The organism is Rothia sp. HMSC066G07 (assembly GCF_001814485.1).
Taxonomy (GTDB): Bacteria; Actinomycetota; Actinomycetes; order Actinomycetales; family Micrococcaceae; genus Rothia.
Genome location: NZ_KV816924.1, coordinates 165,808 through 223,478, shown reverse-complemented (window position 1 = coordinate 223,478; position 57,671 = coordinate 165,808). Strand labels below are relative to the sequence as shown.

The 57,671-nt window shown below is 60.6% G+C and carries 47 protein-coding genes and 1 tRNA gene (1 of these 48 running past the window's edge); 29 read left to right on the top strand and 19 right to left on the bottom strand.

Going from position 1 to position 57,671, the window contains the following annotated elements:
* Positions 1-124: 124 nt before the first annotated feature.
* Complete coding sequence (locus tag HMPREF2971_RS04620) at positions 125-994, bottom strand: DUF3097 domain-containing protein (protein WP_070691614.1); 870 nt, start codon at positions 992-994, stop codon at positions 125-127.
* Between the two features lie 217 nt (positions 995-1,211).
* Between HMPREF2971_RS04620 and dnaJ the strand changes: the two genes are divergently transcribed.
* The 25 genes from dnaJ to HMPREF2971_RS04495 all read left to right on the top strand — a co-directional run bounded on the left by dnaJ (position 1,212) and on the right by HMPREF2971_RS04495 (position 33,845).
* A complete protein-coding gene (gene dnaJ, locus HMPREF2971_RS04615; RefSeq protein WP_049349589.1) occupies positions 1,212-2,348 on the top strand; it encodes a molecular chaperone DnaJ in 1,137 nt (378 codons plus the stop codon).
* Between the two features lie 174 nt (positions 2,349-2,522).
* Positions 2,523-3,302, top strand: coding sequence for a 16S rRNA (uracil(1498)-N(3))-methyltransferase (locus HMPREF2971_RS04610; protein WP_070691612.1), 780 nt, complete (start codon positions 2,523-2,525; stop codon positions 3,300-3,302).
* An 84-nt stretch (positions 3,303-3,386) separates the two neighbouring features.
* Entirely contained in the window at positions 3,387-4,523 is a 1,137-nt protein-coding gene (locus HMPREF2971_RS04605; RefSeq protein WP_070484447.1) for a PhoH family protein, read from the top strand.
* A gap of 3 nt (positions 4,524-4,526) precedes the next feature.
* Complete coding sequence (ybeY, locus tag HMPREF2971_RS04600; protein ID WP_005505992.1) at positions 4,527-5,048, top strand: rRNA maturation RNase YbeY; 522 nt, start codon at positions 4,527-4,529, stop codon at positions 5,046-5,048.
* Positions 5,049-5,057: 9 nt separating this feature from the next.
* Positions 5,058-6,524, top strand: a complete 1,467-nt coding sequence (locus HMPREF2971_RS04595; RefSeq protein WP_070691610.1) for a hemolysin family protein — start codon at positions 5,058-5,060, stop codon at positions 6,522-6,524.
* 125 nt (positions 6,525-6,649) lie between these two features.
* Positions 6,650-7,807 carry a GTPase Era gene (locus HMPREF2971_RS04590; RefSeq protein WP_210398873.1) on the top strand — a complete coding sequence of 386 codons (1,158 nt, stop codon included), beginning with the start codon at positions 6,650-6,652 and terminating at the stop codon, positions 7,805-7,807.
* Between the two features lie 239 nt (positions 7,808-8,046).
* A complete protein-coding gene (locus tag HMPREF2971_RS04585; protein WP_070691608.1) occupies positions 8,047-9,486 on the top strand; it encodes an LCP family protein in 1,440 nt (479 codons plus the stop codon).
* Between the two features lie 405 nt (positions 9,487-9,891).
* Positions 9,892-11,640 carry a 2-isopropylmalate synthase gene (leuA, locus tag HMPREF2971_RS04580; RefSeq protein WP_070691605.1) on the top strand — a complete coding sequence of 583 codons (1,749 nt, stop codon included), beginning with the start codon at positions 9,892-9,894 and terminating at the stop codon, positions 11,638-11,640.
* A gap of 225 nt (positions 11,641-11,865) precedes the next feature.
* A complete protein-coding gene (locus HMPREF2971_RS04575; RefSeq protein WP_246825041.1) occupies positions 11,866-12,399 on the top strand; it encodes a hypothetical protein in 534 nt (177 codons plus the stop codon).
* A gap of 255 nt (positions 12,400-12,654) precedes the next feature.
* Positions 12,655-13,503 carry an undecaprenyl-diphosphate phosphatase gene (locus HMPREF2971_RS04570; RefSeq protein ID WP_070691603.1) on the top strand — a complete coding sequence of 283 codons (849 nt, stop codon included), beginning with the start codon at positions 12,655-12,657 and terminating at the stop codon, positions 13,501-13,503.
* 158 nt (positions 13,504-13,661) lie between these two features.
* Positions 13,662-14,969, top strand: coding sequence for a cysteine--1-D-myo-inosityl 2-amino-2-deoxy-alpha-D-glucopyranoside ligase (gene mshC, locus HMPREF2971_RS04565; RefSeq protein ID WP_070691601.1), 1,308 nt, complete (start codon positions 13,662-13,664; stop codon positions 14,967-14,969).
* Position 14,970: 1 nt separating this feature from the next.
* Positions 14,971-15,093: a hypothetical protein gene (locus HMPREF2971_RS09440; RefSeq protein ID WP_256370683.1), complete on the top strand. Its 123-nt coding sequence runs from the start codon at positions 14,971-14,973 to the stop codon at positions 15,091-15,093.
* A 230-nt stretch (positions 15,094-15,323) separates the two neighbouring features.
* Positions 15,324-16,400 (top strand): tRNA (adenine-N1)-methyltransferase, encoded by a 1,077-nt coding sequence (locus HMPREF2971_RS04560; RefSeq protein ID WP_070543518.1) that lies wholly within the window; start codon positions 15,324-15,326, stop codon positions 16,398-16,400.
* A gap of 134 nt (positions 16,401-16,534) precedes the next feature.
* Positions 16,535-18,361: a proteasome ATPase gene (gene arc / locus HMPREF2971_RS04555; RefSeq protein WP_070678366.1), complete on the top strand. Its 1,827-nt coding sequence runs from the start codon at positions 16,535-16,537 to the stop codon at positions 18,359-18,361.
* A gap of 144 nt (positions 18,362-18,505) precedes the next feature.
* The gene (gene dop, locus HMPREF2971_RS04550) at positions 18,506-20,317 is read left to right on the top strand and encodes a depupylase/deamidase Dop (protein WP_070691600.1); all 1,812 of its coding nucleotides are present in this window, start codon (positions 18,506-18,508) and stop codon (positions 20,315-20,317) included.
* Positions 20,318-20,511: 194 nt separating this feature from the next.
* The gene (locus HMPREF2971_RS04545; protein ID WP_005506016.1) at positions 20,512-20,706 is read left to right on the top strand and encodes a ubiquitin-like protein Pup; all 195 of its coding nucleotides are present in this window, start codon (positions 20,512-20,514) and stop codon (positions 20,704-20,706) included.
* Between the two features lie 29 nt (positions 20,707-20,735).
* On the top strand, positions 20,736-22,208 hold the full coding sequence (pafA, locus tag HMPREF2971_RS04540; protein ID WP_070687792.1) for a Pup--protein ligase: 1,473 nt from the start codon (positions 20,736-20,738) through the stop codon (positions 22,206-22,208).
* Positions 22,209-22,428: 220 nt separating this feature from the next.
* Positions 22,429-23,472 (top strand): FKBP-type peptidyl-prolyl cis-trans isomerase, encoded by a 1,044-nt coding sequence (locus tag HMPREF2971_RS04535; protein WP_070634057.1) that lies wholly within the window; start codon positions 22,429-22,431, stop codon positions 23,470-23,472.
* A 130-nt stretch (positions 23,473-23,602) separates the two neighbouring features.
* Positions 23,603-23,998: an FKBP-type peptidyl-prolyl cis-trans isomerase gene (locus HMPREF2971_RS04530; RefSeq protein ID WP_005508667.1), complete on the top strand. Its 396-nt coding sequence runs from the start codon at positions 23,603-23,605 to the stop codon at positions 23,996-23,998.
* 233 nt (positions 23,999-24,231) lie between these two features.
* Entirely contained in the window at positions 24,232-26,520 is a 2,289-nt protein-coding gene (locus HMPREF2971_RS04525) for a WYL domain-containing transcriptional regulator (protein WP_070691599.1), read from the top strand.
* Positions 26,521-26,958: 438 nt separating this feature from the next.
* On the top strand, positions 26,959-27,204 hold the full coding sequence (gene tatA, locus HMPREF2971_RS04515; protein WP_005506024.1) for a Sec-independent protein translocase subunit TatA: 246 nt from the start codon (positions 26,959-26,961) through the stop codon (positions 27,202-27,204).
* A 133-nt stretch (positions 27,205-27,337) separates the two neighbouring features.
* Entirely contained in the window at positions 27,338-28,219 is an 882-nt protein-coding gene (tatC, locus tag HMPREF2971_RS04510) for a twin-arginine translocase subunit TatC (protein WP_012903535.1), read from the top strand.
* A 278-nt stretch (positions 28,220-28,497) separates the two neighbouring features.
* A complete protein-coding gene (locus tag HMPREF2971_RS04505) occupies positions 28,498-31,554 on the top strand; it encodes a DEAD/DEAH box helicase (RefSeq protein ID WP_070691597.1) in 3,057 nt (1,018 codons plus the stop codon).
* A 243-nt stretch (positions 31,555-31,797) separates the two neighbouring features.
* A complete protein-coding gene (locus HMPREF2971_RS04500) occupies positions 31,798-32,976 on the top strand; it encodes an amidohydrolase (RefSeq protein ID WP_049341223.1) in 1,179 nt (392 codons plus the stop codon).
* Positions 32,977-33,110: 134 nt separating this feature from the next.
* On the top strand, positions 33,111-33,845 hold the full coding sequence (locus tag HMPREF2971_RS04495; RefSeq protein ID WP_049341224.1) for a polyprenol monophosphomannose synthase: 735 nt from the start codon (positions 33,111-33,113) through the stop codon (positions 33,843-33,845).
* A gap of 238 nt (positions 33,846-34,083) precedes the next feature.
* Here the strand turns inward: HMPREF2971_RS04495 and HMPREF2971_RS04490 are convergent, their stop codons facing one another.
* The 6 genes from HMPREF2971_RS04490 to HMPREF2971_RS04465 form a co-directional block, all read right to left on the bottom strand.
* Entirely contained in the window at positions 34,084-34,422 is a 339-nt protein-coding gene (locus tag HMPREF2971_RS04490) for an RNA polymerase-binding protein RbpA (protein ID WP_005506034.1), read from the bottom strand.
* Between the two features lie 189 nt (positions 34,423-34,611).
* Positions 34,612-35,607, bottom strand: coding sequence for an SPFH domain-containing protein (locus tag HMPREF2971_RS04485; RefSeq protein ID WP_049341226.1), 996 nt, complete (start codon positions 35,605-35,607; stop codon positions 34,612-34,614).
* Positions 35,608-35,700: 93 nt separating this feature from the next.
* Complete coding sequence (locus HMPREF2971_RS04480; protein ID WP_246825039.1) at positions 35,701-36,192, bottom strand: NfeD family protein; 492 nt, start codon at positions 36,190-36,192, stop codon at positions 35,701-35,703.
* Between the two features lie 511 nt (positions 36,193-36,703).
* Positions 36,704-37,774, bottom strand: coding sequence for an anthranilate phosphoribosyltransferase (gene trpD, locus HMPREF2971_RS04475; RefSeq protein ID WP_070691593.1), 1,071 nt, complete (start codon positions 37,772-37,774; stop codon positions 36,704-36,706).
* Between the two features lie 113 nt (positions 37,775-37,887).
* A complete protein-coding gene (locus tag HMPREF2971_RS04470) occupies positions 37,888-38,241 on the bottom strand; it encodes a HesB/IscA family protein (protein WP_044150446.1) in 354 nt (117 codons plus the stop codon).
* Positions 38,242-38,531: 290 nt separating this feature from the next.
* Positions 38,532-39,926 carry a M20/M25/M40 family metallo-hydrolase gene (locus HMPREF2971_RS04465; protein ID WP_070691591.1) on the bottom strand — a complete coding sequence of 465 codons (1,395 nt, stop codon included), beginning with the start codon at positions 39,924-39,926 and terminating at the stop codon, positions 38,532-38,534.
* 115 nt (positions 39,927-40,041) lie between these two features.
* Between HMPREF2971_RS04465 and HMPREF2971_RS04460 the strand changes: the two genes are divergently transcribed.
* A complete protein-coding gene (locus tag HMPREF2971_RS04460; protein ID WP_070691589.1) occupies positions 40,042-40,671 on the top strand; it encodes a DUF3043 domain-containing protein in 630 nt (209 codons plus the stop codon).
* A 110-nt stretch (positions 40,672-40,781) separates the two neighbouring features.
* Here HMPREF2971_RS04460 and HMPREF2971_RS04455 read toward each other — a convergent pair whose 3' ends face one another.
* The 7 genes from HMPREF2971_RS04455 to HMPREF2971_RS04425 form a co-directional block, all read right to left on the bottom strand.
* Positions 40,782-41,438: a DUF6318 family protein gene (locus HMPREF2971_RS04455; protein ID WP_070691587.1), complete on the bottom strand. Its 657-nt coding sequence runs from the start codon at positions 41,436-41,438 to the stop codon at positions 40,782-40,784.
* Positions 41,439-41,703: 265 nt separating this feature from the next.
* Entirely contained in the window at positions 41,704-42,792 is a 1,089-nt protein-coding gene (locus tag HMPREF2971_RS04450) for a quinone-dependent dihydroorotate dehydrogenase (protein ID WP_049353091.1), read from the bottom strand.
* Positions 42,793-42,861: 69 nt separating this feature from the next.
* Positions 42,862-43,653, bottom strand: a complete 792-nt coding sequence (locus HMPREF2971_RS04445) for an isoprenyl transferase (RefSeq protein ID WP_070691585.1) — start codon at positions 43,651-43,653, stop codon at positions 42,862-42,864.
* A 177-nt stretch (positions 43,654-43,830) separates the two neighbouring features.
* Complete coding sequence (gene recO / locus HMPREF2971_RS04440) at positions 43,831-44,682, bottom strand: DNA repair protein RecO (protein ID WP_070691582.1); 852 nt, start codon at positions 44,680-44,682, stop codon at positions 43,831-43,833.
* 190 nt (positions 44,683-44,872) lie between these two features.
* Positions 44,873-45,148, bottom strand: coding sequence for a hypothetical protein (locus HMPREF2971_RS04435; RefSeq protein ID WP_005506054.1), 276 nt, complete (start codon positions 45,146-45,148; stop codon positions 44,873-44,875).
* 375 nt (positions 45,149-45,523) lie between these two features.
* A complete protein-coding gene (locus tag HMPREF2971_RS04430; protein WP_070635232.1) occupies positions 45,524-46,483 on the bottom strand; it encodes an L-lactate dehydrogenase in 960 nt (319 codons plus the stop codon).
* A 280-nt stretch (positions 46,484-46,763) separates the two neighbouring features.
* Positions 46,764-48,338 carry an amidohydrolase gene (locus tag HMPREF2971_RS04425; RefSeq protein WP_070691580.1) on the bottom strand — a complete coding sequence of 525 codons (1,575 nt, stop codon included), beginning with the start codon at positions 48,336-48,338 and terminating at the stop codon, positions 46,764-46,766.
* Positions 48,339-48,677: 339 nt separating this feature from the next.
* On the opposite strand from HMPREF2971_RS04425, the gene HMPREF2971_RS04420 reads away from it, so the two are divergent.
* Entirely contained in the window at positions 48,678-49,763 is a 1,086-nt protein-coding gene (locus HMPREF2971_RS04420) for a 2,3-butanediol dehydrogenase (protein ID WP_070676340.1), read from the top strand.
* A gap of 173 nt (positions 49,764-49,936) precedes the next feature.
* On the opposite strand, the gene HMPREF2971_RS04415 is transcribed toward HMPREF2971_RS04420, so the two are convergent.
* Positions 49,937-50,022: transfer RNA gene (locus tag HMPREF2971_RS04415), tRNA-Leu, on the bottom strand.
* Between the two features lie 222 nt (positions 50,023-50,244).
* Here HMPREF2971_RS04415 and pepN point away from each other — a divergent pair.
* Both pepN and HMPREF2971_RS04405 read left to right on the top strand, forming a co-directional pair.
* On the top strand, positions 50,245-52,929 hold the full coding sequence (gene pepN, locus HMPREF2971_RS04410; protein WP_070691578.1) for an aminopeptidase N: 2,685 nt from the start codon (positions 50,245-50,247) through the stop codon (positions 52,927-52,929).
* A gap of 374 nt (positions 52,930-53,303) precedes the next feature.
* Complete coding sequence (locus HMPREF2971_RS04405) at positions 53,304-54,557, top strand: HIRAN domain-containing protein (protein WP_070691576.1); 1,254 nt, start codon at positions 53,304-53,306, stop codon at positions 54,555-54,557.
* A gap of 210 nt (positions 54,558-54,767) precedes the next feature.
* Here HMPREF2971_RS04405 and HMPREF2971_RS04400 read toward each other — a convergent pair whose 3' ends face one another.
* The 4 genes from HMPREF2971_RS04400 to HMPREF2971_RS04385 form a co-directional block, all read right to left on the bottom strand.
* Positions 54,768-55,955 (bottom strand): LCP family protein, encoded by a 1,188-nt coding sequence (locus HMPREF2971_RS04400; RefSeq protein WP_070691574.1) that lies wholly within the window; start codon positions 55,953-55,955, stop codon positions 54,768-54,770.
* Positions 55,956-56,281: 326 nt separating this feature from the next.
* Positions 56,282-56,536, bottom strand: a complete 255-nt coding sequence (locus tag HMPREF2971_RS04395) for a type B 50S ribosomal protein L31 (protein ID WP_005506069.1) — start codon at positions 56,534-56,536, stop codon at positions 56,282-56,284.
* A 252-nt stretch (positions 56,537-56,788) separates the two neighbouring features.
* Positions 56,789-57,667, bottom strand: coding sequence for a TrmH family RNA methyltransferase (locus HMPREF2971_RS04390; RefSeq protein WP_049362199.1), 879 nt, complete (start codon positions 57,665-57,667; stop codon positions 56,789-56,791).
* Positions 57,664-57,671: the final stretch of an ABC transporter ATP-binding protein gene (locus HMPREF2971_RS04385; RefSeq protein WP_005506071.1), read on the bottom strand. Its footprint extends 781 nt past the window's final position; 8 of the gene's 789 nt are visible here — the last part of the coding sequence; its start codon lies off the right edge, out of view; its stop codon occupies positions 57,664-57,666. The genes HMPREF2971_RS04390 and HMPREF2971_RS04385 overlap by 4 nt, the downstream gene beginning before the upstream one ends.

Sequence of the window (57,671 nt, the reverse complement as noted above, 5' to 3'; positions counted from 1 at the left end):
CACGCTCAACTATTGTACCGCTTTAGGGAACAAAACCCACAGGATAATGCCCTCGAGGGAAAGGTTCTGAGCAAATTCACACCTGCGCCCGCAGACGGGGGCGCAATAGCGGGTTTCCGTGTGGTTAGGCACCCGGTTCGGTCAGAAAATCAATGAGCGATTCGACCGGGCCGAGCAGCGTCGGATCCAGGTCAGCGTAGGAGTCAACGCGAGAGAGGATGTGCTTCCACGCCTGCGCCACATCCGCCTGCGTTTCGTGCGGCTGACCCAGACGACGCAACGTACCCTTCTTGAAGTCCTCACCGCGCGGCACCTGCGGCCACGCCTTCAAACCCAGCACCGAGGGCTTGACTGCCTGCCAAATATCGATGAACGGGTGGCCCACAATCTTCACGTGCCCGGCGGCACCCGGCACGGCAAGCGCCTCCGCAACGATACGCTGCTCCTTCGTGCCCTCAATCAGGTGGTCGACCAGAATGCCCAGGCGGCGGCCCGGGCCCGGCGCGAACTCACGAATAGCACCGGCAAGATCATCCACGCCGTGCAGCGGCTCCACAACAATGCCCTCAACGCGCAGATCGTGGCCCCAGACCTTCTCCACGAGCTCGGCGTCGTGCAGGCCCTCAACCCAGATGCGGGAGGCGCGCGCCACCCGAGCCGGGGCGTTCTTCACCGCAATAGAACCGGAACGAGAAATCGTGCGCTTCGGCTCCTTCGCCGCCACCGGGGCGACAATCTCAACGGGCTCACCCTCAATCATGTAGCCCGGACCCAACGGAAAATTCTTCACGCGACCCTTCGCGTCCTCGAGTCCGAAGAAGAGAGCACCGCCGATGCGTTCAGCTTTCACGACCTCACCCACCCAGCCGTTAATATCCTCAATCAGCAGGCCGCGGCGCAGCGGCACCTTACGCGGAGGCGGCGCCTGGCGGCTCATGCGGGCGGCGTTTAGATCCTGGGCACCCCAGCCGTAGGGGGAGTGGTGGGTACTCAACGTATTCTCCTCTGGGGCGGTAGGGGTGAAAATCGCAATAGGACTACGGAGCCGATTTCAGGGGCACAGGCACCGCAGATTAAGCGGATAGCGGGAGCGACCCCCATTCAGCCTAGCCATTGTATCGGGTCGGGGGTGGTATCCCCTAGAATTGATACGACCATTGTTGGCGGTGCACTCATCGAGCACCGCCATCGTCTCGAGAGGAAGGAAACGCATGAGCCACTACGATACTCTCGGCGTATCGAAAGACGCCAGCCCTGAAGAGATCAAGAAGGCGTACCGAAAGAAGGCACGCCAGCTGCACCCCGACGTGAACCCCTCCGAGGACGCAGCCGAAGAGTTCAAGCGCGTCACCCTCGCCTACGAGGTGCTCTCCGACCCCGAAAAGCGCCGCAACTATGACACCACCGGCGACGAACAGGGCCGCGCAGGCTACCCCGGAGGCGGCGGCTACCCGGGCGGCGGATTCAGCGGCTTCGGCGGTTTCGAGGACCTGCTGAACATGTTCACCGGCGGCGCGGCAGGTGCCCGCGGCCCCGCATCCCGCATGCGTCAGGGCCAGGACGACCTGATTACCGTCTCCATCAGCCTGCAGGACGCCGTGTTCGGTGTTGAGAAGACCATTGAGCGTCGCTCCGCCGTGACCTGTAAGTCCTGTAATGGTGAAGGCACCGCAGAGGGCACTCAGCCCGAAACCTGCACCACCTGCTCCGGTCACGGTTTCATGCAGCGCCGCGTGCAGTCCATCCTCGGTACCGTCATGCAGCAGGTTGAATGCCCCGACTGCCACGGCTACGGCACCGTCATCAAGACCCCCTGCCCTGAATGTCACGGTCAGGGCCGCGTACGTGAAGACGTGCCGCTGACCTTCAATGTTCCCGCCGGCGTGCACGACCAGGCGCGTATCCGCCTGCGCGGCAAGGGCGAGGCAGGCCTGTACGGTGGTCCCAACGGCGACCTGTACATTGACCTGAACGTCAAGCGCGACAAGTACTTCAGCCGCGAGGGCGACAATCTGGTTACCACCGTGAATATCCCCATGGTCGCGGCGGCACTGGGCACCACCATTCCGCTGAATACCTTCGATGGCGACCAGGAAGTTGCGATCCCCGCAGGCACTCAGAGCGGTGACGTAATCACCCTCAACGGCCTGGGTGCAACCGTGCTCGGCACCGAGCGTCGCGGCGATCTGCTGGTGCGTATCCAGGTGGTCACCCCCACCGACATGACCGAAGAACAGCGTGAACTGCTGCGCCAGTTCGCCGCCCTGCGCGGTGAATCCCTCACCGAAGGTTCGCAGGTCAAGCACCGCGGTGGCCTCTTCTCCCGCCTGAAGGACCAGTTCAAGTAGGATTCCTACACCAAGCTGAGGATGCGGCGGGTGCGGTACTCAACCCGCACCCGCCGCATTCCTGTCAGCACTGCTGTCAGCATTGCGCTGTACGCGCCCGCGCTAAGCTACACACCTATTTCTCACGCCACCCGCACATTACCCACGCTTTCAAACCGCACCTCAAGGAGAACCATGAGCGCCCCCATCTTCTACATCAGCACGGAAGAATACGACGCACTCACCCCCGGCGCCACCTGCGCGCTCGGCGGCTCCGAAGGCAAGCATGCCCTCGTCAAGCGCCTTGAGCTCGGCGAACGCATCGACCTGGGTGACGGCACCGGCCGCCGCGCACTCGGTACGGTTGCCTCCATCAACGCGGACGGCGTGAGCGTTCAGGTGCAGGAGCTGTGCGAGGAACGCAGCGTACCCTCCATCTACCTGGTGCAGGCGCTCGCGAAGGACGGCCGCGATCTGCTCGCCATCGAAACCGCCACCGAGCTGGGCATGTACGGTGTGCTTCCGTGGAGCGCGGACCGCTCCATCGTGCGCTGGAAGGGGGAGCGCGCCTCCAAGGCACACACCAAGTGGCAGAACACCGTCACCGCCGCGGCGAAGCAGTCGCGCCGCGCGCTCATTCCCGAAGTGTACGACCTGTACAGCACCGCCGACCTGGTGGAACTCATTGAAGAAGTTGCCGGTGAAGGCTCCGAGCAGTCCGCCGCCGTGTTCATCCTGCATGAGCAGGCGACCGAACGCCTCAGCGCCCTGGCACGCAAGCTGGTAGAGGCAGAGAACCTGCCCGAAGAGATCTACCTGCTCGTCGGCCCCGAAGGCGGCATCAGCGACCGCGAAGTGCAGCTCTTCACCGACGCCGGCGCGCAGCTGGCACTACTCGGCGACGAGGTGCTGCGTTCCTCCACCGCCGGTTCTGCCGCCATGTGCACCCTGAACGTGGTGCTGGGCCGCTGGTAGAGCGCCCGCTACTGGATTCCCTCCGGTGCGTGGTGCATCACGCGCATCTATACTTGTAAATACATCACTAGCCAAGGAGCCCATATGACTACCTCCCGACCTCTCTCGACCGCGCGCACCGTATCCTTCAAGAGCGCCGCAGAAATGATCGCCGTGCTCGGCCCGCAGGACGCGCACCTGGCGATTATCGAGGACTACTTCGAGCAGATTAGCCTGCGTCCCAAGGACCTGGACGTGCTCATCACCGGCCCCTCCGAGGCCGTCAACACCGCCGCAAAGCTGCTGAACGAGCTGCGCGTACTCTCCAGCCACGACACGCAGATTACCGTGCAGGTCATTCACCGCCTCATGGGCATGCTCGGCGACGAACTGAGCAACCCGGCGCACTCGCTGTCCACCAGCATCCTCTCCACCCGCGGCACCACGATTCGCCCCAAGACCATTAACCAGAAGAAGTACGTGGACGCTATCGACGCGAACACCGTCATCTTCGGCATCGGCCCGGCGGGTACCGGTAAGACCTACCTCGCCATGGCGAAGGCTGTGCAGGCGCTGCAGAGCCACGAAGTGAACCGCATTATCCTCACCCGCCCCGCCGTGGAGGCTGGCGAGCGTCTGGGCTTCCTGCCCGGCACCCTCAACGAGAAGATCGACCCGTACCTGCGCCCGCTCTACGACGCGCTGCACGACATGCTCGAGCCCGAAACCATCCCCAAGCTCATGGAGGCGGGCACCATTGAGGTCGCACCGCTGGCGTACATGCGTGGCCGCACCCTCAATGACGCGTTCATCATCCTCGACGAGGCACAGAACACCACCGCCGAGCAGATGAAGATGTTCCTGACCCGCCTAGGCTTCGGTTCGAAGATGGTCATCACCGGCGATATCACCCAGGTTGACCTGCCCGGTGGCGCCGCATCCGGCCTGAAGCAGGTGCGCAACATTCTGCAGGGCGTGGAGGACATTCACTTCAGCATCCTGGAATCCTCCGACGTGGTGCGCCACACCCTGGTCTCGAATATTGTGTCCGCCTACGATCAGTGGGGCGAAGACCAGAAGGCAATGGAACGCAAGCGCAACCGCAAGGTCAAGCGCGCCACCATCGAGGCCGCAGCTGAGAAGCTGCTGGACCGCGCTGGTATTAACGGCGGCTCCGAAAAGAACGCCGAGAAGGGCCAAGCCAACGCCGATAACGCACAGACTACCCCGGAAGGACGCTAAACGGTGGCAGAGATCGAATTCGACTGTGAAGAACCCGCAACCGGTGCCGACCCGGCAACCGACGCCTTCATCCGCGAATCTTTCGAAGCGGTAGACACCGAGGTGCTCACCCGCCTCGTCGAGCACGCCTTCAAACGCATGCACCTTGCCGATGACACCTACCTGTCCATCGCCATCGTGAACGAAGACGAAATGGAACGCGTGCACATCGAATGGATGGACCTGCCCGGCGCAACCGACGTGATGAGCTTCCCCATGGACGAGCTGGAGCCGGGAACCCCCGAAAACCCCTCCAGCGGCATGCTCGGCGACATCATCCTCTGCCCGCCCGTCGCCGCACGTCAGGGCGCAGATGCAGGTCACAGCACCCTCGATGAGCTGTGCCTGCTCACCACTCACGGCATTCTGCACTGCCTGGGCTACGACCACGGCACCGCCGAAGAGGAAGCTGAAATGTTCGGCATTCAGCGCTCCATCCTCGAAGAGTTCCTGGGTCGCCCGGCACCGGTCGAAACCCGACACTAGGGGAGCGGCGTGGACATTCTACTCACAGTCCTCCTCGCCGTTCTCGCGCTCTGCCTGACCGTGGTCGCGGCAATCGCCGAAACCGCATTCACCTACCTGCCGCACAACGAAGCGGAAGAAGCCGTGGAAGCACACCCGGACACTCTCGGCGCCCGCGTCCTGCAGCGCACTCTCGACGGTGACTCCGAAGCGTACACGCACCCGCTGCGCCTGACCCGCCTCATTGCGGCAGCCGCCGCGGTGCTCGCCACCATGACCTGCCTGCTGAACCTGGTCGAGGTGCACGCGCTCGCCGTCGTGCTGACCCTCGTGATTGTTGCGCTGGTGGGCTACCCGATTCTGCATGTACTGGCTCGTGCTCTGGGTCGTAACCGCCCGGTCGCGTCGATTCGTGTGCTGGCTCGTCCGGTGCACTACCTGTCGGTTCTGCTGAGCCCGGCGACCGGTCTGCTCGATAAGCTCAGTGTGCGCCTGGCGCCGGAACGTTCGGCTGAGGCCCCGGTGGGTGTGTTCGATGAGGAGGAGCTGCGCGAGTTCCTGGACCGCGCCTCCGACGCTGAAACCATTGAGGATGACGAGGCGCAAATGGTGCAGTCCGTCTTTGAGATGGACGATACCCGCATCCGTTCGCTCATGGTTCCGCGCACCGACATGCTCACCGCTAGCCGTGACACCCCTCTGCGTGAGGCGCTGAGCCTGTTCCTGCGTTCGGGTTATTCGCGTATGCCGGTGATTGGTGATTCGAGCGATGAGATTCTGGGTGTGCTCTACCTGAAGGACGCGATGCGCGCCTTCATCCTGCACGGCGAGGCTCCCGAAGGTACCGCCCTGCCGACCGTGGTTGAGCTGATGCGCCCGGCTCGTTTTGAGCCCGAGTCGAAGCGCGCCATGGACCTGCTGCGTGAGATGCAGCGCGAGTCCACGCACGTGGCGATCATTGTTGATGAGTACGGCGGCACCGCCGGTCTGATTACCCTTGAGGACCTGATTGAGGAGCTGGTCGGTGACATTTCTGATGAGTACGACCGTGAGCGCCCCGAGTACACGCTGAATGACGACGGCACGTTCCGTCTCTCTGCCCGTCTGGGTATTGATGAGCTGGGCGAAATTTTCGGTCGTGAACTCGACGATGAAGATGTTGATACGGTGGGCGGTCTGCTCGCTAAGCATCTGGGCATGGTGCCGATTATCGGTTCTGAGATTGAGATTGACGGCATTCATATTCGTGCGATTGGTTCGTCGGGTCGCCGCCACCAGGTGGATATGTTGCAGGCGTGGTATGAGCCGCCTCGTGATGAGCAGCAGGGTGCTGAAGGTTCCGCGGCATCTTCCTCGGAGCCTAATTCCGCGGAGGTTGCTGACATCCTCACAGTGGATACCGAGCCGCCCGCTGTGGCTGAGCCGCACGCGCATCCGGATCTTCCGGGAGACATTGCAGAGGCTGAACCGGCAACCGATCAGCACGGCAACCGCTAGACATCGAATATAGACGCCGCATCATCCCATACACACTTTGAGCCGGCCGCCCCGCCCCCGGAAGGCGCAGGCAGATGAGGCTGGCATCCCATACGCCCCGCACGGGGTTGATAAGGAGAAACACAATGGACCAGGAGTACACCCCGCTCGATTTGAGCACGCTGGACTTGAGCACCCCGCTACCGACCTACCCGGAGAATTTCCGTTCGGGCTTCGCGTCGCTGGTGGGCCGCCCCAACGCCGGTAAGTCCACTCTGACGAACGCTATGGTTGGCCAGAAGGTGGCTATCACCTCGAACCGTCCGCAGACGACCCGCCACACGATTCGCGGTATTGTGCACAAGGACGAGTACCAGCTGATTCTGGTGGACACCCCGGGTATTCACCGCCCCCGCACTCTGCTGGGTGAGCGTCTGAACGACCTGGTGGCGAGCACCCTTTCGCAGGTGGATGTGCTGGGCTTCTGCATTCCGGCGAATGAGAAGATCGGTCCGGGTGACCGTTACATTGCGTCGCAGCTGGTGGCGTCGAGCAATAAGCCGGTCGTCGCGATTGTGACGAAGGCTGACACTGTGAGCTCTGAGGAGTTGCGTGAGCAGCTGCTGGCTGTTGAGGCACTCGGCGAGGAGGTCATGAGCGCTGAGCGTGCGGCTCGTGCTAAGCGTGCCGCGCATCGTGCGAAGCAGAAGGGTAAGGGCCCCAAGGGTAAGGGCGGCAAGAATGATGCTGTGCCTTTCGCGAAGGGTTCGGGTCCTGCGGCTAAGCGCCGTGCGGGTGAGGTGTCTGAGCCGATGCCGGTTGACGGTAAGGGCGGCTGGGCTGCGATTATCCCGGTGTCTGCTGTGAAGCATTTCCAGGTGGATGCGGTCGCTGACCTGCTGGCGCAGTACACTCCGCTGTCGCCGCCGCTGTACCCCGAGGGTGAGCTGACCGATGAGCCGGAGGCAACCCTCATTGCGGAGCTGGTGCGTGAGGCAGCTCTGGAGGGTGCGCGTGAGGAGCTGCCCCACTCGATTGCTGTGACGGTTGAGGAGATGGAGTTCCGTGAGGGCCGCCCGGAGGATAACCCGCTGCTGGATGTGCACGTGAACCTGTTTGTGGAGCGTGAGTCGCAGAAGTACATCATTATCGGTAAGGGCGGCTCGAATCTGCGCAAGATTGGTACGAAGGCTCGTGAGCAGATTGAGGCGATGCTCGGTACCCGCGTTTATTTGAATATTCATGTGAAGGTTGCGAAGGAGTGGCAGTCTGACGCGCGTGCGTTGAACCGTTTGGGATTCTAGTAGCTTTCCTGAGCGCATCGCCCAGAGAATTTGCGCTGAGAGGTCACCCCTGCGAGGTCACCCCGAAAGGTGGCCCTGAGAGGTTGTCTTCGGGGCGGTCGCGCATCCTTAGTTTTCACCCGGTGGCTTGCAGAAATATGTGCATGCCTCCGGGTGAAACTTTTCACTCTCATTCGGCGCTCATAGGGAAGAGTGTTACTCTGAGAAAGCACTTGCTCACCGGCAGAAAGAGAAAAGGTATGCCCCAGGCACCTCGTTTACGAAGCACCGGTCGTCATATGCGCACGACGGTGATGACTTCAAACCGCAATAAGTGGATTGCTCTGCTTACTGCTTGCATGCTCGTCATTGTTGTTGGCTTTGGTGGCGTGTTGGCTCTGCGTATGCGCAATAATCTGCATACTCAGGAGCTGAACATCAGCAATTACAAGGACGGCCTGGAGAACGGCGCCTTGGACATTCTTGTGATTGGCTCCGATACCCGTAAGGGTAATAACGGTGCGTACGGTGATGAGGATGACCGCAATTCTGAGGCTCGCGCGGACGTGATGATGCTTCTGCAGATCAGCAAGGACCGTAAGAACGTGAGCGTGCTGTCGTTCCCGCGTGACCTGATGGTTGACGTTCCGCAGTGTACTGACCCTGAGAGCGGCACCGTGTACCCGGCTGAGGAGAACGTTCAGATTAACGAGTCTCTGTCTCGCGGTGGTCCCGGTTGTACTGTGGCGACCATTAGTAAGCTGACCGGTGTGAATATTGACCACTTTATGTTGGTGGACTTTAACGCTGTGAAGGAGCTGTCGAAGGTTGTTGGCGGCGTTCAGGTGTGTGTGGATGCTCCGATTGATGACGAGTACAGTGGCTTGAAGCTTCCTGCCGGTACTTCTTCGGTTGAGGGTGAGCAGGCTCTTGCGTTCTTGCGTAGCCGCCACGGCTTCTCGGATGGTTCCGATATTGGTCGTATTCAGGCTCAGCAGGGCTTCTTGTCTTCGCTGCTGCGTAAGGTGAAGAGCGAGGGTACTCTGTCGAATCCGGGCCGTCTGATTAATATTGCTGAGGCGATTACTCAGAACGTGACGGTGGATAAGAACCTGGGTAATATCAGCACTCTGGTGGGTGTTGGTGCGACTCTTGGTGGCGTGGACCTGTCGAACGTTGTGTTTGCGACCGTGCCGACTGAGCCGTGGAGCCAGGATGAGAACCGTCTGCAGGTTTCTGCGGATGCTGCGAACGTGTTCCAGCGTCTGCGTGATGATAAGTCGCTGAAGGAGGAGAAGGCTCCGGAGGCGCCGGCTACTGCTGCCGCTCCGGTTCAGCTGGATCGTACGGTTCCGGTGAACGTGTACAACGCGACCGGTCTGGATGGCCGCTCGGCTACGATCGCTTCGGTGATTGAGGGCCTGGGCTACACGAATGTTACTCCGGGTACCTCCGCTAGCCCGACGAACTTCACCACGGTGTTCTACTCGACCGGTTACGAGGCGGAGGCGAAGGAAATCGCCGCGAAGCTGAACGTAACCCGCGTGGTGGCTACTGAAGAGGTTCTGGGCGTGTCGGTGACGATTGGTACTGACTTCCCGTCCGGTGAGGCGATGGAGAAGCAGGAGGCTGCGATTGCGGGTAACGCGACCGGTCAGACTGCTGATCAGCACAAGTGCCAGACTGCTTTCGCCTACTAGGTTGTAGCTAGTAGAACATAGCGCAGATACGTGAATAGCGAACAGAAGGGGCGTAGCGCCAGAAATGGTGGCTGCGCCCCTTTGTCGTTGATTCTTTCCAGATGATGGACGGCTTCCCGGGTGCCCTGCCACCGCCTCCGACCCCTGTGATAGCGTGGAGGCATGACTATTGACGGTGAGAGCAAGCGCGGGGTTACCCGCCAGGCAGTGAACCTGCTGCTTATTCGCCGGAACGGGGCACGCTAGAATCTGCCGCAACCGTTCCGGCTTTTTGACGCGGCATCTCACCTTCGCATCCTCTCTGATGCACCGCCTTGACCACGGCTGCCGGGGACCGATACCCGGCACGGTACGAGCCCCACATTTGGGGTAGAGCGAGACGGAACAACCAACAGGAAATTCATCATGAAAAACCACCAGAAGCCCAGCCCCATGCCGGTACACAAGTACCGCCCTTTCCGCGAGCAGATTGTTGTTGACCTGCCGGACCGCACTTGGCCGGATAAGGTCATTGAGAAGGCTCCGCGCTGGTGCGCAGTGGATCTGCGTGACGGCAACCAGGCGCTGATTGACCCCATGGACACCGACCGTAAGCTTGCGATGTTCAAGCTGCTGGTGAAGATGGGTTACAAGGAAATTGAGGTTGGTTTCCCTTCGGCGTCGCAGACTGACTTTGATTTTGTGCGCACTCTCGTTGAGGACGGCCACATTCCTTCGGATGTGACCATTCAGGTTCTGGTGCAGGCGCGTGAGCACCTGATTGCCCGCACTTTTGAGGCGATTGAGGGCGCACCGCAGGCGATTGTGCACTTCTACAACTCGACCTCCGTTCTGCAGCGTCGCGTGGTGTTCAACCAGGATCAGGAGGGCGTGCTGGATATCGCCCTGCAGGGTGCGCGCCTGTGCCGCAAGTACGAAGAGCAGATGATCTCTGACACTAAGGTCATCTATGAGTACTCGCCCGAGTCTTTCACCGGCACTGAGCTGGAGTACGCGGCTCGCGTGGTGAACGCTGTGGCTGAGGAACTGGAGGTCGGTCAGAACGGCCGCGAGCTGATTGTGAACCTGCCCGCTACCGTTGAGATGGCTACCCCGAACGTTTACGCCGACTCTGTCGAGTGGATGGACCGCAACCTGAACCACCGCGAGCACATTGTGCTGTCGCTGCACCCGCATAATGACCGCGGTACCGGCGTGGCTGCTGCTGAGCTGGGTTACTTGGCGGGTGCTGACCGTATTGAGGGTTGCCTCTTCGGTAATGGCGAGCGCACCGGTAACGTTGACCTGGTGACTTTGGGTCTGAACATGTACACCCAGGGTGTGGATCCGCAGATTGATTTCTCTGATATTGACGGTATCCGTAAGACTGTTGAGTACTGCAACCAGCTGAAGGTGCACGAGCGTTCGCCGTATGGTGGCGATCTGGTGTTCACCGCGTTCTCTGGTTCTCACCAGGACGCTATTAAGAAGGGCTTTGAGGCTCTGGAGCGTACCGCTGCTGAGGCGGGTAAGACCGTGGATGAGGTGTACTGGGAGGTTCCGTACCTGCCGATTGATCCTCGCGATCTGGGTCGTACCTATGAGGCGATTATTCGTGTGAACTCGCAGTCCGGTAAGGGCGGCATGGCGTACCTGCTGAAGCAGGATCACGGTCTGGATCTGCCGCGTCGTGCTCAGGTTGAGTTCTCGAAGATTGTTCAGGCTCGTACTGACGCTGAGGGCGGCGAGATGACCAGCGAGAAGCTGTGGAACATCTTTGCGGATGAGTACCTGCCTGCTGCTGATCCGCAGAACCGTTGGGGTAAGTACCGTATTGAGTCGATTAATATTGATTCGGCTGATACTGGTGCGACTACTCTGCGTGTTGGTCTGAACATTGATGGTCACACGTACACCCGTACTGCTTCGGGTACCGGTCCGGTGGATGCTCTGCAGAACATCCTGTCGGGCGAGGGCGTGGATATTCGCGTGATGGATTATTCGGAGCACACCATGTCGTCTTCGTCGACTGCTAACGCGGCTTGCTACGTTGAGGCTGCTGTTGGTTCTCGCGTGCTGTGGGGTATTGGTGTGGACAGCTCGACGACTCGTGCGGCTTTGAAGGCGATGATTTCGGCTGTGAACCGTGCGCTGCGTGATGAGCGCCAGGCGTAGGCGATAGCGTACATGCTTTGTGCAAGGTTTTCGGGTGACCGCTGGCGGGTGACCGTTAGCCGCGCATGAAGCGGGGGCGGGACGCATACTGGGAGTATGTATCCCGCCCCTTAGGCGTTTAATGTGCGCAGGTGGTGTGCGCATTGGCGGGCTGTGGGGCGAATAATCTGCTGGGAGGAACTCTCATGAAAAGCTACGAATGCTGCAAGTGATGACCCGTTTGAGGTGCAGTATGCGCAGGCTCGGGTGCATCCGTACCAGTTGTTGTTGCGCGATATTTTGGATGCCGAGTTTGCGGTGTTGTACCTGAATGAGGAGGAGTTCTCCTCCCGTACACAGCCGCCTGAGGATGTGCGCCGACCCGGTGAGCATCGTGGTGAGGAGGAGAGCTTCAGCGCCTGGGCTTTGGCGGATCGTCAGCAGCCGCTGGACCGTAAGCCTGCTCTTGTGGGGTGGGTTCCGACGGATGATCCGAATGCCGGTAAGGTCCCCAGTGATGTGTTTGAGAATGTTGACCCGCAGACTGGTTATCTGAGTCCGTTTGATTGGGACGCGGAGGATTCGGCGTGGTTTGAGTGGGCGAAGCCGCTAATTGCGGTGGGTACTCACCTGGGTGGCACTCATTTTTATGCGCAGGCTCTGCCGGAGGGTCTGACGGCTCGTTATATTGAGTTCGATGAGTTTGATGTGCTGAATTTTGGGTGCGGTAGCGCTGTTTTTGATTTTGAGACTGGTGTTTTTGACTGGTCGTGCGGCTAGTACGCTTGCACCGGAGAACGCGCCGCTGATGCGCCTTCGCCGCGCCGGAGAGCGCGTATTTGAGGTGTTTGCGCGGTCTCTTTGAGCCGTAGATGAACCGTTGATGAGCCGTGGATAAGCCCCGGTTGCACCGCGGTGTACCTCCTGAAACGGCACCCTGAGCGTTTCACAGTGTGGACGGGGCGGTTTGCGGAGGTTCCACATCACCTTCGGCGAACCGCTCCGGGCGGGTGCGCCTCCTGTATCCTTGAATGCGTGGAATGGATTCAAGCGATTATTTTGGGCTTTGTTCAGGGCCTTACCGAATTTCTGCCGATTTCGTCATCGGCGCATCTGAACATTGTTGGTCAGATTCTGCCGGAGAAGGCTGACCCGGGCGCCGCGTTTACCGCAATCACCCAGCTGGGTACTGAGACTGCGGTTCTGATCTTCTTCTGGCGCGATATTGTGCGCATTGTGAAGGCGTGGTTTGGCACTCTTACCGGTCGTGTACCGCGCAATGACCCGGATGCCCGCATGGGTTGGCTGATTATTATTGGCTCCCTGCCCATCGGCGTTCTGGGCCTGCTGCTGGAAGACTACATTGACACCCAGTTCCGCAGCCTGTGGATTGTGGCGACCATGCTGATTGTGTTCGCCGTGTTCCTGGGTCTTGCGGACCGTTTCGGCCGCGAGCAGCGTGAGCTGAAGGACCTGACGTTCCGTCACGGCCTGCTGTACGGTTGCGCACAGGCGCTGGCGCTGATCCCGGGTGTTTCCCGTTCGGGCGGTACGATTACTGCGGGTCTGTTCATGGGTTACACCCGTGAGGCTGCGGCACGTTACTCGTTCCTGCTGGCCATGCCCGCCGTGTTCATGTCTGGTCTGTACAAGACCTTCAAGGTGGTCACCGGCGAGGAGGCGACCGGCTATTACGGTATTCCCTCGACTATCGTGGCGACTTTGGTCGCGTTCGTGGTGGGTTACCTGATGATTGGCTGGTTCTTGAAGTACGTGTCGTCGAAGTCGTACGGCATTTTCATCTGGTACCGCATTGCGCTCGGTATCCTGATTTTCGTTGGTCTGGGCACTGGCGTTCTGAACGCTACTTCTTCGGCGTTCTAAGGCTTTAGCCCTCAGCGTGATATGACATACCCGTCCGTGAGTTTCTCACGGGCGGGTATTCTTATTAGAGTAGATTTTTTGGCACCCGCATGCTCTGAGGTTGGGCGGCGGGTGTGGCGCGTCCACCGGGTGTGGGCGTTTTTACGGAAAGGAAACCCATGCGAGCTTGGGATGCTCCGGCCTCTGTGACTCTGCCCGGTCAGGCTGCGCTGCCGCGCATTTTTGATACTGCAGCTGGTGAGATTGTTCAGGTTCAGGAGGATAAGGCAGCGAGCCTGTACGTTTGCGGTATCACCCCGTACGACGCAACGCATATGGGTCACGCCTCCACCTATGTTGCTTTTGACTTGCTGCACCGCGCCTGGCTGGATGCGGGCGTGCCGGTGACGTACGTGCAGAACGTGACCGATGTGGATGACCCGCTGCTGGAGCGTGCGACCGCCACGAACGTGGATTGGCGTGAGCTGGCTGAGGATCAGACGGAGCTGTTCCGCACCGATATGAAGGCGCTGAACGTGATTCCGCCTGCGTACTATGTGGGTGTGGTGGAGTCCATTGAGTGGATGTTCCCGCTGATTGAGGATTTGCTGCGCCGCGGCCTGGCGTACCGCGTGCCCGGTTTCACGGATGAGCAGGGTGTGGTGCATCCTGACGGTGACGTGTACCTGGACTTGAAGGCTGTGCATGAGCTGCCTGCGAACGCTGAGGGCTACTCGTGGGCGCCGGGTGAGGTCTGTCACCTGAGCCGTGATGAGATGCTGGAGATTTTCGCTGAGCGCGGCGGCGACCCGAACCGTGCCGGCAAGCGTGACGCACTGGATCCGCTGCTGTGGCGTATTGAGCGTGAGGGCGAGCCGAGCTGGGATGCCGGCGAGCTGGGCGCGGGCCGCCCCGGCTGGCACATCGAGTGCACCATGATTGCCCGCCGTTTTGTGGATGGTTCGCTGACCGTGCAGGCTGGCGGTAACGACCTGATGTTCCCGCACCACGATTTGGGTGCGGGCCATTCGTGGGCTGTGTCTGCGCGCCCGCACGCTAAGCATTACGCGCACACTGGCATGGTCGGTTTGGACGGCCACAAGATGAGCAAGTCCCGCGGCAACCTGGTGTTGGTTTCGCGTCTGCGTGCAGCCGGTGAGGATGCGAACGCGGTGCGTCTGGCGATTATGGGTCAGCATTACCGTTCGGATTGGTTCTGGACTGATGAGCTGCTGGAGCACGCGAAGGCTCGCCTGGACACTTACCGTCACGCGGTGTCGATGGCTGAGGGCCGTGAGGGTTCGAGCGATGAGGCGGCGGTTGAGCTACTGGCCGCTGTGCGTGAGGCGCTCGGCGAGGACCTGAACGCTCCGGCGGCGTTGGCTGCTGTGGATGCGTGGGCTGTGAAGGCTCTGGCGGACACCACCGTCGGTGGTGGCGCGCTGGTGCGTGACATCCTGGCGGCACGCCTGGGCGTGGTCCTCTAAGATGGCTTCGTCGGTTATGGAGGAGCTGTACGCTCTTCGCCCGTATGACCGTGAGACGGTCGATGCGCTTGCCGCAGAGATGTTAGCTGAGGTTCGCGCGTACGAGGCGCAGAAGGAAGCGTAGGGCTTCTGAGGGCAACAAAAGGGGTGGGTGACTCTGGAATAACTCCAGGGTCACCCACCCCTTTTGCGTTTAACCGGTTGTAGAACCCGATGACTGGTTATCACGCCCGCGGGGTAATGCGCCACAGCCGATTTGCAGACTCCGCTAAAATAGAAAAGGATTTTTTCCGTCCACAGTTCGCCGCGACGGCGAACAGCACAGACTGACCCAAACCCGAGGAGAACCACCCCGTGAGCAGCGGCACCCACACCCCTACCGGCGCAATCAACCGCCGCGGCCCCTTCCGCCCCGGCGAGCGCGTCCAAATCACTGACGAACGCGGCCGCATCACCACCATCACCCTCGCCGAAGGCGGCGAATACCACTCCCACAAGGGCTTCCTCAAGCACGACGACCTCATCGGCGCACCCGAAGGCACCGTCATCGCCAACACTCACGGCATCCTCTACCAGGCGCTGCGCCCCCTCTACAAGGACTTCGTGCTCTCCATGCCGCGCGGCGCAGCCGTCGTCTACCCCAAGGACGCCGCCCAGATCATCGTCAAGGCAGACATCTTCCCCGGCGCACGCGTCGTCGAGGCCGGCGTCGGCTCCGGTGCACTGTCCATCGCGCTGCTGCGTGCAGTCGGCGACTACGGTTGCGTGCACTCCTTCGAACGTCGTGAAGAGTTCGCAGACGTCGCCCGCGGCAACATCGAAACCATGTTCGGTGGACCCCACCCGGCGTGGAAGCTGAGCATCGGCGACCTGCAGGACACCCTTCCGCAGGTTGAAGAGCCCGGCAGCGTCGACCGCGTCGTACTCGACATGCTCGCACCCTGGGAATGCCTGGACGCTGTAGCGGAGGCGCTCGCACCCGGCGGCGTGCTCATCTGCTACGTTGCGACCGTGACCCAGATGTCCCGCCTGGTTGAGGGCATGCGCCTGGACGGCCGCTTCACCGAACCCGAATGCGACGAAACCATTGTGCGCGGCTGGCACGTGGAGGGCCTGGCGGTCCGCCCCGACCACCGCATGGTTGCACACACCGCGTTCCTGGTCGTGGCTCGTCGCCTGGCTGACGGTGCGGTGCGTCTGGCACCGAAGCGTCGCGCGTCCAAGACTGATTTCTCTGAAGAGGATATGAACGCGTGGATTCCCATGAACGTGGGTGAGCGTGAGGTGACCGATAAGAAGATTCGCCGCGCAGCCCGCGATGCGAAGAACCTTGCCGCTCACGCCGCACGCGCGAACGAGATTGCGCTCGAACAGAACGGTACCGCGCAAAACGACAGCGCAGCAGCTGAGGCGACTGAATCCGCCGAATAATTTGAACCACCTTTGACCTGCGGGGGCACGGGCGTTGCCTGGAGCCCCCGCAGTGCACTCACCAGGCTACTCACTGTGCCCAACCACCCGCACCGAGTAGCCGCCGACAAGGACGAACAGCTAAAGGAGCTACCGTGTCCACCCACGAATCTGCAGATCAGGCAGGAACCCCCCAGTACGGCACCGCCCACAGTGCAGCCAGCGCGGCACCGCACTACTCGGCTGCTTTCGGGTCGACCTCCCTGCCCGGCAGTCAGCCCGTCAGCGCGCAGGAGTATGACGCCGTGCTGCGTCGACTTTCCGCGGCGGAGGCAACCCGCGACAATATGAGCCGACAGATTCGTGGTGCGGGGGAGAAGAACCGCAAGCTCGTTGAGGCAATCACCAGCATGCGCTACCAGGTGGAGCGTCTGCGCGCGTCCCTGTCGCAGAACGTTATGCCGCCGCTGAATTCGGCAATTGTGCTGGCGGTGCATGAGGGTCAGACCATGACCTACGAGCAGGTCGCGGACGATAAGACCCCCGCCGAGATTGACACCTACCTGGATGTTCAGGTGAGCGGCCGCATGATGCGTATTCCCGTGTCCCCGCTCATTGACCTGTCCACGCTGACCCCCGGCATGACCGTGCTACTCAACGACAAGACCGAGGCGGTCGTTGCCCTAGACACCGAACCTTTCGGTGACGTGGTGACCGTGCGTGAGGTGCTGGATGAGCAGCGCGTGCTGGTTGATACGTCCTCGGGTGCTCAGCAGGTGGCGCGCGTGGCTGGTTCCCTCGACATTGAGCAGCTGCGCACCGGTGACGCGGTCACCCTTGACACGCGCACCCGCATGCTGACCTCGCAGGTTCCCGCCTCCCGCTCGCAGGAACTGGTTCTGGAAGAGATCCCGGACGTCACCTACGAGCAGATTGGTGGCCTGGGCGCACAGATTGAGCAGATTCGCGACGCGGTGGAGCTGCCGTACCTGCACCCCGAGATTTTTGAGCGCTACCACCTGGCGCCGCCCAAGGGTATTCTGCTGTACGGTCCTCCCGGTAACGGTAAGACCATGATTGCTAAGGCTGTGGCGAATTCCCTGGCGGCTCGTGCGGCTGCGCTGAACCCGGGTTCGGCTACTCGCGGCTATTTCTTGAACATTAAGGGCCCCGAGCTGCTCGATAAGTTCGTGGGCGAGACCGAGCGTCAGATCCGCGATATTTTCGTGGCCGCCCGTGAGAAGGCGGAGGCGGGCCACCCGGTTGTCGTGTTCTTCGACGAGATGGAGTCGCTGTTCCGTATGCGCGGTTCGGGTCGTTCCTCCGATATTGAGACGACCATCGTGCCGCAGCTGCTTGCCGAAATTGACGGTGTGGAGTCGCTGCAGAACGTCATCGTCATTGGTGCGACCAACCGTGAAGACCTCATCGATGCCGCGGTGATGCGCCCGGGCCGACTCGACCTGAAGATCCGCATTAACCGCCCGGACGCCGCCGGTGCGGCAGAGATTTTCGGCCTGTACCTGACCGAGGACCTGCCCCTGGACGCTGCGGAGGTGGCAGCCGCCGGTTCGACCCGCGCCGCCCTGACCGCGATGATTGCGGCGGCGGCAGGTCAGCTGTACGCGCGTACCCCCTCCACGGCGTACGCTGTGGCGACCGTGGATTCTTCCATGGTCGTTGGTTCTGGTGCGAGCGCGAACCTGTCCACTCACACGCTGTACCGCGGCGATTTCGCTTCGGGCGCGGTGATTCGCAATATTGTGGATCGCGCAAAGAAGGCGGCGATTAAGGAGCAGCTGCAGGCGCTGACCGCCGGTGCGGACGCTTCGAGTGTGGGTATTGGTACCCGTCACCTGCTGGAGGCGGTACGCGCCGAGTTTGAGGATCAGGTGGATTTGCCGCCGCTGCCCGATATTGAGGACGCGCTCACCGTTGCCGGTGTACGTGGCCGTCTGGTGTCGGTGGAGCCGCCGCGCTAAACCGAGCGCCCGCGCCATGAGTCGGACGGCGCGCACCCGCTAACCTGCGCACTCAGCCCACACCTCGCGCTTACCCCGCTATACAACCGGCATTACCGCAGGTCCAAAGCCTTTAGATGGTATAGATTTTTTCAGGAGAACCCCATGAACTCCACCCCCAGCTACGGCGTGCACCGCATTATGGGTGCAGAAACCGAGTACGGCGTCATCGCCCCCTCCGCGCCGGGCACCAACCCGACCGTGCTGTCGGCACTGGTGGTCAACACCTACGCCAAGCTCGCCTTCCGCCGCGGCGCCGCCTTCCGCGAGCAGCTGCAGCGCCGCGCCCTGGCGGATGAGCTGACCGCCGAGCAGGCACGCCAGGCAGAGAACTACTCGACCGCCACCCCTGAGGGTCAGTGGCTGGGTGAGTCTGAGTCGCCGCTGCGTGACGCGTTCGGTCAGGTTCAGGACGCATCCACCGCCCACTCAAGCCAGATGACGCACACCCGCACCGAGCTGACCAGCGAAGATATCGCCCTGGAGATTATGCGTGAGGCGGGTGTGCAGGCACTGGGTGAGCCCGCCGAGCCGCGTAGCGCCCTGGATGCGCTCGCCGGTGTGCACGGCCGCGGTGGTTTCCCGGAGCGTCTGGACTGGGACCGCGTGACCATGAACGCGATTCTGCCCAATGGCGCGCGCCTGTATGTGGATCATGCGCATCCGGAGTATTCGTCGCCGGAGGTTCTGACCCCCGCCGACGCGGTGCTCTATGACGCTGCCGGTGACGCGCTGGCGTACGAGTCGCTGGTGGAGCTGGGCAATCACGCGCAGGATTTGCCGCAGGTGAAGCTGTACAAGAACAACACCGACTCGAAGGGCCAGTCATACGGCGCCCACGAAAACTACCTGATCAGCCGTGATGTTCCGTTCGAGCAGGTTGCGGATGCGCTCCTGCCGTTCTTTGCGACCCGCGCGATTTTTACGGGTGCGGGCCGTGTGGGTATTGGTACGCACGGTGAGGTTCCTGGCTTCCAGATTAGTTCGCGTGCTGATTTCTTTGAGCGCACGATTGGTCTGGAGACCACGATTCGCCGTCCGATTGTGAATACGCGCGATGAGCCGCATGCGGACGAGTCGAAGTACCGCCGCCTGCACGTGATTCCGGCGGATGCGAACCTGTCGCACTATTCGAACCTGTTGAAGTTTGGTACGGCGGCGCTGGTGATGAACCTGATTGAGTCGCACAGCGAGCAGGCTCCGGTATTGCCGGGTGTGCGCCTGTCCGATCCGGTGGCGGCGATGCACGCGGTCAGCCACGATTTGTCGCTGTCGGTTCAGCTGCCGCTGGCGCCGTCTTCGGCGACTCTGCCGAACCCGGTGTCCACGAGTGGTTCGGCGAGTGCCCTGCAGATTCAGCGCGCCTACTATGAGGCCTCCCGTGCGCATGAGGAGTCAAACCCGGCGGGCGTGGACGCTGCGACCGCGCAGATTCTTGATCTGTGGGGCGAGGTTCTGGACGCCTTGGAAACCAACCCGCTCTCGCTGGCGGATCGTCTGGACTGGGTGGCGAAGTATGCGCTGGTGCGCGGGTATGTCGCTCAGGGCGTAGATTATGCGAATCCGAAGTTGAAGGCTTTGGATTTGCAGTACGCTGATATTGACCCGTCGAAGAGCCTGTATCACCGTCTGGTGTCGCGTGGCCGCATGCGCACGCTGTTCTCTGCGGAGCAGATTGAGCGTGCGACGACCGAGCCGCCGCGTGAGACGCGCGCGTTTTTGCGTGGCACGTTGATGGCGCGTTGGCCGGAGGAGATTCTGGGTATTAACTGGGATACGGTGTCCTGCCGCGGCAGGTATTCGAAGGATCTGACTCGTTTTATGATGATGGAGCCGACCCGGTACGGTGCCGCCCAGGTGGAGCCGCTGCTGGATGAGGTGAACCATTCGGATGAGTTGCTGAACCGCCTGCGCTAGTAGCGCCTCACAGCCGCAAACCCACATAAACTCATATTCTTCCCCGGGGCGAATACCCCCATTCGGAAGAGTAAAAACCACATAACCCACAGTTAGGGTGCAGGAGAATCCGGGTACCAAAACCCTTACACCCCGCACCCGACCCCACTAAAAACTTATTTGTCCACAACCGAAAACCCCTTGAGGAGAGAACCATGAGCCGCGAACGCATCAGCGCACAGCAGACCGAAACCACCGCAGCCGAGCAGGAGCAGGAACTGACCCTCGCCGCCTCCCACGTTGTCTCTGACGTGAGCGAGGTCGACGACCTGCTCGACGAAATTGACGGCCTGCTCGCTGAGAACGCTGAAGACTTCGTCACCGGCTTCGTCCAGAAGGGCGGCGAGTAACCGGCGCACCTGCGCGCCGGGTCAGCATCATGGAACACCGTATTTTCGGCATTGAAAGCGAATTCGGGCTCAGCTACGTCCCGCACGGGCTCGGTCGGCTGAGCATCGAAGAGTCCGCCGCCACCCTTTTCAAGCCCGTCCTGGATCAGTGGCGTTCAACGAACGTCTTCCTGCCCAACGGCGGTAGGCTCTACCTTGACGTGGGTTCGCACCCCGAGTACGCCTCCGCCGAATGCGGCAACATTGACGAACTACTCGCGCAGGAACGCGCCGGTGAGCTGCTTTTCGCTGATCTGGCGCGTACCGCCCGCAAGCGCCTGCTCGCAGGCGCGGAGGGCCGCCCCCTCGACGGTGAACTGTACCTGTTCAAGAACAACGTGGATTCGGCGGGCAACTCCTACGGCAGCCACGAGAACTACCTGATCAGCCGCAAATTGCAGTTCAACGACCTGATTAAGCAGCTCGTGCCGTTCCTGGTGACCCGCCAGATTCTGGTTGGTGCCGGTAAGACCCACCCGAACGGTGGCCCGGTGCCCGGTTCGACCGACCCGGCGTCCTGCACGGGTGTGCCCTCGTATTCGTTCTCGCAGCGTGCCGACCATATTTGGGAGGCGGCATCCACCTCAACCTCGCGCGCTCGCCCGCTCATTAACACCCGCGACGAGCCGCACGCGGACGCTTCGAAGTTCCGCCGCATGCACGTCATTAATGGTGATTCGAACATGGCGGAGCCGACGACCCTGCTGAAGATTGCCAGCACCGACCTGGTGCTGCGCATGCTGGAGGACCGCTTCCCGGTCACGAGCCTGGATATTGTGTCTGTTCCGGCGGCTCTGCGCGCTATCAGCCACGATTTGACCGGCACTGCAACCTTCGAAACCACGGACGGTAAGCACTACACGGCGTTGAGCGTTCAGCGTCACTACCTGGATGCGGCACGCCAGTACGTGCAGCAGTACGGCGCGCACCACCACCACGTGGAATACGCCCTGGACCTGTGGCAACGCACCCTGGACGCTATCGAGTCCGGCGACTACAGCAGCATCGACACTGAGATTGACTGGGCTATTAAGAAGAAGCTTCTGGATGCGTATATTGCCCGCGCCCGCGCGGCTGGTCAGCCTGCCGATTATGCGAGCGCCCGCATCCGTCAGCTGGATTTGGCGTACCACGACATCGACCCGGAGCGTAGCGTCTTCCATGCGCTGGTTCGTCGCGGTGCGGTCAAGCGCATCCTGCCTGAGGGTGCTGCGGAGGCGGCGAAGACTCAGCCGCCGAACACTCGCGCTCTGCAGCGTTCGCGTTTCATTAATGCGGCGGTTGCGGCGGGGGAGCAGTTCACCGTGGATTGGGTGCATTTGAAGCTCAACGCATACCCGCAGCACACGCTGGTGTGTAAGGACCCGTTTGCTACCGGCAGCGAGGAGCTGGAGGACGTGCTGAGCCTGCTGGCGTCTAAGGCGCGTCAGCATCAGGAGGCGGCATTCCCGCCGCCCTGCTAAACGACCCTGCTAAAACATCAGATCACCACCGTTACGGCACAGCGTGTTCCCGCCCAAAGTTCGCACCCCAAAGTTTCTCGGCGCACCCCGCGCCGCGACACAGCCTGAACACAGCTACGTGCCGTAGCATAAAACAGCTAAACCTATACCTGTAAACTGTTCTGTGGCACACGGGCACTCACACGCCCCACTCTCACAGAAAACCCCAGAGGATAACACTATGACCAAACGCTCTAAGCTCACTATTTTCGGTGCCAGCGCGGCAGCTCTCGCGCTCGCACTGTCCGCATGTGGCGCACAGTCCAGCAATGGCGATTTGTCCAAGGTGCAGTACACCTTGAAGAACGCGACCGCTGCGCCTGAGGCGTCCTTCGCGACTCCCTTCGCCGCTTCTAGCCCCTCCGCATACGTGATTGAGGAAGGTAACGGCGACTCCATCAACGATGGTGACTACGTGCTCGTTGAGGCTGCCGTGTTCAACGGCACCGACGGCAAGCTTAACGGTTCCACTTACTCCAGCGAGCCGATTCTGCTGCCGATTAACGATCAGCTGAAGCAGGCTGCACCGCAGGTGTACGAAACCCTGAAGAAGATTAAGGTTGGCGGTTCTTTCTCGTACACCACCAACGTTCTGCAGCAGCGTAGCACCGCGGGCGTGACCACTACGACCGCTTCGCCCGGTGCCGCAACTAACGTTGAGGTGTACACCGTGAAGACGAAGCTGCCCAAGTACGCAACCGGTAAGGCTGTTGAGGCTGACCCGTCGCTGCCGTCCTTCACTCTGGATGAGTCCACCGGCAAGGCTGATATTAAGCTGCCCGACACCAAGCAGGAATACACTGAGCTCGTCTCGAAGAACCTCATTGAGGGCGAGGGCGCCGAGGTCAAGGAAACCGATACCGTGTACGTGCGTTACATTGGCGTGCAGTACTCCGACGGTAAGGTCTTCGACGGCAACTATGACGCTTCCACCCCGATGGGCCTCTCCCTGCAGGGCGTTATCAAGGGCTGGACTCAGGGTCTGAAGGGCAAGAAGGTCGGCTCCCGCGTTGAGCTAGTCATCCCGGCGGATTTGGCGTACGGTAACGACACCGGCGGTTCCAAGCCTTCGGGCACTCTGGTGTTCGTTGTTGATATTCTGGGCGCGGAGGAGAACCCGCAGACCCTGCAGCGTGCTCAGGCGGCTTCTAGCGCAGCTGCTGCGGAGGCGAGCGCCTCGGCAACCGCAACCCCGGCAGCTACCGCTTCGGCTACCGCACAGTAGCCCGGGACCCATATTTTCGGGACCCACGTTTTTACGTCACATTTTTATACCGCGCTCGCCGCCTATACGGCTTAGGCGGCGAGCGCACCCACTATTTCGATGTATGTCGAACCAATCAAAGGAGACACCCATGTCTTTCGGTCAGCGTAACCTCGACCGCGAAAAGCCTGAAATCGATTTCCCCGAGGGCGACGCCCCCACCGAGCTGGTCATTACCGACCTGATCGAGGGTGCTGGCGCTGAGGTTGTTCCCGGCTCCCGCGTGCTCACCCACTACGTTGGTGTGGCATTCTCCACCGGTGAAGAGTTCGACGCATCCTGGAACCGTGGCGAGCCGCTGCCGTTCCAGGTGGGCGTTGGCCAGGTTATCCGCGGTTGGGATGAGGGTCTGCTCGGCATGAAGGTCGGCGGCCGTCGTCGCCTGGAGATTCCCGCCGACATGGCGTACGGTGACCGCGGCGCTGGTTCGGTCATTAAGCCCGGTGAGTCTCTGATTTTCGTGGTGGACCTGCTGGACGTCCGCTAAGGACTAGCCAGGTTCTCGCGTTTTTCGCGCTTCTCACGTAAGACGCGCAGAGACGCACAGCCCGGTGCTTTCTCCCGATTGTGGGAGGGGCGCCGGGCTTTTGCGTACCGGGGATGCGTGTTGATGGCGCGTGCCGGTGGGCTTTCTATGCCGGCGTAATCTTCCCGTATCCCTCCCACAGCCACTCCACACGCAAAGTAAGTGCCGCGGAACACACACGGTATGATGGAATCATGTCCACCGCAGCTCAGCTTTACATGACTCTTCACCGCCTCGCCACCGCCGCCGAGGCGCCCGATACCGCAACCCGAACCCAGGGCATCAGCCGCAACGAGCTACTGACCCTGCTCGGTATTAGCACTCGCGCTAACGGCTCCCTCAGCGAGGCCCAGGAACGCGCCTTTGAACGAGCCAAGCAGACCCTGCGTGATGCCGGCGCGCGCATCACCCACGTGACCACGGACCTGGGAGAGCGCTACCGCCTCGAACCCAGCAACGCCGCTAAGCTGCCCGCCTGGAACCCCACCGCTGAGGAGTTCCGCCTCATCAACACCATCCTGCGCGGCTGGGAAGGCACCGAACTGCAGGATGACGCCTACCGCATTCTGCGTAAGATTGCGCTGACCAGCGAGAACCTCACCGATGAGGCGCTCGCCGCCGCGAAGATTCTGGAGCCGAAGACCGGCAAGCGTCAGCGCGCGAAGAACCTGTACACCTACCGCGAGCCTCTTCAGCGTATTTACTTTAGCGATAACCCGCACCTGAATGAGCTGTTCACCGCCTATGCGGAGCGTAAGACGGTCACGTTCACCTATCAGACGGCTGCCGGTGCGACCCGCGTGCAGGAGAAGGTCAGTGTTGCCGGTATTGGGTACCGTTACGGCACCTGGTATTTTGTCGGCTACTACACTGAGAGCTCGGAGCGTAAGGAGTACACGTTCCGTGCCAGCCGTATTCAGAAGCTCACGATGCTTTCGCGTATTGATTCGACCCCCATCAATGCGACGTTTAACGCCAAGAACTGGCTTGAAGACATTAAGGGCTACGAAGAGTACCTGTCCGTCGTGGAGGTCAGCGCCGATTCCACGCTGTCGGATCCCTTCACCGTGCCCTCGTACGGCACGATTGATAGCGCCGTGGCGGCGACCAGCTACAGCTGCGTGATTGAGCCGCCCGAGGAATCGGAGGCTGCATCTACCCGCCAGCGTGACAGCTACGCCGCCCAGCAGCAGCTGTTGCGCACCCTCACCGACCTGCACAGCGGCGCAGTTGAAGACCCCGGCACCTGGGCAGATATCAACCAGCGCAACCGCAACAACTCCCTCGACGACCTTGTTGACCTGCTCCTGGGTCTGCACCGTGCTGACCGCTGGGCGAGCGCCCACGATGAGGCGCCCATGCCGTTGAACCAGCTCAACGCCCTCTACAGCGTGGACACCGAGAAAAACCGCGACCTCGGCAAAACTATCATCCCCGAGATTTTCGCGCGGGTAGACACCGTACCCTTCGACTCAGACCCCAAGGACCCGGACGCCCTCAAGCCCAGCTACATTAACCTGCTGCCGGACTTTGACGGCGCCACCCCGAACACGCTACTGAACTACGCCCGTCTCACCGACACTGAGCTCGCCATTCTCGTTTTCACCCTCTCTGCCGCAGATATTCTGCACCCAGCGGATGCGCGCCTAGGCAGTATCCGTGCGGCGCTCGCCGCCGCGTACCCGAACGCGCCCTTCTATGCGCAGCACCTGTGCTTCGCCCCGCAGGAGCCCCTACTGCAGGAGGCGACTGCCGCCCTGAGCAGCGGCAACGCCGTGACCATTGGTTACGGTGAGCGTGCCGCGGACCGCCTGGTGGACCCGTATGCGTTGGTGCTGCACCGCGACCACATGTATCTGCATGCGTGGTGCCGTACCGCTGAGGAACGCTACTATGCCGCGCGCGGTGAAGAGGTGCCCGAGTATGTGCCCGCGCAGGCGTCTGAGGCTTTTGCTCACCCCACCACCGGCGAGGCTGAGAACGGCGAGGTTGCAGACAGCGAGGCAGCGGATAGTGAGGCGGGGGAGAAGACCCCCACTTTCTGGCGTAACTTCCGCCTCACCCGCATCAACCACATTCAGGAGGCGGGCGCGGGTCGTACCCACCCGGTCACCGGTGACACCGTGCCAAACTGGCACGCTCAGCAGCACAGCACTCAGACCAACCCGTTCGCTGAGTTGCAGATTCACCCGACCGAGCACATTCCCAGCGGTGAGCCGCTCGATACTCTCACTGCAACGTACATGCGTCGAAGCACCCACCACGTGAAGAAGGCTTCACGCACCCAGTACGTGCGCATCCACTACTACAACAACGCCCACGGCGCTGGCGATAAGAACATCCTCGACACCGTCATCGCACACCGAGGTGCCCTCGAACTGGTCGGCCCTGCGCACCTGCGCGCGGCGCTGCTTGACCAGTTGCAAACCCTCAACGCGAGTAGCCGCAGGGGTGCGCCCGCAGGTGTGCCCGCAGAAAAATAGAACTTCACCCACAAGCAAAAACGCCCTAAAAACCCTTCCAAGGCGCCAAAACATTAACCTAAAACTTGTATAATGGTGCTCATGTCTTGGTGGTTCTGGATTTTGCTATGGGGCGCGCTCATCATCTGCTCGCTCCTCTATTTGGCATGGTTCACCTACAAAGCACTCACTCGCGGTTTCACACTCCTTGACGAAACCGTAACCTGGGTCGAGTCAATCGAGGGACAATTCGACGCAGCGCAAGCGAACGCGAGCCGAAAACTCCCGCGAGACACCACCCTCGGGGTATTCACACCCATCACCGAGGCATACAATAACTACGAACAAGGTAAGCAGACACGCAGGTCTGAGCGGATCAAGCGACGGGTCTCCCGACGAGATCGACTCGGCCAACCTCAAAACATCGGAGACCTGCTCTAACTAGAAAGGCACACCACCATGGGCCAGATTTTCAGCCACCCCGCGACCATCATCGTCGTTATCCTCCTCATCGTCCTGCTCTTCGGCGCACCCAAGCTGCCCGGCATGGCACGCAGCCTCGGTCAGTCCATGCGCATCTTCAAGACCGAAGTTGAGGGCCTGAAGAACGACTCCAAGAAGGACCCCCGCGAGAAGGACGGCGAAGAGGTCGTCACCGCTGAGGTCGTAGACAACGGCAAGGACGGCAAGACCGAAACCAAGTAACGGTCCCGCCACCGATGCACCAAACCCGTGCCAGCCCACCGGCCGGCACGGGTTTTGCGGCACCACCCCATAAACACCCCACCAGACCCCCTCAGCCGAATCACACACGGCACCGACACCCAGAGGACACCACGTGGCAACACCCGACCAGGACGTGCGCAACCGCAAAATCAATCCTGAAGCACGCATGGAACTCAAGGAACACCTGCGCGAATTCCGCGACCGCCTCATCAAAGCGGCTATCGCAACCATCATCGCAGCCATCATCGGTACGGTCTTCCTCTACCAGCCTTTCATTGAAATGATTTCTGCGCCCCTGCAGCAGATCAACATAGAAACCGGCCGCAGAGCAAACCTGAACTACGGTAGCGTCGCATCTCCTTTCGACCAGCTGCTTAAGGTCGGTATGTACATCGGCCTGGTCATCGCATCTCCCGTCTGGCTCTACCAGGCACTGCGATTCCTGCTGCCGGCACTGCACACCAAGGAGAAGAAGTATCTCTTCGGCTTCCTCACCGCATCTATTTTCGCGTTTGCCTGCGGTGTCGCCATTTCGTACTTCACCCTCCCCGGCGTGGTCTACGCGCTGCTGAAGTTCACCCCCGTCAACGAAAGTAACTACATTGATGCGGGCGTGTACATCTCCTTCATTCTGAAGTTCGTTGTGACGTTCTCCTGCGCTTTCATCATCCCGGTGATTCTGGTCGGTATTAACATGCTCGGCCTCATCCGAGGCAAGACCATCCTGAAGTCCTGGCGTTGGGTTGTCGTGCTCGTTGCAGTGATTGCAGCGCTGACCGCACCCGGTAGCGACATCATGATGATGTTCGTGCTCATGGCGCCGCTGCTGATTTTCTTCTTCGCAGCGATCGGCATCTGCATGATCAACGACAAGCGCCGCGACCGCAAGCTTGCCAAGCTGGCACAGGGGTCGGATGAAGCAAGCCTGAACACCGCAACCAGCAGTGAAGACCTGGCGAAGATGGGTTACTTCGAGGAAGAGAAGACTTCCTAACTAAATAGTTCGCATTGAGCGACGTAGCCGCAAGGGGCGGGGTACAGAGAACCTGTATCCTGCCCCTTTCGCATGCCCAGACATACCCAGATTAGAGTGCCCAGATTCGCATGCCGGGAAAGCTTCTAACGTCGGCTCGCACGGCACCTCCATAGCGAGATTCACAGGGAGCGTTATACCGCGCCGGATGCGCTCGCTGTTCGCCCATACCGGATTAGTGCCCGTGCAGGATGCTTTCTGGAGGCTCGCGGCGGGCGAACCGTTACACTGGACATACTATGAGCAAGCACCACGCACAGTCCGACGCACACACTTCTAACGCTTCTAACGCACAGACCCCGGCGGAGCGCACCGACTACGCTGCCGCCTACACCGCATCCCGAGAGCGCGCCGCCTACGCAAAGACCGCCCTCGGCGCTTTTGAGGCGTCCCTTGAATTTCCGCTGGATGATTTTCAGCGTCAGGCGTGTGCCGCCGTGGAGGCGGACCGCTCCGTCCTCGTTGCCGCACCCACCGGTGCCGGTAAGACCATTGTGGGTGAATTCGGTATCTACCTGGCGCTGCGCCGCGGCATGAAGGCGTTCTACACGACCCCCATTAAGGCGCTGAGCAACCAGAAGTACCACGACTTTGTGCGCGCGTACGGTGAGGATTACGTGGGTCTGCTGACCGGCGATACGAGCATTAACACGGAAGCGCCCGTGGTCGTGATGACCACCGAGGTGCTACGCAACATGCTCTACGCCAACTCGACCACGCTGACCGGCCTGGGCTATGTGGTCATGGATGAGGTGCACTACCTGGCGGACCGTTTCCGTGGCGCAGTGTGGGAAGAGGCGATTATTCACCTTCCCGAGCACGTGAACGTCATTTCTCTGTCGGCGACGGTGTCGAACGTTGAGGAGTTCGGCGCGTGGCTGGATACAGTGCGCGGCGGCACGGACATTATTGTTTCTGAGCACCGCCCGGTGCCCCTGTGGCAGCACATGATGGTCGGTCACCGTGTGGTGGATCTATTCGTACCCGAGGACAACTCCGCACAGGGCAAAAACCACACCCAGGGCAAGAACCAGGAGCCGGAGGAGAAGCTCTCCCGCAAGCAGGCGAAGAAGGCACAGAAGGCTAAGCAGCGCGGCGCATCCGTGGAGGCGGGCGCTAACCCTCTGCTTGCCGGTCTGCGTCTGAACCCGCAGCTGAAGGCGCTACGCCCCGGCTTCCGTTCGAGCCCGGGCCGCGGACGCTACGGCGGCAAGCGTGAACGTTTCCGTCACCGCCGTGAAGGCTGGCTCAATGAGACGTTCAGCAGCGGCGAGCGCGGCCGCTCGGACCGTCGCGATCGTTTCAGCAACGACCGGGACTTTGATGCGCGCGGTGAGCAGAAGCCCCTGCGTCCGCAGCGCATTACCCGCCCGGAGATGGTGCGCGCCCTCGACAAGCAGGGCCTGCTACCGGCTATTTGCTTTATCTTTTCCCGTGCCGGTTGCGACGGCGCAGTCAGCCACTGCGTATCCGCCGATATTACGCTGACCACCCCCGAACAGCAGCAGACCATCCGCGCCTACATCGCGGAAGCGACAGCTCACCTGGACACCCGCGACCTGAACACCCTCGGCTACTACGAGTGGCGCGACGGCCTGATTCGCGGTATCGCCGCGCACCACGCCGGCCTACTGCCCCTCTTCAAGGAAGTTGTCGAAACCCTCTTCACGCAGGGCCTCATCAAGCTGGTCTTCGCCACCGAAACCCTCGCACTGGGCATCAACATGCCCGCACGCACCGTCATCCTGGAAAAGCTCACCAAGTACAACGGCGAATCCCACGTAGACATCACCCCCGGCGAGTACACCCAGCTGACCGGACGCGCAGGCCGCCGCGGCATCGACATCGAAGGCCACGCCGTCGTCATGTGGCGCCCCGGCATGTCCCCGGAACACGTGGCAACCCTCGCCTCAACCCGCACCTACCCGCTGAACTCTTCGTTCCGCCCCACCTACAACATGGCGGCGAACCTCATTGCCTCCTACGGCGCCGAGCGCACCCGCAAGATTCTGGAATCCTCCTTCGCGCAGTTCCAGGCGGATAAGTCGGTCGTGGGCGTCGCCTCCCGCGTACGCAAAAACGAAAGTGCCCTCGAAGGCTACCGCGAAGCCATGGCATGCCACCTGGGCGACTTCACCGAATACGTACAGCTCAGCCGCCAAATCGCCGAGCTGGAGAAGAAGGCGTCCAAGAGCAACGAGCGTCACGCACGCGCGCAGGCGCACCACAGCATCCAGCAGCTACTACCCGGCGACATCATCTACATTCCGCACGGCCGCTCCCGCGGCTACGCAGTCGTCATCACCCGCTCCGACTCGCACGCCGACCCGCGCATCGGCATCCTTACCGAGGACGCGCACCAGCGCACCGCCTCAACCCGCGACTTCGAAGGCGCCATCGAACCGGTCTCACGTATCAAAATCCCCAAGCGACTGAGCCTCAAAACCCCCAAGGAACGCCGCGACACCGCAAGCCGCATGCGTCAGGCGCTCTACGACGGCCGCGCCCCGCGTGCGCTCGCACAGCAGAACATCCCTGCACGCCAAAACAGCATCGACGCGCAGCTGGAGGCTCTGCAGGCTCAGCTGCGTAACCACCCGTGCCACGGCTGCTCCGACCGTGCAAACCACATGCGTTGGGCTGAACGCTGGCAGAAGCTCAACTCCGAAACCGAAGGGTTGCGCCGCCAGATTGCCCGCCGCACCAACACGATTGCGCAGGTCTTCAACCGCATCGCACGCCTGCTGGAAAGCTACGGCTACGTCGAGCGCACCGAAGACGGCGAATTGTCGCTAACCACCGGCGGCCAGGCGCTACGCCGCATCTACGGCGAGCGCGACCTGCTGACCGCCCTGTGCCTGGACGCGCACTTCCTCGACGGACTGGAACCCGCCGCCATCGCGGCAACCGTCGCCGCACTAACCTACCAGGGCAAGCGCGACGCGGTGGAATACCTGGCTCACTACCCGCACCCGTCCCTGCGCGCACCCATCGCGACGATTACGCAGCGCCTCGCCGACCTGAACGCAGCCGAAGAACAGTTCAAGGTCAACCCGACCCCCGCATGCGACTTCGGCCTGGTCGAACCCATGTACGCCTGGGCGAACGGCGCGCACCTCGCAAAGGCAATCGAGGACACCGGCCTTGCCGCCGGCGACTTCGTACGCTGGGCAAAGCAGGTACTGGACGCCCTAGACCAGATCGCGCACATCCGTTCCCTGGACCCGGTCATCCGCGCCCGCTGTGAAGAGGCAATTGAGGCGGTACGCCGCGGCGTAGTCGCACTCGACGTCTAGCCCGCACCTTAGCTATACCGTACATAGTGCTACACCGCGCCCGACCGGTTCGGGCTACCACCCCCGCTACTGTGCATTGTTCTACATCATCTAAGTTCCGCCTCATCTAAGGACGAACGAACTACCGCAGGTAGCGGGGGTGCTTCTATACTCAAATGAGACGCTCAGCTAAGCTACGCGAGCACAATTGAAGTGCCCGCCCTCGTGTGCGCCTCGGCGCGCCTCAATGGTGAAAGGAATCTAATGTCTACCCGTATTTTTGTAGATGGTAGCGTGTACAGCCCGGTCGACCCGTACGCAACCGCAATGCTGGTCGAAGACGGCTTCGTCCGCTGGGTTGGTTCCGACTCCGGGGCGCGTTCAATTGCCGACGAATCAGCCACCATCACCGAACTTGACGGCGCCCTACTAACCCCCGCCTTCGCGCGCGCACTGGCACCGGTCGCAGGCAAGGAAGCACCCGAAATCCTCGACTACCTGCAGGCATACCGCGCAGCCGGCTACCACACGCACACCCTAATCGCCAGCATGGAAGACGTACCCGACCTCGTCTCCGCACTCAGCTACTACAGCACCGAACACGGCACACCCGACATCCGCCTCATCCTCAACGCCACCGGCGTAGAAACCGACGAACTCATCAGCGCCATCAAAGCACTACGCCCCCTCACCGAAGGCGAACGCGCCGTCAAGGGCCTGCAGCTGGTCGGCATCTTCGTCGCACCCGCCGAAGCCCCCGCAGCAGCACAGGTAGCCGAAGACGCCGCACTCCTGCTCTCCATCGACGCATCCACCGGCTTCACCACCGCAGCCGATGCCGCACTCGCCGTACGCGAGAGCCGCCCCTGGCTGCCCATCCGCCTCGACGCAGCAATCAGCACCCCGCAAGACCCCATCACCGACGAATACCTCACCAAACTGGCAGAAGCACGCATCAACCTCGGCCTGAGCGTCTGCGAACCCGAAGAAGACGAAGCCAACAACGACACCGTCCAGGCACTCCTCGCACACGCCGGGGGAGAAGCACGTGAATCTGTGGCATCCGTCGCACGCCGCGCAAACGCAGCCGGCACCTCCATCGCCCTCGGCTCCGACGCCAAACTCTACGCACCCGGCGCCTGGTCCCTCATCCGCGAACTCGTCAACGACGAACACGGCATCTCCGCACGCAGCGCCTTCGCCGCCCTCACCCGCGGCGTCTACCGCCTAGCACACGAAGAAAACCCCTTCACCGGCCAGCTAACCCCCGACACCCCCGCATACGTAGCACAGTGGCGCGTCGAAGCCCTCATGGTCCAGGCACCCGACTCCCGCGTAGCATCGTGGAGTACCGACCCCCGCGCTCGCATTCCGTTGCTTCCGGCGCTGGAGGAGGATTCGACTCTGCCCGTCCTGGAATCTATTTACACTGAAAGTAACTAATTTTTTAGCTTGTCAACACCTTTTTAGGCGGTTTAGGAGCAGTGGAGGCCGCCAATGGTTCAGTTGCTCAAATATTTACCCGGTATACTGGATACCTACACTGCCTGTTTTATATACACCTGTGAGGGAGTAATATGCGCGTTCTAACTGTCATCCCGACGTATAACGAGAAGGAGAACCTGCCCATCGTGGTAGAGCGTCTTCGCAAGGCAGCTCCCGAGGTGGATATTCTCGTGGTGGATGATAACAGCCCCGACGGTACCGGTCAGATTGCTGATGAGCTGTCGGCTAAGGATTCCCAGATTCACGTTCTGCACCGCACCGTTAAGGACGGTCTGGGTGGCGCATACCTCGCTGGCTTCGATTGGGGCCTTGAGGCAGGCTACGACGTTCTGATTGAAATGGACGCTGACTGCTCGCACCAGCCTGAGCAGCTTCCTTCCCTGGTTCGTGCTGTGGAGGCGGGCGCTGACCTGGCTATTGGTTCGCGTTACGTTCCCGGCGGCAAGACCAAGAACTGGCCGGCTCACCGCCAGATTCTCTCTCGCGGTGCTAACCTGTACACCCGCCTGATTCTGGGCACCTCCATTAAGGACATTACCGCTGGTTTCCGTGCGTACCGTCGTGACGCTCTGCAGCGCCTGAACCTTGAGGGTATCGACTCGAAGGGCTACGTGTTCCAGGTTGATCTGGCGTGGCGTTCTGAGCAGGCTGGCCTGAAGATTGTTGAGGTTCCGATTACCTTCGTTGAGCGTGAGATTGGCGCTTCGAAGATGGACGGCAACATTATCTTTGACTCCATGTCTAAGGTGACCCGCTGGGGTATGGCTAACCGCATTCAGAAGCTGAAGAAGGCTCTGGGCAAGTAAGCCCGGTAGCTTTTTGCGCAGACGCTTCTCGCGCCTGAGCTTTAAACGAAAGACCGGGGCGGATACATAACGTATCCGCCCCGGTCTTTTTATGCTGTCTGTAGCGCTCTTTCCTGGCTCATGTACCGACGGAACCAGCGCCAAAACAAGAAGCCCGCTAAGAGCACGAGTGGTGCTTAGCGGGCCCTTCTTACAGCGCGGGCTTCTACAGCGTTTCTACGGCGCCTCTACGGCGCTTTTAGAGCGCGTAGTGCTTGCGGTAGTATTCTAGGCGGTCTTCCAGAGTCTTTTCCAGCTCTTCGATGCTGCGGCGTTCCATGAGCATATCCCAGTGGGTACGTGCGGGCTTCTCTTCTTCGGCGTCTGCGGTGGAGTCGCCGTTGACGAGGTATGCTTCCTTGCCGGACTTTGCGGTCCATACCGAGGGGATTTCTGCTTCTGCCGCGAAGGTCACGAAAACGCGGTCACCGTCTGCGGTACGGTATTCGACGCGCTGGCGGGGCGCGGGCTGTACGTTCGATTCGGTTTCCATCGACTGGGAACCCAGGCGCATACCGCGCAGGCTACGATCGCTCATTTTTCCTCCAGTGTCGTCGGGTGCGCTCTTTGGCGCTTTAGGCATAACGTTGGGCGGGGGAGAGCTATTCCCTCGAACGTTTACAAAACATCCATTATATCGGTAATAGTCTCCACCCGCCCAGCGTGGTGGTGTTTATTCGGCGTGATTTTTGGTGATTCACGCCTTTTTATGCGTTAGATTTCGCGTTTAGCCGTTGATGCCGTAGCTTCCGGGTGCCTGCGGTGCACTCTTGGGCGCCTGCGCTGCGGGCTTCTTCGGTGCGTCTGCCAGGTCGGATGCGGGCAGGGTGCCGAATGCGTTGCCCAGGCCGCGCAGTGCATCGCCGAGTTCGGTCGGGATGAACCAGAGCTTGTTGGCGTCGCCTTCGGCGAGCTTGGGCAGGGTCTGCAGGTACTGGTAGGTGAGCAGCTGCTGGCTGGGGTTGGATTCGTGGATTGCTGCGAAGACCTTCTGCACGGCTTCTGCTTCACCGTTTGCGCGCAGGATTGCGGACTGTGCGTCACCTTCTGCACGAAGGATCTGTGCCTGCTTTTCACCCTCTGCACGCAGGATGGCTGCGCGGGATTCACCTTCTGCGGTCAGAATGTCGGACTGCTTCTGGCCTTCTGCGGTGAGGATTGCGGCGCGGCGGTCACGCTCTGCACGCATCTGCTTCTCCATGGAGTCCTGGATGGACACCGGGGGCTGGATTTCCTTGATGTCCACGCGGGAGACGCGCAGGCCCCAGCGGCCGGTGGTGGAGTCGAGTACGCCTCGCAGCTCCGCGTTAATCTGGTCGCGGGAGGTGAGGGTCTGCTCCAGGTTCAGGCCACCGACGACGTTACGCAGGGTTGCGCTGGTCAGTTCGTCTACGGCGCGAATGTAGTTGGTGATTTCGTAGGTTGCGGCCTGGGGGTCGGTGACCTGGAAGTACACGACGGTGTCGATGCCGACCACGAGGTTATCTTCGGTGATCACGGACTGCGAGGGGAAGGAAACGACCTGTTCACGCAGGTCGATGAGGGGCAGCACGCGGTCAATCACGGGGATGACGATGTGCAGGCCGGGCTTGAGAACGGCGTGGAACTTACCCAGTCGTTCGACGATGCCGGCTCGTCCCTGCGGGATGACGCGCACGGTCTTTGCGAGCATCGTCAGTACGAAGAGGATGAGTAGGACCGTCAGAATAAGGCTGATAGGCATTGTTTCTCCTTATCGGTGAGTTATATGGTGTGTTTTTGGAGTATCTGAATTGGCTTTTGGAGCCGGTATTCAGATGGGTCTTAGTTGCTGGTCTTAGTTGTGGGGGAGAGGCTCTACGATTGCGGTAGCGCCCTCAATGGCTCGTACCCTCGCGTGTGATCCTGCAACGAGCTTTCCGGAGGTGGTGCGCGCCGTCCAGGTGTCGCCAGCTAGTACCACCAAACCGGTTTCACTAGTCACATCTTGAGTGACGCGCACCTCAGCACCAATGAGTGCTTCGGCATTAGTGACAGCTCCGGTAGCTGATTTATTGAGTTTCTTCAGCAGCGGCGGGCGCAGGCCAAGAACCAGAATCAGGCAGATAACCACGAAAATAACGGTTCGAATCAGCATGTTATCCACGAAGGGCGATATTGCTGCGGTGACGCCTGCGCTGATCGCCAGCATGAGAAAGAACAGGTCGAGGCTGAGCATTTCTATGACGGCGAAAACGAGGGCGAGTGCAACCCAGAGTGTCCAGGGTGTCTCAAAGAGCCAATCCACGAGTTTTCTCCTTTGATGTACATCAACCGGCGTGGTTGACATTGAATCTGCATACGAGGCGACAGCACCTTCGTGATGCGGGGTATATCCATTATTTCAGGTGGATTGAGTACTGGCGACGGTTATGGTGAGTGGGTGAGATTAATACATGAACTGTTAAGACTTTATTTAGATACGGGGAATCTCGGGTTCATTCTAAACCTCCCTAAAAAGCCGATAATATACATTATGTAAAGTAGACCTATTTTTCACTACCCCACCGGACACTCACCGGTGCTTTCTACGCTCTGGCTGGCGCTCCGACCAATGCGGGTCGAACCTGTACTCCTCGTGATGCGACCATGCTGTTCTCGTCCGCCACTCTGAACTCCGCGCGCCTCAGCTTCCTCGACCCGCACCTGCGCGCTCAATTGCTCCGAACCTTTGGGCTCCTCAGCATGTCCCTCAGCGGCTCACGTTAAACGACAAACACCCGAGACGAGCTCACACCATTCGGTGCGCCCCATCTCGGGTGCCTATCATCAGCTACTGAGCTTCTTTATTCTGAGCTTCTTTATTCTGCGTGCTTGGAGCTGAACTCTACCCAGGCGTTGAGCACACGCTCTGCTGCACCGGATGCAATAGATTCGCGGGCATCAGCCAAAGCCTGCGTGAAGCGAGCCTCAAAGCTTTCGCCGTTAGTCGGGCGGTACGCGACCAGGCCAGCGGCAGCGTTCATCAGCACAGCGTCGTGAATGGCGCGCAGCGGGCTCTTCGGGGCCTCGCCCTCCCCCGCCAAAATTGCACGGAAAACGCCCGCGTTGTACTCGGCGTCACCGCCACGCAACTGCTCCAGCGGTGCGTTCTGCAGACCGTACTCGGTCGGGTCAAAACGGTACTCGGTCAGTTCGCCGTCTACAGCCTCCCACAGGCGGCTCGTGGTCGCGATGGTCAGCTCATCTAGGCCGTCATCACCGCGGAAAATCAGGGCGTGGTCGCCGCGCTCCGCGAAGACGTGAGCCATCTTCTCAGCCATGACCGGGTTAGCAACACCGATAGCCGAGGACTTCACGCGCGCCGGGTTGGTCATGGGGCCCAGGTAGTTGAACGCGGTCGGAATGCCCAGCAGGCGGCGGGTCGGGCCCACGTGACGCATTGCCGGGTGGAAAGTCATCGCAAACAGGAAGGTGATGCCAGTCTCGCGAGCGCATTCGGCGACTGCGGAAATGGGCATGTCGAGGCGGATTCCGAGGGCTTCGAGGACGTCTGCGGAGCCGGATTTGGAGGTGGAGGCGCGGTTGCCGTGTTTGACGACGGTGGCGCCGGTTCCTGCGATGACGAGGGCTGCCATGGTGGAGATGTTGACGGTGTTTTGCTGGTCGCCGCCGGTGCCGACGATGTCTACGGCATTGGGGTCAATGTCGACGGTTTCGGCTTTGGCGATCATACCGGCTGCGAGTGCGCCGAGTTCTTCGGGGGTTTCGCCTTTGGAGTGCAGGGCGGTGAGGAAGGATGCGAGGATCGGCTGTTCGGTTTGGCCGGTCATGATGTGGTCCATTGCCCAGGCGACTTCGGTGTCGGTGAGGTTTTGGTGTTTGACGAGCTGGTTGAGGATGTATTTCCATGTGATTTCGTGCGTAGTCATGTGTTAAGTGTAAAACCCCCGCCGCGTATCTGCATGGTTGGGTGCAGTATGCGAGACGGGGGTTTGTTAGGCGTGTTACACCGTGGGGTGCTTAGCGCTGGGGTGTCTTCGGTTTAGTGGAAGGAGTCACCGCATGCGCAGGAGCCTGCTGCGTTGGGGTTGTCGATGGAGAAGCCCTGCTTTTCGATGGTGTCTTCGAAGTCGATGGTGGAGCCGTCGAGGTAGGGTGCGCTCATCTTGTCGACAATGACTTCTACGCCGTCGAAGTCGCGGACTGCGTCGCCGTCGAGGACGCGCTCGTCGAAGTAGAGCTGGTAGATGAGGCCGGAGCAGCCGCCGGGCTGGACGGCGATGCGCAGGCGCAGGTCGGTGCGGCCTTCCTGTTCGAGGAGGGTGCGGACCTTGGTCTGTGCTACTTCGGTGAGGTTGACGCCGTGGGTCGGCAGTTCGATGGTGGTTGCACTCATTGGTGTTGTCCTTTTGTTTTGTTGGTTGCCCGTGTGCGTCGCGTGTGCGTCGCGTGTGGGTGTTTTAGCCTTCACGATACGCCCCTGAGTGTTTGATGCACAACCTAGGGTGTGCATAGTTCGCCGGGGGCGTGAGTATTGGTGTGGGAGCTTGACGAATAATTCTGCTTCTAGGATACCGAAAAAGTGGGGGTTGGGGTTTGTGACCCTTCTCCCCCACTTTTGTGGATGTTTCTCCCCCGCGCTTCCTGAAACTTTCTATCCGAGTGGGTGCTGGTCAGCGAGCGCGTTTAGCGAGCGCCGAGTGCGCTGAGCAGTAGCGCCTCCGCGAGGATTGCGTTCTTGAAGTCCGGGATGTAGAGGGACTCGTTGGCGCTGTGTGCGCGGGTGTCGGGGTCTTCTACGCCGGTGACGAGGATTTGTGCCTGCGGGAAGACGTCCTTCAGGTCGGAGATGAACGGGATGGAGCCGCCCATGCCGGTCTGTACGGGTTCGACGTCCCATGCGGCGCGCATTGCGTCGAGGGCGGTCTGTGCGCCGTCTGCGTCGACTTCGGTGGCGAAGGGCATGCCGGAGTCAACGGGGGTGTAGTTCGCCTGTGCGCCGTGGGGTGCGTGTGCCTTGATGTGTTCGGCGAGTGCGCGGTGTGCGTTTTCGGGGTTGTCGCCGGGTGCTAGGCGGGTGCTGATGCGTGCGCGGGATACGACGGCGAGGGTGTTGGAGGAGGTTGCGATGGAGGGGATGTCCATGCCGATGACGGAGATTGCCGGCTGGGTCCACAGGCGGGATGCAACGGATCCGGTGCCTGCCAGGGGTACGGTGTCGAGGATGCCGGAGTCGTTGCGGAAGTCTGCTTCGGCGTATTCGAGTTCGGGTTCGGGGGCGCGGTGCAGGCCTTCGACGGCTACGGCGCCGGTGGCGTCGTGCAGGGTGGCGAGTAGCTGTGCCATGAGGGTGTGTGCGTCGAGCATGGGGCCGCCGAACATGCCGGAGTGAATGGCGTGGCTGCCGACGCGTACTTCGATGTCGCCGGATGCGACGCCACGCAGGCTGGTGGTCAGTGCGGGTACGCCAGCGCGCCAGTTGGCGGAGTCTGCGACGACAATGTAGTCGGCGGACAGTTCCTCACGGTAGGTGTTGAGGAAGGAGACGAAGGAGGGCGAGCCTGCCTCTTCTTCACCCTCGATGAAGAGCTTCACGCCGAGCTTGAAGTCCTCGCCGAGAGTTTCGTTGAGGGCTGCGAGCGCGGCGAGGTGCACGAGGATGCCTGCCTTGTCGTCTGCTGCGCCGCGGCCGTAGAGGCGGTCGCCCTTGCGGGTTGCGACGAAGGGGTCGGTGTCCCACAGGTCGAGGTTGCCGGCGGGCTGTACGTCGTGGTGGGCGTAGAGCAGGATGGTCGGGTAGCCTTCTGCGGCGGGGCGGGAGGCGATGACGGCGGGCATGCCTTGCTTTTCGGTGCCGTCTGCGGTGGTGTAGGTGGCGCGTTCGATGCGTACGTTGTCGAAGCCTGCCTTGGTTGCGAGCGCGGCGACTGCCTCGGCGCTACGGTCTACCTGGGTGAGGTCGTGCGATTCCCAGGCGATGGAGGGAATGGCGACGAGCTCGGTGAGGGTCTGCAGGGTTGCTTCGAAGTTTTTGGTGACGGCGTCGCGTAGGGCGCTGTGGTGGGTGAATTCAGTAGTCATGTTTCTACCTTACCCCCACCTTACCCGCCGCTGCCGGGTGGTTGGGGTTGTTTCAGTTGCTGGTGTGGGCTTGTGGGGGCGGGTTTGGTGTGTGCCGTTCGGGTATGATGGGAGGGTGTTTGGTCGTAAGAAAGAGAAGGCTGAAGCGGAAGCTGTTCAGCCGCAGGTTGTAGAGGAGCCTCAGGCTCCGGTTAATCCGAAGTTCACCCCGAAGAAGGGCCGTCCTACTCCTTCGCGTAAGGAGCAGCAGGCGGCTCGTCGTCAGCCTCTGGTTGTTAGTGACCGTAAGGAGGCGAAGGCGCGTGAACGTGAGGCGATGGCGAAGGCTCGTGAGCGTCAGAATGATGCGTTGATGGGTGGCGATCAACGTTACCTGCCCGCCGTGGACCGTGGTTCGCAGCGCCGTTATATCCGTGATTATGTGGATGCGCGCCGTAACCTTGGCGATTTTATGTTGGCTGTGCTGCTGGTTCTGCTTATTGGTGGCTGGATTGCTCAGGGTGTGTCGGGTACGTCTACTGCGGCGGCACCGATTTATTACGGTTCCGTGTACGCAATGTATGCGCTGATGATTCTGTGGGTTGTTGACTACTTTATTTTGTGGCGCAGCCTGAAGAAGAAGCTGATTGCGAAGTTCGGCGAGGTTCAGCGTGGTTCTGGCATGTATGCGTTTAACCGTATGATGATGATTCGTCGTATGCGCCGCCCGGTTCCGATGGTGAAGTACGGCGAGTACCCGCACTAAGTCGTTTGTGCCTTATAGGTGCTTGGGGAGAGGTTCTGAAGGTTCAGGCCTCTCCCCTATTTTTATGTTCTTGCGCGTGGACGTATAACCGTGGCTAGACGCCGGTACTGTTAGGCTTCGATTCGGGAGTAGAGGATCTGCCATTTGCCGTCGCGGTGTTCGAGGGCGAATGTGTAGATTTCTTCTTCCTTGTCGCTGCTCCAGGTTTCTTGGCGGCCGTCGGGTTCCACCTCGGTGTGTTTGTCCCATTCGTGGCTGGTTTCCAGGTAGTAGGTTTGATGGTCGTCGGTCCTGGGTATGCCGGCGGGTTCGAAGTGTTCGATGCCGTCGATGACCCATCCGCCGCGCTGGTAGAGCGCTTCTACTTCCTTGTAGATTTTGAGTTCTCCGTCGTTTGATGAGGAGAGGAATTCGCGGGCTTTGCTGTAGTCGCCGGTTTGGACGCCGTAGTTGATCCATTGGTTCCAGGCGTCCATGGTTTTGAGGATGCCGTCGGGGGTCTTGTCGCGGTATCCGTTTTCGGGGGCGTTGGGTTTGGGGACGTTCTGGGCGGGGCCTTTGGCGTCTGCTTTGCGGTATTCGCCGCTACTGGCATTGTTGCCGGTGCTACTGCTTGGGCTGCTGTTGGTGGCAGGCGTGCCGGAGGCGGTGGATCCGTCTCCTGCAGTTGTGATATCGTGCGGCACGCAGGCGGCGAGTAGGGTGCTGAGGCTGATGAATGTGCCGCCGGTCAGCATTGAGCGGCGGTTCAGCATATTCGGGTTCATGGTTGGTCCTCCACATCGTTGTAGTGCATGGTCTCCCACTTATCTCCATTATGCGCGAGCACGAACTCATACGCTCAGAAGCCACATGTGTTTCGAAAAGCTACTTCTTTAGTGGCTTTTCGAAACACATGTGGCTTTTCGGCGGAATAGTGGGCATACAAAAGGGGGCACCACCTCCACCCCCCTACGGGTAGAGAACGGTGCCCCCCTTTCAGCACGCCGAATCAGCATCCCGGGGAGCATAACGCTCCCACCTGCAAACCTTCTAGCGGCGAGCGCGGCGCAACTTCACCAGGCCACGGTTAATGTGTGCCGCCCAGAGCGGACCCTCATACAGGAACGCGGTGTAGCCCTGCACCAGGTCGGCGCCAGCGTCCAGGCGCTCCTGCACATCCTTAGCGGTGGTCACGCCGCCAACGGAGATGATGGCGAGGTCGTCACCGATTTCGCGCTTGAGCAGGCGTAGCACCTCCAGGGAGCGGGGCTTCAGCGGTGCACCGGAGAGGCCGCCGGCACCGATTTCCTTGACCTTGGTCATGTCGCTGGTCAGACCCAGACCCTCGCGGGCGATGGTGGTGTTGGTGGCGATGATGCCGTCCAGCTTCAGCTCCTTAGCCAGGGCTGCCACCTCGATTACGTCCTCATCGACCAAGTCCGGCGCGATCTTCACGGTCAGCGGTACGTGGCGGTTGGGGCATACGCGGTCTGCCTCTTCACGCACGGCGGCAAGCAGCGGGCGCAGCGACTCGATAGCCTGCAGGGTGCGCAGACCCGGAGTGTTCGGGGAGGAGACGTTGACGACCAGGTAGTCTGCCTGCGGTGCCAGGGTGCGGGTAGAGATCAGGTAGTCCTCGATAGCGTTCTCGAGCTCAACGACCTTGGTCTTGCCGATGTTCACGCCGATGACCGGGCGTACAGCGCCGCGGTATTCGGTTTCGAGGTCTGCGCGGGCGGCGGCAACGCGCGGGCCTGCCGCTGCGGCACCGTCGTTGTTGAAGCCCATGCGGTTGATGACCGCCTTATCTTCCACGAGGCGGAAAAGGCGCGGCTGCGGGTTGCCGGGCTGCGCCTGACCGGTAATAGTACCGATCTCGACGTGGCCGAAGCCGATACCAGCCAGCGCGGCAATGCCCTTACCGCCCTTGTCGAAGCCTGCAGCCAGGCCGAACGGCGAGGGGAAAGTAATGCCCATGACGGTGGTTGCCAGTTCGGGGGCGGGCTGGAAGTACTTGCGCAGCGCGCGGGTGATGCCGACGTTGCGCAGGGTCTGAACGCCCCAGAAGCCGACGTGGTGTGCCTTCTCGGGGTCCATGCCCTTGAAGAAGATGTTGAAGAAGGTCGGGTAGATGCGCATTTGTTCTCCCTAGTGTTGGAGGGTGTGGGTGGTTTATGGGGCTATGAGCCGGGACTGTATGCCGGGCCGCTACTTGTCGTTGGCGACGGCGTCGACAGCGCCACCGTAGCGGCGGTCGCGGCGCGCGTACTCTTCGACAGCTTCCCAGAGGGTGCGGCGGTCAACGTCGGGCCAGAGCACGTTCATGAAAATCATCTCGGCGTAGGCGCTCTGCCACAGCAGGAAGTTCGAGATGCGCTGCTCACCGGAGGAACGCAGGAACAGGTCAACGTCGGGCAGGTCGGGCTCGTCCAGGTACTTCTGGATGGTCTTTTCGGTAATATTGCCGGGCTTGAGCTTGCCCGCAACAGCGTCCGCTGCGATAGCTGCCGCTGCGTCAGCGATTTCTGCGCGGCCGCCGTAGTTCACGCACATGGTGAGGGTGCAGACCGTGTTATTGATGGTTTCGCGCTCGCAGTGTTCGAGCTCTTCGATGACGTTCTTCCACAGCTTGGGTCGGCGGCCAGCCCAGCGGATGCGCACGCCCCAGGTCTTGAGGGTTTCCAGCTGACGCTGCAGCACCTCGGTGGAGAAACGCATAATGAACGCAACCTCGCTGGGTGAGCGCTTCCAGTTTTCGGTGGAGAACGCGTAGGCGGTCACGTACGGGATGCCCATTTCGATAGCGCCCGCAACAACGTCCAACAGTGCAGCCTCACCGGCGCGGTGACCCTCGGTGCGGGGCAGGCCGCGTTCGTTTGCCCAGCGTCCGTTACCATCCATCACGACGGCGACGTGCTGCGGAATGAACTTCTTCGGAATCGGCGGAGGGGTTGCCCCGGTGGGGTGCGCGGGCGGGGGTACGGGCTGGGTGCGTGCCATGTGTGCCTTTCTTCCCTGGCGGGGTTCTCCCCCGGGGTCGTTTGCCTAGATATACGCCAGAAATAAACGCTGGCGTGCTGTTAGCTATTTTACCGTGACACAGCGCGCATGGGTGGGTGCTTCGGGGGTTATTTTGCGTCCTGGTTGGCCCATGTTTGACGCGCCGGCGTGCATCTTTTACGAGGCAGGAATTTCTGCTTCGAGGGCGCTCGCCGTTTTCAGGGGGTGTTCGAGCAGGTTTTGGGTGGTTTTCAGGTAGAGTCCCAGAATTTTGGAGGCGACCGGCACCGGCGCTGCGTCAATAGTTGCCCAGGCGCGCGGATCTGCCGAGGCGGTAGCGAGCGCATAGCCGAGCTCTTCGGCACGCAGGCCGGTCAGGGGTGTGTCGGTGGCGGGTGCGCATTGGGGGCAGAGGACCGTGTGGTGCCCGTAGGTGTGGGCGGTGTGGAAGGCAATGTACCTGCCGCTTCCGCTTGTAGCACCGGGGGTGCTACTGTCTGACCCGTTATCGCCCCGGCTATCGGTGCTCACGAGCGGGTTTCCGCATCGGGTGCAGTTCTCACCGATGAGCGGCCAGCCGGCGGCGTTCATGCTGCGCGCCAGGTAGCGGGTCAGAATCCTCTGCGGCACATGTTGCCCGTGCGCGAGCGCGGCAAGCGCCCCATGGGTGAGGGTGTAAATATCGGCGGTGCTGTCGGTGTCTTTGGTGAGTGCTTCTGCCAGTTCGGCGATGGTGGAGGCGCACGTGTACGCATCGTAGTTCGCCATAATCGGTGCGGTGTAGGCGTGCAGGGTTGCCGCCTGGGTGATGGTGTGCAGGTTGGTTCTGCCGCGGCTGAAGGACAGGTCGGTGTGCATGAACGGTTCGAGTCGTCCACCGAATTTGGAGGTGGGTTTGCGTACAGCCTTGGCGACGGCGTGGGTGATTCCACCGTCGCGGGTGAGCATGATGATGATGCGGTCGGTTTCGCCGAGTTTTTGGGTGCGGAGGATGAGGGCGGCGTCGCGCCAGGTGCGGGGTTCGCTCACGGGTGTCTCCGTTCTCGGTATATGCTCGGTAGGTGCGTGGTGGATGCTCAGTAGGTCCTCTGCGGACGCCCGGTAGACGCTGAGGGCAAGATCTACGCGGGTGTTGTGGGTACGGTTCGACCCCTGCCGTATTACCCCGCGTAGGGGTACCGGTCAGGGGTCGGTCCGTAACGTATGGGCGAGGCGCTATTTAGTCCTCGTACTCAATATCGTCGTCGATGTCGTCTTCATCGTCGAGGATTTCTTCAAGGTCATCCTCGTCTTCATCACCGTAGACGCTCAAGGGAGTGACCTCGTTGTACGCTTCGAAGAGGGCATCTTCGTAGGCTTCGAAGGCGTTGGCGATTTCTACGTATGCCTCATCGACGGCGGGGTCGTGCTCGCCGGTTCGGTTGACGACGGCGGTCAGGTGCGCCTCCAGCGCGTCAAGGAGGCGGGTGAGTTCGGTGCGAGGATCAATGCTCATGCCATTTATTCTACTACCTACAGGCCGATGGTGTGTGCCGGGCGGTCATGCGGCGGTTTAAACGCGGAACTATGAACGGGCGCGGCAGGTAAATCGGTGAATAAATTCGGGGCTGTGAAGAGAACGCCAAAGCCAGAGCGATAAGCCCAGATTGGTCAAGTCAGGCTGGTCAAGCCAAGCATGCATGCGGCACATCAAGCCCCGCATAAAAGACCTTACAGACACAGCGAACCCGCCGTCCCCAGCTTCCCCACTCCTCAAGGGAGCAGGTGCCGGGTGCGGCGGGTTCTTCTGTCGGTTAGCTCAGCTTGACGCTGCGCCTACTGAATGTTTGCTTCTTGCGGGTTGAGCCCGAGAGAATGAGAAGCCGGGTTTTTAGAAGCCCAGGGAAGCTGCGGATGCGCGGATTGCCTCAGCGGATGCCTTCAGCTGTGCCAGCTCAGCCTCGTTCATGGGAACCTCGAGCACGCGCTGGATGCCCTGACGGTTCACGATGGTGGGCAGGGACAGTGCAACGTCCTTGAAACCGTACAGCTCGCCTGCAATGGTGGTGGAGACGGGCAGCACTGCGTTCTGGCCGCCGAGGAATGCCTCAGCGATACGTGCGCCGGAGATACCGATTGCGTAGTTGGTGGAACCCTTGCCCTCGATAACCTTGTATGCTGCGCGCATAGCTTCGGTTGCGAGCTCTGCACGGACCTCTTCGGTGAAGACAGGCTTGCCGTCCTGCTCCCACTCGGTCAGGGGAACCATGCCGATGTTTGCTGCGGACCAGACGGGGAACTCGGAGTCGCCGTGCTCACCAACAACGTTTGCGTGAACGCTCTTGATGGAGACGCCAGCCTTGTTAGCAATCAGCCAACGCAGGCGGGAGGAGTCCAGAACGGTACCGGAGGACAGCACGCGGTTTGCGGGCAGGCCGGTGATCTTCTGAGCCACAACGGTGAGAACGTCACAGGGGTTGGTGACGAGCATGATAATCGCGTTGGGTGCTACGGACAGGATGTTCGGCAGCAGCTTCTCGAGGATTGCGACGTTTGCGCCTGCCAGTTCGAGGCGGGGCTGACCCGGCTTCTGGCGAGCACCTGCGGTGATGATGACCATGTCGCAGTCGCGCAGCAGCTCGATGTCATCGCCACCGGTGACGGTTGCTTCGTGTGCGAACATTGCGCCGTGTGCGATGTCCAGTGCTTCAGCGTGTGCGCGCTTGCCGTCGATGTCGTACAGGACGATTTCGTCTGCGGAGCCGCGGACCATAGCTGCGTATGCGGTTGCGCTACCGACGCCGCCTGCACCGATGACGCCGAGCTTGGTGGGGTTGTTGACACCGTTCATTGCTGTATGCCCTCTTTTCGTGAGAGTTATCCGTGTGGTGCGAGAGGATTCTCGCGGGGTTTATTAGGAAGCGGGTGTGTGCCTCGGGGGGGGTGAATCTCCTTAGGGTGGGCGTTCTTCCCCGGTGGGCTCGCTTCGTTACTTTCTATTATGCCGCAGATTTTGCGTTTTGTGTTGGGTTATTTTGCTTTTTTCGATGGGTGCTGGTGACTTTATGGGTTCTAGGGGGTGTTTTTCACTCACAAAACCAAATAATGACGTTCTGACCTTTTGAGTAAGCTCACATGCCGCTAAAGTAGCCCTCCACATCCACGGCGCCGCCGGAAGCCTCAAAATCAGCACGAACAGCATCCGCCAGATCGTCGTCGACCAGGAAGTCCAAAGCCACAGAAGCCAACCCGAACGCCGCATCCAGGGCAGCATCAACCGCCGCCGGAGTATCCGCACAGTGCGCGAACTCCACCGTGTGCATACCGGTACCCTCGGGCGCAATCTGAATGAGCGGGTGAATACCGGGCACACGCAGGCTCACGTTACCGAAATCGGTCGAAGCCGCCAGCGTGTCGCTCACCGTACCGGGCGGGTACGGGTGACGGCCCACCGAACGCTGAGCCGAAACCCAACGCTTCAACAGCGGACGGTTCGTGCGCACCGGCATGGTCATCGGCGAAGAATCCCACGTCACCTCCGCACTCACGCCAGCCATGAGCGCCGCACCGCGCAGCACCTCCTCAACCCGTCGCGACAGCGCACGCAGAGTCGGCGCATGCTTAGAACGGATATTAATGTGCAGGCTCGCGGAGGCAGGAATCAGGTTCGGGGCGTCCCCACCGTGGTCAATAATCGCGTGAATACGGTCAGAACCGGGAATCTGCTGACGCAACAGACCGAGCCCCTGATACGCCAGGTTCGCCGCATCCAGGGCGTTACGACCCATAAACGGGTGCGAGGAAGCGTGCGCGCTCACACCCTGATAGTTCACGCGACATTCGCGGCGACCCAACCACGCCTGATCAGCCACATCCATAAAGTAGGGGTGCACCATAATTGCGGCATCCACCTGCTCGAACGCGCCGGCACGCGCCATCAGCTCCTTACCGGCATCAGACTCTTCGGCGGGCGTGCCGTAATAGAGGACCCTACCGCTGAACGCCTCGGGACCGGTGGCGAGCGCATCCGCCAGGGCAAGGAAAGCGCCCAGCCCGGATACCGCGATGACGTTGTGGCCGCAGCCGTGACCGATGCCCGGCAGCGCGTCATATTCGGAGAGAATCGCGATGGTGCGGTGTGTGGCGGGGTCGTAGTCGGCACTGGTGAGCTCCACTTTGAACGCGGTATCCAGACCGAAGGCGGGGTACTCGATCCTGAGGTTCGGGTAGGCTTCGCGGACCGCATCAACGAGCGTGCGGGAGGCAAAATACTCCTCGTAGGCAGTCTCAGGGTGCGCGTGAATCGCCTTGAGAATTGCGGTCAGGGAGTCCGCGCGCGTGGCGACGGATTCGGCGAGGTCGCGGCGAATATGCGCCAGCCCGCTGTCTTCGTCGAGGCGGTGACCGTGCCCCTTTCCATGACCGTGGCGGTTGCCGTGGCTACGTTCCTGCTCGGGCTGACCGTGGTCAGCATGTTCCTGCTCGGGATGCGCGTGCCCGCGCTTGCGGCGGTGCTCAGCGGCACGCTTACGCCGCTCGGTTTCGAGGGCGAGGATTTCGGAGTACTCGCTACCGCGCACGCAATCAGCGTCGGGCGCGTCATAGTGGCGAGTTATTACGGCGGGTCGGTTCGGTGCCGTTCGACCGGAGCTGTCAGAAGTGGGCTGGGTGTGGGCGGCGGTGCCCTGTGCGTTCGCGTCAGTCATGCTTCTACGCTACCGTCTGCGCTCGCCGGGCGCTAGATGCTCGGGCGTGATGGAGTCGAAAACGCCCAAAAAGAAATTTGTGTCACATAAAAGAAAATTTGTATATATCCTAGGAATCTTTGATTCAGTGGAGTAGCGTTAAGCACATGGGAGCGACAATCCAGCCGCACCCATCACCATCCGGCGCTAGCGATGCGAATGCCGGCAGGACAGTTCACAACCGGTCCAAACCATGTCGTTTGGGCCTCTGTCAACGCTGTGACAGACCCATGGATGCGAACCGTACCGGCAAGCACACACCGCTACGAGCGCCACAACCACGCTAAGGAGCTCCATCCCATGAAGGCAGCACGCTTCTACGACCGTAACGACATCCGCATTGAAGACATCCCCGCACCCGAAGCCGCTGCGGGCGAGGTTCTGGTCAAGGTCGCATGGTGCGGTATTTGCGGTACCGACCTGCACGAATACCTTGACGGCCCCATCTTCTGCCCCCAGCACGGTCACCCCCACCCCATTTCTGGTGAGGACTCCCCCGTCACCCTCGGTCACGAATTCTCCGGTGTTGTTGAGGCACTGGGCGAAGGCGTAGACGACCTTGAGGTTGGCGACCACGTTGTCGTCGAGCCCTACATCATTCGCGATGACGTCTACACCGGCCCCGACTCCAAGGACTACCACCTGTCCAAGGACATGAACTTCATCGGTCTGGCAGGTCGCGGTGGCGGTCTGTCCGAGAAGGTTGCCGTCAAGCGCCGCTGGGTTCACAAGATCCCCAACACCATTCCCCTGGACGAGGCTGCACTGATTGAGCCCCTGAGCGTTGGCTACCACGCTGTTGAGCGTGCAGGCGAGTTCGAAGAGGGCGCATTCGCACTGGTTACCGGTGCTGGCCCCATCGGTCTGCTGACCTCCGCAGTTCTGAAGGCTAAGGGCGCTAAGGTTATTATCTCTGAGCTGTCCCCGCTGCGCCGCCAGAAGGCTCTGGACTCCGGTGTTGCTGACTACGCTTTCTCCCCCGCAGAGACCGACGTTCTGGCTGAGATTCACAAGCTGACCGACGGCCGTGGCGCTGACATCGCGTTCGAGTGCACCTCCGTTCAGCCCGCACTGGACCTGATCCTGGATGCTCTCAAGCCCACCGGTAAGGTCGTCATCGTCTCCATTTGGGGTAAGCCCGCTTCTCTGGATGTTCAGAAGGTTGTGCTCAAGGAGCTCGATATCCGCGGCACCATCGCATACGTGAACTCCCACCCGGAGACCATCAAGCTGGTTGAGTCCGGCAAGATTGACCTCAAGCCCTTCATCACCGGCAAGATCGCTGTGGAAGACCTGATTGACAAGGGCTTCGACACCCTGATCCACCACAACGAGACCGCTGTGAAGATTCTGGTCACCACCGACCCGGAGCGTCTGGCTGAGTAATTTTCTGAGTGCTGAGTAATTCAGTTTTAGCTGATGCAGCTGTTCTTCTAGCTTCCTTAGCGTAGCTAGTGTGGGGTGAGGTTCCTTTCAAGGAGCCTCACCCCACTACTTTTTTGCGTGCTTTTTACCGGGCATACAAAAATCCCCGGTTCCGAAGAACCGGGGATTATCTGTGCGCGAGGGGGGACTTGAACCCCCACCCTCTAATACGAGGACTAGCACCTCAAGCTAGCGCGTCTGCCTATTCCGCCACCCGCGCAGGTGACTTTCGAACGTTTTCCTTTCGGTGCCGTTCGAAGCAACACGTAATACTATACGGGTTTTCTGAACACTCCGCAAATCGAAAGAGCATGTTCTGCGTCACACATTCGAGGTTGGTTGGTTCCCCACACCACGGGTGATCTTCTCGCACCTTGAGTAATATGACCGGCACGCCCACTCAACTGCCATATTTTCGGTCATAACGACTAGAATAAAGAGCATGAATAATGAGAACCTCTCCCGCGAAGAAGCCGCAGAACGTTCGGCTCTCATCAGTGTCGACACCTACGACGTGCATGTTGACCTGACTAACGCCAAGGACCCCGAATTCGAGTCCTACCCCACCGTCACCACCGTCCGATTCTCCTGCAACACCCCCGGTGCAGAAACCTTCATCGACTACATCCACCACAGCGTCGACTCCGTTAAGCTCAACGGCACCGAACTGCCCCTGGCAGATGCCGTCAACGGCGCACGCATCACCCTGCCCAACCTACAGGCAGAAAACGTACTCACCATCCACGGTCGCTCCTACTACTCCCGCTCCGGCGAAGGTATGCACCGCTACTTCGACCCCTCCGACGGTCGCGTCTACCTGTACACCCAGTACGAACCCTCCGACTGCCGCCGAGTCTTCCCGAACTTCGAGCAGCCCGACCTGAAGGCAGTCTTCAACTTCCGCATCACCGCACCCAAGGACTGGGTCGTCAGCTCCAACGGCGTACTCGAAAGCCAGGTCGTAGACCCCACCGACGACTCCATCACCAAGCGAGTCTTCTCCCCCACCGCAAAGATCTCCACCTACATCACCGCAATCGTTGCCGGCGAATACTTCACTGCAACCACCACCTACAAGCCCAAGAGCAAGGTCAACAGCGGTGACATTCCCCTGGTCGTATACTGCCGCCAGTCCCTCAAGCCGCACTTCGACTACGACCACATCTTCAAGGTCACCGAAAACGGCCTGGACTTCTTCCAGGACCTCTTCGACTACCCCTACCCGTACCCCAAGTACGAGCAGGCATTCGTGCCCGAATACAACATCGGCGCAATGGAGAACCCCGGCCTGGTCACCTTCACCGAAGACTACATCTTCGTTTCCGGCGCAACCGAGGACGACCTCGAAGGCCGCACCAACACTATCTGCCACGAAATGGCACACATGTGGTTCGGCGACCTCGTCACCATGAAGTGGTGGGACGACCTGTGGCTCAAGGAATCCTTCGCAGACTTCATGGGCACCCTCGGCGCTAAGGAAGCCAACAACTTCAACGACGCATGGGTCACCTTCGCGAACAACCGCAAGGCATGGGCATACATGCAGGACCAGCTGCCCACCACCCACCCCATCGTCGCTGACATCCCCCACCTGGAAGCAGCATCGCAGAACTTCGACGGCATCACCTACGCAAAGGGCGCATCTGTGCTCAAGCAGCTGGTTGCCTACGTCGGCTTCGACACCTTCATCGAAGCAGCACGCGTGTACTTCAAGCGCTTCGAGTGGGGCAACACCTCCCTGAACGACTTCCTGCAGGTACTCAACGAGGTGTCCGGCCGCGACATGCAGGCATGGGCTAACGCATGGCTGCAGACCTCCGGCGTGTCCGCACTGGGCACCAAGCGCGTCTACGGCGAAGACGGCCAGCTCACCGACCTGATCCTCACTCAGGAACTGCCCGCACAGCAGCCCGCAGGTCTGGGCCGCCCCCACGTTGCAAAGCTGGAAACCTTCGCGCTGACCGACGGCAAGCTCACCTCCACCGGCCTGCTCTCCCTCGAGTACCCGGCAGAGCCCGTTTCCGAGCACCGCGTGGAGCTCACCGACGAGCAGAAGAAGCTCGTTGGCGAAGCTGACCTGCTCATGCTTAACGCAGAAGACCACACCTACGCCAAGGTTGCTCTGACCGACGAAGACGGCCTGCAGGCAGCTATCGAAGGTGTCTCCACCCTCGAATCCGCGCTCTCCCGCGGCCTCATCTGGGGCTCCCTCTGGGAGAACGTGCGCGATGCACGCCTGCCCGTCACCACCTACGTCGACGCAGTCGTACGCAACGTCTCCAAGGAACCGAGCGCATCCCTGCTGGGCACCATGGTCAACAACGCACAGGTCGCTATCGCAACCTTCTCCGCACCCACCGGCCGCGAGCGCCTCTACGACGCTCTCTACGACGCATTCGCAGCCGCACTGGCGCAGGCTAAGCCCGGCTCCGACGAACAGCTGATTCTGCTGCGCGCCCTGATTTCGGTCTCCACCAACGCGACCAAGGGTGAAGAGCTCTGCCGCGATATTGCCCGCGGTGCTTTCGAAGACACCACCGGCGATATTGCTGACGCAACCGGCATTCCTTACGACCAGAACCTGGGTTGGAGTGCACTGGGTGCGCTCGCAAGCCGCGACCTGGTGACCGTTGAGGATCTGGACCGTGCGGCGAAGTACAGCCCCTCCTCGATCTCTTCGAATGGTTACGCGTACGCGATTGCTGCCCTGCCCTCTGCTGAGCGTAAGGCTGCCGCGTACAAGACCATCATGGAAGACGAGTCGCTGTCGAACGACGCTCTGGCCTCGACCATTAACGGTTTTGCTCGTGGCCCGGTTGAGCTGCGTGAGTCCTACTACGACTCCTACTTTGAGGCTCTGTTGCCTCTCTGGGCGTCTCGTTCGATTGGTATGGCGACCCGCATTGTACGTGGCCTGTACCCGAAGGCTCCGTACAACACCGGCTCCACCGAGGGTCTGGGTGTTGAGGGCAACCCCTCCGTGGCGCTGGCTCAGCGTTGGCTGGAGGCGAACCCCGAGGCTCCTTCGGCTCTGCGTCGTCTGGTTCTGGAGGCTCAGGACCACGGCCACCGTTCGATTGTGGCTCAGAAGTTCAACGCCTCCCTAGGACTAAGCTGCATGGTTTGAGGGCTTGTGGCGGGGTGTGAGCCTGTATCTAGGCTAGGTTCCGCTCTCCCCCGCTAGGTTCTCTAGCCTCTTTGAGAGACTGCCGTTCGGCACGCTCCCGGTAACGTACCGGGACGCGCCGGGCGGTGGTCTTTTTCTGGCTCATCTATAGAATTCATAGCGGCGGTATGCCGTCTAAATATTTCCCTCATACAGTGGTTCACATACTGACAAGGGCACTTATTACCGGGGCAGTTTCACCAGGGCACAAAACTATATGCACCCGGTGCTAAAAGACAGATAAATGTCACCCGTTTTTGTGAGCTGTCCACACTGAAAGCATGAGAGAATAGACTAGGTATCCGCTCGCTTAGACACATCAGAAGGAGTTTTCAGTGGTCGATTACGCACTCGGTGACCGCGGTAGCGTTGACATTGTCACCGATGATTACTACGAAGCAGAAACCCTCCAAATCTTTGAGGAACTGCACATCGACCGTGAACGTATCTGGTACGGTGAAGCGCGCCTCGTTCCCGAACCGGATAACCCCTACGAGCCCAATAGCATTGCCGTCTACATTGACGAATTCAAGGTAGGCCGCATGAGTGTGGAGGACTCCGCCGCGTACTGGGATGCCATTGCCCGCGTGGTCGCCTCCGGTTACGAACCCATTGCGCACCTGCAGCTTTCCGCCGTTGCCGTGCGTGCTGAAGGCGGCGGCATGCACGTGAAGAGCACCGGTGTGCTCTCCCTGTCCGCACCCGGCTCTCTCTTCCCCCTCAACGACGCACCGACCCGCGCGACCCTGCTACCCCAGGGCCCGTCGATGAAGGTGCTTGATGAGAAGGAACACTCCGAATACCTGCACAGCATCCTGCCGCCCAGCGGTGAAGGTCGCGTGATTCTGACCCTGGAAGCGAACCAGCTCAAGACCTCCGACGGCCGTTTCGTTGACAGTGTTGAGGTGCGCCACGACCGCAAGCTCGTGGGCCGCCTGAGCACCCAGATGTCTGAGCAGCTGACGCCCGTCATCCGTTACGCTTTTGAGAACGACCGCCTCACCAGCGCGTGGGGCACTATCCGCGGTAACACCCTCGAGCTGTCCCTGACCGTTCAGGCTGCACGCCCCGCCGATATTCCGCAGGAATGGTACGAGACCCTGCCCAACAACGTTCCGGCTCTGCTACCCGTTGGTGAAGAGTACGATGTGCCCGCCGCATTCGTGCCCACCGAAGGTGAGCGTCACTACCTGGAGTCCTCCGCACAGCAGGCACCGAAGAGGCGTCGCGGTTTCATGAGCTCCCTGACCGGCGGCTCCTCCGCACCCGAGCCGGCTCGTAGCGAACTCGCCGCAGAGAAGCCCGTCATCGAGTACAGCATTGAGGAAGAAGAATACTACGAGCCGAACGAGCGTGACCGTCTGCTGAACCTGATCAAGGGTGCAGGCCTCGCCGTTCTGGTCGCCGGCCTGATTTCAATGCTGTGGACCCCGATGCTTGGCATCCTCATCGCTATCCTAGGTGGCGCTGTTGCGGCAGTCGCTTTCTACTTTGGCCGTCAGCCCTACCACGAAGGCTACGGGGACTACGACGAGTACGAGGAAGAATATGAAGAGACCGACGAGGCTGAAGAAGACTCGAAGGCATAAATTCCTCTGCTACAGGGCGTAAAGATACAACGCAACGATACAAAAGGGGCGGCTACCCCACTATCACGGTGAGGTAGCCGCCCCTTTCGTATGCCCTGTACGCTGCCCCCGAAGCCCCGCGAGAATGCAGAAAAGCCTCGTTAGAACCTGAGGTTAAAACTTGAGGGGGTGAAAGCCTCATCAGCTTTCACCCCCTCAAGGAGTCGGATCTTAGTCCTGGCCGTAAGTCGCCATGAACTGATCCATCGTATCATTCTGCAAAGCATGTGCCAGCTGCGCATTTGCAGCCTGATCTACAAAAATGATTGACTGACCATCATAGGACCAACCCGGACCTGCGTTCGGAAGAGTGGTCATACGCATCGTGGTATCACCGCTAGTCAGCACCGGAGCCGCAATCTGAGCAATCTGCGCTGCATTCAGACCCTGGTCCACGCGCATATAGTCGGTCAGAGACTCGATAGAAGACTGGAAAGATGCCACGTTGCTCAACGCACCCTTAGCCTTCATCGTGTTGTACAGGCCGCGCAGGAATGCACGCTGGTTACGCACACGCTGGTAGTCGCCATCAGCGAACGAGTAACGCTCACGAACAAAGCTCAGAGCGCCACTGCCGTTGAGGTGCATCAGACCCGGGGTAAAGGTCCAGACATTACTGGTGAATGCGAAGGGAACCTGAACATCCACACCGCCAATGGCATTCACGAGAGACTTGAAGCCTTCAAACTCAATCTCAGCTACGTGGTCAATCTTGACACCCACCAAGTTCTCGATGGTAGCAACCTGTAGGGAAACACCGCCGTAGTTCAGCGCCGCGTTCACCTTAGCCGTACCGTAACCGGGAATATCAACCCAGGTGTCACGCATAATCGAGATGATGTACACACCCTTGCCGTCAGCCGGGATGTGCATCAGCATGATGGTGTCCGCACGGGAACCGCTCACCAGAGCTGCATCAGCACCAGTACGGGTATCGCTACCGAGCAACAGAATGTTTTTGCCGGGTCCCTTAATAACGCCGTAATTGTATCCGTTGTCCAAGATACCGTCGCCATCCTTATCGTGTTCGCTGGCGTTTGCTGCAAGAGCCGCAGCAGCATCGGAGCCGTTAGCGTTGGTACCGTTCTTGCCGGTATCCGAGTTGGTGACGGTTGGAGCCTTCAACTCCGTCACGTTCAGGGGCTTAGCTTCGCCAAGCTTTTCCTTAATTTTGGCCTGATCTTCATCCACCTTAGTGATGGAGTCGAACTTCTCGGTCTTGCTATCCCAGGTGTGGCCAGCACGCCAAATAAAGAAACCAATACCGAGGGTAATAACCAGCAGAAGAATCAGCAGGATCAGCAGAATACGCTTGACCCATTTCTTCTTCTGCGACGGTTCAGAGTGAGCGTCGCTCATTAAGTTGTCCTTTGTTTGAGGTGGTGATACGCGAGGCGCGCAGCGCATCCAGCGAAGTCTCTAGAATGCAGAGAGCCGGAGAATACCCGCCGATACGGGGCGGCGCTGGAGGGCACAGAAAATGCACAACTCGCAAAATACTTTCCCATTGTAACGCTGTCAGCGGGTCTGCGCACCGGCGAACGAAAGGTTTTACACTACAACTTTCCTCACGTTCACGCGATTTATTTTGCTATGTGCCGCAGAACGCACAATGCCCCGCCTCCCTGAAAACCAAGGAGAACGGGGCATTGATTTCGCTAAAAAGCAAAACTGGGACAGAAGATTTACTTCTTGCCGAAGTTGCCGAAGCGTGCGTTGAAGCGCTCGACGCGACCTGCGGAGTCCATGATGCGCTGCTTACCGGTGTAGAACGGGTGCGACTCGGACGAGATTTCAACCTCGACGATCGGGTACTCGTTGCCGTCTTCCCACTTCTCGGTCTTGTCCGAGGTCATGGTGGAACGGGTCAGGAAGACCTTGCCGGATGCGAGGTCGCGGAACAGAACCAGGTTGTAGTCCGGGTGGATTTCTGCCTTCATTGATTACCTTCTTCTGCTACTGGATTTTGCCAGTAGCCCTTATATAGATGGAGTAGGTTTTTCGATGTGCAGCTATCGAGAAAATCTCAGAGCGCATCACCATTGTGCCCGCATAGGGCGCACACAACCCATTAAGGGTACCACCTTCACGGATTAAATCCCAGTACGTTCCCTCACAGGCACCAACCGACACGCCGCAAGGGCACCCGAAGAAGGCACTCACGCGGGTTAATAACCAGGTGAGACCTCAGGTTATGAACGCGGGCGGGTCTCCCAGAACGCCACGGCGCTCGCCGCCGCAACATTCAAAGAATCCACACCGTGCGACATCGGAATCATCACCGTATCGTCACACGCCGCCAAGGTGCGGGGCGACAGACCGTGCCCCTCCGTGCCCAGAATCAGCGCAAGCTTCTCATCCCGGCGAGCAGACAGCTCCTCCAGGGTCAGCGAGTCCTCCTCCAGAGCCAACGCCGCGCTCTTAAAGCCCAGCTCGTGCAGGGTCTGCAGATCAGCAGGCCACGACTCCAAGCGAGCCCACGGCACCTGAAAAACGGTGCCCATCGACACGCGAATCGAGCGGCGATACAGCGGATCAGCGCACCGCGGAGTCACCAGCACAGCATCCACGTTCAGCGCGGCAGCCGAACGGAAAATAGCGCCCACATTCGTGTGGTCCACGATATCTTCCAAAATCGCCACGCGAGAGGCACCCTGCAGCAACTGCTCCAGAAGCTGCGGCGCCGGACGAGCCATCGCCGCCAACGCACCACGATGCAGATGAAAACCGGTCACCTGCTCCAGCAGCTCTTCACTACCCACATACGCGGGAGTGTCAGGATGGGCGCGCAAAACATCCGCCAAATCATCAGCCCACTTCTCACTCATCAGGAAAGAAACGGGCTGATGACCGGCAGCGAGCGCACGACGAATCACCTTCGAAGACTCCGCAATGTAAATACCCCACTGCGGCTCCATGGCGCTACGGAGCTTCACATCGGTCAGCTGCGTGTAGTAGCGCAAAGCCTGCTCGGGTGCCTGCGCCAGAGCCGTGACCGACTCGATGGCGTAGACACGCTCGGCACGCTCAGCGATCTGTTCGGCGCTCAGCTGCTTCGGGGCACGGCTCATGCGC

Excerpts from the sequence above, each read along its gene's own strand:
- dnaJ (WP_049349589.1), top strand. The coding sequence starts at position 1,212 with ATGAGCCACTACGATACTCTCGGCGTATCGAAAGACGCCAGCCCTGAA.
- HMPREF2971_RS04610 (WP_070691612.1), top strand. The coding sequence starts at position 2,523 with ATGAGCGCCCCCATCTTCTACATCAGCACGGAAGAATACGACGCACTC.
- HMPREF2971_RS04605 (WP_070484447.1), top strand. The coding sequence starts at position 3,387 with ATGACTACCTCCCGACCTCTCTCGACCGCGCGCACCGTATCCTTCAAG.
- HMPREF2971_RS04590 (WP_210398873.1), top strand. The coding sequence starts at position 6,650 with ATGGACCAGGAGTACACCCCGCTCGATTTGAGCACGCTGGACTTGAGC.
- HMPREF2971_RS04585 (WP_070691608.1), top strand. The coding sequence starts at position 8,047 with ATGCCCCAGGCACCTCGTTTACGAAGCACCGGTCGTCATATGCGCACG.
- leuA (WP_070691605.1), top strand. The coding sequence starts at position 9,892 with ATGAAAAACCACCAGAAGCCCAGCCCCATGCCGGTACACAAGTACCGC.
- mshC (WP_070691601.1), top strand. The coding sequence starts at position 13,662 with ATGCGAGCTTGGGATGCTCCGGCCTCTGTGACTCTGCCCGGTCAGGCT.
- HMPREF2971_RS09440 (WP_256370683.1), top strand. The coding sequence starts at position 14,971 with ATGGCTTCGTCGGTTATGGAGGAGCTGTACGCTCTTCGCCCGTATGAC.
- dop (WP_070691600.1), top strand. The coding sequence starts at position 18,506 with ATGAACTCCACCCCCAGCTACGGCGTGCACCGCATTATGGGTGCAGAA.
- HMPREF2971_RS04545 (WP_005506016.1), top strand. The coding sequence starts at position 20,512 with ATGAGCCGCGAACGCATCAGCGCACAGCAGACCGAAACCACCGCAGCC.
- pafA (WP_070687792.1), top strand. The coding sequence starts at position 20,736 with ATGGAACACCGTATTTTCGGCATTGAAAGCGAATTCGGGCTCAGCTAC.
- HMPREF2971_RS04535 (WP_070634057.1), top strand. The coding sequence starts at position 22,429 with ATGACCAAACGCTCTAAGCTCACTATTTTCGGTGCCAGCGCGGCAGCT.
- HMPREF2971_RS04530 (WP_005508667.1), top strand. The coding sequence starts at position 23,603 with ATGTCTTTCGGTCAGCGTAACCTCGACCGCGAAAAGCCTGAAATCGAT.
- HMPREF2971_RS04525 (WP_070691599.1), top strand. The coding sequence starts at position 24,232 with ATGTCCACCGCAGCTCAGCTTTACATGACTCTTCACCGCCTCGCCACC.
- tatA (WP_005506024.1), top strand. The coding sequence starts at position 26,959 with ATGGGCCAGATTTTCAGCCACCCCGCGACCATCATCGTCGTTATCCTC.
- HMPREF2971_RS04505 (WP_070691597.1), top strand. The coding sequence starts at position 28,498 with ATGAGCAAGCACCACGCACAGTCCGACGCACACACTTCTAACGCTTCT.
- HMPREF2971_RS04500 (WP_049341223.1), top strand. The coding sequence starts at position 31,798 with ATGTCTACCCGTATTTTTGTAGATGGTAGCGTGTACAGCCCGGTCGAC.
- HMPREF2971_RS04495 (WP_049341224.1), top strand. The coding sequence starts at position 33,111 with ATGCGCGTTCTAACTGTCATCCCGACGTATAACGAGAAGGAGAACCTG.
- HMPREF2971_RS04490 (WP_005506034.1), bottom strand. The coding sequence starts at position 34,422 with ATGAGCGATCGTAGCCTGCGCGGTATGCGCCTGGGTTCCCAGTCGATG.
- HMPREF2971_RS04485 (WP_049341226.1), bottom strand. The coding sequence starts at position 35,607 with ATGCCTATCAGCCTTATTCTGACGGTCCTACTCATCCTCTTCGTACTG.
- HMPREF2971_RS04480 (WP_246825039.1), bottom strand. The coding sequence starts at position 36,192 with ATGTCAACCACGCCGGTTGATGTACATCAAAGGAGAAAACTCGTGGAT.
- trpD (WP_070691593.1), bottom strand. The coding sequence starts at position 37,774 with ATGACTACGCACGAAATCACATGGAAATACATCCTCAACCAGCTCGTC.
- HMPREF2971_RS04470 (WP_044150446.1), bottom strand. The coding sequence starts at position 38,241 with ATGAGTGCAACCACCATCGAACTGCCGACCCACGGCGTCAACCTCACC.
- HMPREF2971_RS04465 (WP_070691591.1), bottom strand. The coding sequence starts at position 39,926 with ATGACTACTGAATTCACCCACCACAGCGCCCTACGCGACGCCGTCACC.
- HMPREF2971_RS04455 (WP_070691587.1), bottom strand. The coding sequence starts at position 41,438 with ATGAACCCGAATATGCTGAACCGCCGCTCAATGCTGACCGGCGGCACA.
- HMPREF2971_RS04450 (WP_049353091.1), bottom strand. The coding sequence starts at position 42,792 with ATGCGCATCTACCCGACCTTCTTCAACATCTTCTTCAAGGGCATGGAC.
- HMPREF2971_RS04445 (WP_070691585.1), bottom strand. The coding sequence starts at position 43,653 with ATGGCACGCACCCAGCCCGTACCCCCGCCCGCGCACCCCACCGGGGCA.
- HMPREF2971_RS04435 (WP_005506054.1), bottom strand. The coding sequence starts at position 45,148 with ATGAGCATTGATCCTCGCACCGAACTCACCCGCCTCCTTGACGCGCTG.
- HMPREF2971_RS04430 (WP_070635232.1), bottom strand. The coding sequence starts at position 46,483 with ATGAACGGTGTCAACAACCCCACCAAGCTCGGCGTCATCGGTGCAGGC.
- HMPREF2971_RS04425 (WP_070691580.1), bottom strand. The coding sequence starts at position 48,338 with ATGACTGACGCGAACGCACAGGGCACCGCCGCCCACACCCAGCCCACT.
- HMPREF2971_RS04420 (WP_070676340.1), top strand. The coding sequence starts at position 48,678 with ATGAAGGCAGCACGCTTCTACGACCGTAACGACATCCGCATTGAAGAC.
- pepN (WP_070691578.1), top strand. The coding sequence starts at position 50,245 with ATGAATAATGAGAACCTCTCCCGCGAAGAAGCCGCAGAACGTTCGGCT.
- HMPREF2971_RS04400 (WP_070691574.1), bottom strand. The coding sequence starts at position 55,955 with ATGAGCGACGCTCACTCTGAACCGTCGCAGAAGAAGAAATGGGTCAAG.
- HMPREF2971_RS04395 (WP_005506069.1), bottom strand. The coding sequence starts at position 56,536 with ATGAAGGCAGAAATCCACCCGGACTACAACCTGGTTCTGTTCCGCGAC.
- HMPREF2971_RS04390 (WP_049362199.1), bottom strand. The coding sequence starts at position 57,667 with ATGAGCCGTGCCCCGAAGCAGCTGAGCGCCGAACAGATCGCTGAGCGT.